Genomic DNA, 56211 nt, shown 5'->3' on the forward strand with positions numbered 1-56211 from the left:
GAAAATGGATATGGATGTGCTCAAGGGGCTGTGGCTCCAGCCTGCGCAACCGGCTGTTCCGGCTGTGCCCGCGCTGAAGCCTGTAGCAGCGCAGAATGAGAGCGCGGTTTCGGCTGTGAGCGGTCATCTGTCGCCTGAGACGGCCGCTGCGGACCCGACACCGTCCTGGGTGAAGCGGTTGCGGGCGCAGGATATGAACCTGCATCTGACGGCGGATCATGTCGTGTTCGCGGGGCGGGACTATACGGATCTGGCGACGCGCCTGACGCTGTCGGGCGGGCATCTGCGTCTGGACCCGATTTCCGGTCAGGCCCAGGGACTGCCGCTGTCGGGAATGGCGGAACTGGATGCCAGTGCGCTTGCGGTGACGGGTAGCGTGACGTTCCAGCCGCTGATGCTTCCGGCCGGGTTGCTGGAGACGCAGCTTGGAATGCCGCTTCTGCTTCAGGGGCCCGTGCAGATCGTGGGGCAGCTTTCGGCGAAGGGCAACAGTTCGCAGGAACTGCGGCAGTCGCTGGACGGACATCTGGGCATTTCCATGGTGGATGGCCGGGTGCAGAGTGAACTTCTGGGGCGGATGGCAGGGTCTGCGGCCAGTATGGTGCTCGGGAAGGGGGACCGGTCGCTCCGCTGCCTGGGGCTGCATATGAGCATTGCGAACGACGTTGCTCATATCGACACGCTGGGGCTTCAGTCCGGGCGATTCTCGACGTCGGGCAGCGGGACTGTCGGGCTTGGGACGCAGGCGCTGGATCTTCGTCTTCTGCCGGTGGTGGATTTTGAAGGGGCGGGGGCGTCCACGCCGGTCGTGCTGACGGGGACGCTGGGGGCCCCGCATGTCGAGCAGGATCGTGACGCGGGCGGCAATTTTCATGTGACGATCGGCGGGGACAGCAATGCGGTCGACCCCTGCACGGCACCGCTGGCGGCGGCGCGGGAAGGGCAGGCTGGGCCGGCTCCTTCGGCGGTCAAGGCGCATCATTCGAAGGCCGGGGATATCCTGCGGGCTCTGGGAGTTCTGCATTGAGCGGGCATAAGCGTTTCTGGAAAGCGGTTTCGGTCGTATCGGAGGACGGGCTGTTCCAGCCACGTCTGGACGGGCGGCCGATCCGTCTGCCACAGGGCCATGTTCTGGCGGTGCGTTCCTCTGCGCTGGCCGAGGCTATTGCCGGGGAGTGGGGGCAGATCGCGGAAGGCGCGGCCTTCACACCGGACGCGCTACCCCTGACGCGGATGGCCGGGACGATGATCGAGCGTATTGCGCCCGATCCGCAGGCGGCGCGGGAGATGCTCCTCGGATTCGGCGTGGATGACGGGCTCTGCTACTGCGCAGATGGGGCCGGGCCTGTTGCGGCGCAGGTTTTCGCCTGGCTTTCGGGTTACGGCATCCACCCGAATGTAACTGACGGTCTCATGCCGGTGGCCCAGCCCGAGGACTACACGGAGGCCCTGGGAAGGCTTCTGGCGGGGCGGGATGATCTGGAACTGGCGGCTCTGGGCGTTCTGGCTCAGGCGACGGGTAGCCTCCTGCTGGCGCTTGCCGTCGTGAGACGCGCTGTCAGCCTCGTCGACGCCGTTCTGTGGGCCAATAATGATGAAAACGAGCAGCTTGCGACCTGGGGGCAGGATGACGAACTCATCCGTTCCATGGAGAACCGCGAGAAAGACATGCTTGACGCGGATCTGTTCCTCACGTTGGGAAGCAAGGTTTCAGTCTGAGAGGAAAATACCCTGAATGGGGCACGATCTTGCCATATTCGGAGATCATTAGAGGGCGCTGTCATGTGACAGAACGAGAGAATTGGTGACTCGTTCCCATGGGGGAGCAAACGCTATTTCACGGATCTGTCGAACACCGTCAGAGGCGATAAAGATGTCCGTATCCGTCGTTCGTAGACCCATGCTGCACCACATGGGTACCCGAGTCGTGAAAACCTGCTCCATCGGAGCGTGGCTCTTTCTGGCCGCGACGCCGCTGATTGTTGTGGTCTGCGCCATTCACGGCTGAGCCGCCGCACGATCCGGCATAAGAAAGCCCGGCCCTCTGCGAAAAAGGAGGCCGGGCTTTCTTATGCGTCAGGGCCGGAGCGCTCAGTTCTGGGGGCTGATTGCAGGTTCGGGAAGGATCGGGGTTGCCCGGTCCGGAGCAGTCAGCCAGTTCTGCCAGAGTTCGTAGGTCCGCTCTTCCGTGAGCTTCAGGCGGCAGGACAGTTCCATGGACGTCCTGATCGTGCCGTCTGACCAGCGGCCTGCGACGGCTTTGCATTCTGCTTCCCGAAAAGCCCGCCACGCTGTTTCGCCCTTGCGGAAATCCGCCTGTGTCCGGGCCGCGATGCCCGGACCCTGCATCCGCCGAAGAGCCGCTTCCGTATATCGCTTCAGTTGCGCCTCGGCCTGAGCCAGACGGGTGCTGAAGCAGGACTGGATTTCCGACGTTGTCTTACCGGAGCAGCCACTGCCGGCTGGCTCAGCATCAGGGCGGTGACGCAACAGAGGGGCAGGTAGCGGATTCTCGTGGCGGTGCTCCGGATGGGGGCTATGCAATGAAGGTCAGGCTTCTCCGGTATCGGGTACCATAATGCTCACTGCGGCGGTAGCGGCAATCCCTTCTTCACGGCCCGTGAAGCCCAGACGCTCGGAAGTCGTGGCCTTGACCGAGATGCGGCTGACGCTGACCTTCAGGAGATCGGCGAGGCGGTTGCGCATGACTTCGGCGTGCGGACCGATCTTGGGGCGTTCGCAGATCAGCGTGACATCGGCGTTCACCAGAAAGCCGCCGCGTTCGCGGATGCGCTCTCCGGCATGGATCAGGAAGCGTGCCGAATCCATGTCCTTCCATTCGTTGTCGGACGGCGGAAAATGGCGTCCGATATCGCCTTCGGCCAGAGCGCCGTAAATGGCGTCGCACAGCGTGTGGATGCCGACATCGGCGTCGGAATGTCCTGCGAGGCCCTTTGTATGGGGCACCTCGATACCGCACAGGATCAGCTTGCGGCCTTCCTCGAAGGCATGGACGTCATAGCCCAGTCCGACGCGGGGCAGCAGGTTCCGGTCAATCACACCTTCAAGACGCATCAGGTCCTCCGCAACAGTCAGTTTGATATTGTCTTCCGACCCTTCGACGATCGCCACCGGATGGCCAGCCTGTTCGAGCAGGGCGGCATCGTCAGTACGCGCGTCGCGATGGGTGCGGTGAAGTTCGAGCAGAGTGCCGAAGCGGAAACCCTGCGGGGTCTGGGCACGCCACAGCCCGTCCCGCGGGACGGTATCGACGATAATGCCGTCGGCGGCTTTCTTGATCGTGTCGATGACGGCGACGGCCGGAATGACGCCCTCATGGGTCTTCAGGGCGTTGATGACGTTCTGCACCACTTCGGCCGGGACGCAGGGGCGGGCGCCGTCATGGACCAGCACCAGATCGGGCGGTTCGGGCAGTTTCGCCAGAGCTTCGAGACCGTTGCGTACGCTGTCATGGCGTTCCGCGCCGCCACTGACGGGGGGCAGGATGTCCAGTCCTTCGAGGCTGTCGGCCAGCAGGGGATCGTCCCCGACCGGCAGAAGCACATCGACATGCGGCAGGAGGGCTTCGGCGGCTCTGCGGATGACGGGTTTGCCCCGCAGCATCCGGAACTGCTTGGAAGAATTTTCCCCGCTCTGCGAGGAGGCGTCAAAGCGCCGGCCACGACCGGCAGCAAGAAGAAGGGCAGCGATACGCATGGGTGAGGAATGGGCCGGGACGGCGGGCACGTCAAGCTTGTGTGACTGTTCCTCTGCCTGTCCGTGCGGCCCGCCCACGCCCGGTCAGTGCACCAGTGTGCTGTCGTGGGGGCTGTCGAGGCTGAAAACGGGAATGCTGACGTCGAAACGGTGGCCCGAGCGGGGCTCGACCATGTGGTAGATGCCGCGCATGAAGCCGGTCGGCGTCGTGAGCATGGCGCCGGACGTGTAGTCGAACTGTTCGTTAGGCGCGATCACGGGCTGTTCGCCAACGACACCATCGCCGTGGACGTGTTCTTTCCGTCCAAGTCCGTCCACGATTTCCCAACTGCGCGAGAGAAGCTGGAACGTGTCTTTCCGCTCGTTTTCGATGCTGATGTGGTAGGCCCAGGCGAATTGATGGTCTTCGGGATGGGACTGGTCGTCCAGCCAGAAGGTCCGGACCGTGACCGTCACGTCGTCCGTGGTTTCGCTGAAGCAGGGTGCGCTTTCCATGGCTTCGGCGAGTGCCGTCTCGGGATCGGTATGCAGATGGGGGTGGGATGACTTGTCAGGCATGATGCCATTGTAAAGCCATCCCGGGGATTTGTCAGGAAAACTTATGCGAGGGCCGCGACGGCGGCTGCGCCGCGCCTGAGATCGTCGATCAGGTCTGCGGGATCTTCCAGACCGACGGAGAGGCGGATGGCGCCATCCGTGATGCCGAGACGGGCACGCTCCTCCTCGCTGACGCGCATGTGGGTCGTCGTGGCGGGGTGCGTGGCCAGGCTGCGGGCGTCGCCGAGATTGTTGGAAATCGCGATGATCTTGAAAGCGTTCATGAAGGCGAACGCGCCCTCGCGGCCCCTGTCCACGACGAAGGCGACCATGGAGCCACCATTGTTCATCTGGGTTTTGGCCAGATCATGCTGCGGATGGTCGGCACGACCCGGATAGCGGACCTGAACGATTCCCGGCAGTTCGGCCAGTGCATCGGCTACAGCGGCGGCATTGCGGGCCATGGCATCCGTGCGGAGCTGGAGCGTTTCCAGACCCTTGAGCAGGACCCAGGCGTTGAACGGCGACAGGGCGTTGCCGGTGTTGCGGGTGAAAGGCTGGAGCGTCTCGCTGATCCATTTGCTGGAGCCGAGCACCGCACCACCGAGAACGCGACCCTGACCGTCGATATGTTTCGTACAGGAATAGACGATCACGTCCGCGCCGAGCTTGAGCGGGGACTGGCCGAGTGGGGTGGCGAAAACATTGTCCACGATCAGCAGGCCGCCGGCCTTGTGTGTCAGCTCGGCGATGCGGGCGATGTCGAGAACGTCGAGCATCGGGTTGGACGGGCTTTCGATCAGCACGGCGGCTGTCGGTCTGGACAGCGCGCGCTCCCAGGCGTCGTAATCCGTGCCGTCCACCAGTTCGGTTTCGATGCCGTAGCGGGGCAGGAGGTTGGTCACGATCCAGTAGCAGGAGCCGAAAATGGCGCGGGAGGCGACGACGCGGTCCCCGGCCTTTACAGTTGACAGGATGGCCGAGGAGACGGCGCCCATGCCGGTCGCGGTGGCGACGCAGGCTTCCGCACCTTCGAGAAGGGCCAGGCGCTCCTGAAGCGTGTCCACGGTCGGGTTGCCAAAGCGGGAATACTGGAAGTGCTGGACGTCGCCCGTGAAGGTGGCGGCGGCCTGTTCGGCGCTGTCATAGACGAAGCCGGATGTCAGGAAGAGTGCCTCGGACGTTTCGCCGAACTCAGTGCGGTTCGGGGCTTCGTGCAGGAGACGGGTGGCTGTGCGCCAGTTTTCTGAAGACATGATGTGTCCCTCCATAAAACGCCCTGTTGTGCAGGGCGCATGTGGCGGGCCGTGGAAGTCCTGGAAATCGTTCGATAACGACGCAGGGCCTCTTTAGCGCAGTTCTTTAGCCTCGCCGCAAGCCGGCCGCTCAAATCACGAGGGTCAGGCACGCCATGACGTTTCTGACGGGCAGGACTATGAGCCGTATTTCGGTTTTGCGTCAACACCTTGAAGGCGGATTGCGAAGGGATCGCAGAGCGGTTATGCTCGGGGTCGTTAGCGGGCGTAGTTCAATGGTAGAACGGCAGCTTCCCAAGCTGCATACGGGGGTTCGATTCCCCTCGCCCGCTCCAGACTTTCCTGAAAAATCAGTGGTTATTTGGGCATCGGCGGCGCGCTGAGCGTGTCCTGATATTCCTTGCCGTTCCAGATCCAGCGGTCGTTCGGGCTGACCAGAAGGTCATGCATGCCTTTATGGCGCGTGGGCAGAACGGAAATGTCGCCGTTCACCGAGTCCAGAACCGTGTTCCAGGTGTTGTTGTGCTTCAGGTAGACGGACGTCGTGCAGCCTGCGGAACCGCAGAGGCGCGCGGACTGGAGCTGTACGAACAGGGCTTCGTCATTCTTGCCTGAAGACAGCGGAGCGGAACCGACCAGTACGACCGGCTGGTCATGGTGCTTGGCGGCGTCCTGAAGATCGTCTTCGTTCAGTTTGCGGGCGTCTTCATCCAGCTTCGTGCCCGGATGGGCCGTGAGGATGACGGGGGCCGCCCCGGCATTGGCGGACTGGGCCGCATGCCGGCTGTGATGGCGGGTCTTGCCTGTCGCGGCATCCGCACAGGACAGGCCTCCGGGGAGCATGAAGGACAGGGCCAGAAGCGCCGCGGGGCGGGAAAGAATCTGCTGGATCGACATGAGACCTGTCATAACACGAAATTGAAGAAGAACATCTGTGACGCTTCAGGCGTCATTCGTGGCGGAGCGTCACCACCAGCACGTCCCGATAGGCCGGCTGTGACGGATCGACGGGCTGGACGGCCGTGACGCCATGATAGACGCGGTGGTCGTCCACGATGGCGGCATCCAGCGGGTTGGTCAGCGTGAAAGAACCGAGCGGTTCCTTGCGCATGCCGTGGATCGTGGTGACGCCCTGTTCGACGTTATGGCGGGCGACCATCAGTACGAGAACCCAGTCCACGCCATCGCGATGCAGGCCCTCGGGTGTGGGATGGCCTTCATTGCCCGGACGGGCCTCAATGCGGAACTGATGCACCTCGACATGCCAGACGGGCGGTTTTTCCGTTGGTGGCGTCAGGGCATTGGCAATCCGGCTGATGGTGCGGATGGCGGCGGTCATGGCGGGATGGGTGGCGATGGCGTCCGTTACCGCCGGAAACCAGCGCTCGATGCCGCCATTGAGCAGGTTGTAATCCCGGCTCTGGTAATGGGGCTGGTGTTTCTTGCGGGTGATGGTGTCGCCCGAGACGGCGAAGGTTGCATAACGGCGGCGGCGGTAACGGCCGCCATCCGCCATGTAGCGGTCAAGACCCAGATGGTTCCAGCTCTCGGCGAAACCCTGCCAGTCCGTCAGGCCTTCATGCTCAAGCAGAGGGCGCGTGACATCGGCCTGCAGGAAGGAAAACCCTTTTTCCAGCAGCGTGTCTTCGATGCCGGTCAGAACCCTGTCAAAGGGCGGAGAGAGATCGGTAGGGTTCATGAGTTCTCGGACCAGGGGACGCAGGGTTGGATGAGGCTGCGTCCCACATTCCCTCTTTGACGGGCATCTGAAAAGGGTTTTCAGCCACCCAGATCAGGTTTGACCGGAGAAAGATGCTCACGGAGCGTGCTACAGGCTGTCGGCGTGACACCCAGAATGCCTGCGAGATGCTGGCGGTACAGTCCTTCATGGATCAGGCGTGCCGCCAGACCGGAGAGCAGGCCGCCGCCGAAGCTGCGCTTGGCGTCCAGCATGCCCCAGCCGTTATAGTCTCCGAGGGCTACCACGGCGCCGCGATCGTTATAGGCGAACGGGGCAGGGGCCCTGCCGGCGATGATGTCCGGCAGGGCACGGCCGATATACTGGCCCTGCTGCCGTGCGGCCTGTGCCGTGGGTGCAATCGGCGCTGCGTCGATGCGGGAGCAGTCGCCGATGGCGAAAACGGTCGGGTCCTGCGTGGTCTGAAGCGTAGCGGTGACGCCGAGCTGACCCGAGCGTCCACGTTCCAGACCTTCCAGAAGGTTTGTAGCATCGGAGGCGCGCACGCCGGCGGCCCAGATGCGGAGGCTGGCGGGGATGTGCTCGCCGGATTTGAGGTTGAAGCCGGTTTCGTCCGCGCCAACGACCATGGCCTCGGTCCGCACGGAGATCCCGAGCTTTTCGAGCTGCTGCGTAGCGGCGGAGGAGACGGCTTCGGGGAAGGCCGGGAGGATACGCGGTCCGGTTTCGATCAGCACGGCGTTCAGCAGGGATTTGCGAACGGCAGGGCCGAGACCGCGGGCATCGTCAATGGACTTGCACAGTTCGGCAATAAGCTGAACGCCGGTCGCGCCACCGCCCACGATCCCGACCGAGAGCTTTTCGCCAGCGGCACGGGCTTTCTGCACGGCTTCGCGGAAGGTGGCGAAGAGTGCGTCGGCGTCGTTCAGGCTGTCGATGAACATGCAGTGATCGACGATGCCGGGAATGCCGAAATCATTCGCACGCGAGCCAAGGGCGACCACCAGATAATCGTAGGGCAGTGTCGCGCCGGTATCGAGCGAGACGGTCTTGTTCTCGCGGTTGACGGCAACGGGGCTGCCCTGGACGAAGGTGAAGCCGAATTTGGCTGCCGTTTCGGTGAAGGGGATGCAGTTCCCCTGGTGCTGCATGGTGCCCGCGGCGAATTCGTGCAGAGCGGGCTTCCAGTAATGGACGGGGCTGCGATCAACGAGTGTCAGGGAAATATTCTGGTGACGACCCAGCGCAGCAGCAGCTTCAAGCCCCCCAACGCCACCGCCAAGAACAAGCACGCGAGCTGCAGCAGACATGGATTTTTTCCTCATATCAAGTGCGAAACGGCACCCGGATTTTGCTAACGGCAGAGGCGGGGACGCACAAGCCCCGCTCTCGCGGACGTGTTGGGACGGTCAGCTGCGGTAGGAGCCGTTGATGTCGATGTAGCCATGTGTCAGGTCGCAGGTCCAGACGCGGGCCTGTCCGTCACCCAGGCCGAGATCGACGGCAATTTCGATCTCCTGACCTTTCATGTGGGCGACGACCGGAGCTTCATTGTAATTCTCGACGACACCGCCGTCTTTCGCGATCCACGTACCGCCGATGGCGACGGAAAGACGGTCGCGGTCTGCGGGTTCACCGCTTTTTCCCACAGCCATGACCACGCGGCCCCAGTTGGCGTCCTCGCCTGCAATGGCGGTTTTGACGAGGGGGGAGTTGGCGATGCACAGCGCGATGCGGTGGGCGGAAAGGTTGGTCTGCGCTCCGGTGACGGCGATACGGACAAGTTTTGTCGCACCTTCGCCATCACGGACGACCATCAGTGCGAGCTCAAGCAGGAGATCGTTCAGCGCAAGGGTAAACTCGGCGAGAGCGGGGTCATTGACGTCGTCGACCTCGGGATTGTCGGCCAGTCCGGTCGCGAAAATCATCAGCATGTCCGAAGTGGACGTGTCCGAATCGACGGTAATGGAATTGAAGCTCTGGGCGCAGCCGGAAGCCAGCAGGGATTGCAGGACATTCTGCGGCAGTTTGGCGTCGGTTGCGACATAGGCCAACATCGTGGCCATGTCCGGGGCCACCATGCCCGACCCCTTGGCGATGCCCTGAATGCGGACGGATGTGCCGCCAATTTTCACGTCGCGACGCGCGGCCTTGGGGAACGTGTCCGTCGTCATGATGGCGCGGGCCGCGTCGGCCCAGCTATCTTCGTTCAGCCCGGCCTTTGCGGCAGGAAGAGCGGCAATGATGCGATCCTGCGGCAGTTTTTCGCCAATTACGCCTGTCGAAGCGAGAAAGACGTCCTGGGGCGGGCAGTCGAGAAGCTGTGCGGTAGCGTCGGCGCAGTCGGCACAGGCCTGAATTCCGGCGCGGCCGGTAAAGACGTTGGCGTTGCCTGCATTGACGAGCAGGGCGCGGGCATAGGGCGTGCTCAACGCTGAGCGACACCACAGGACCGGGGCGCCGGGGCAGGCGTTCTTCGTATAGACGCCCGCGGCGACCGTGCCGGGGATGAATTCCGCGAGCATCAGGTCCGTTCGGTCCTGATAGCGGATTCCCGCGGCGACGGCGGAAAGCCGCACTCCCGCAATCGTGGCAAGCTCAGGAAGCGGGCGAGCGAGCGGAGAGACAGGAAGCGGCTTTGCCATGGACTTACTTCTTCGCGGGTGCAGCGGCGGCGGGAGCCGCGTTCGGGATTTCCTTGCCCTTGGCGTCGTAGTGAACGATTTTCACCTGAGCTTCAGCAGCCTTGACGATGTCACGTACCTTTTCGCGAATCAGTTCCTGACGGACCTGGTCGTGGACCTGATCGAAGGTCGGGATCGGGGCTGTACGGGTCGCGAGAACCTGGATTACGTGCCAGCCATACTGGGTGTGAACCGGAGTCTGGGAGATCGTGTTCGGCTTCATGGCGAAGGCGGCCGCGGAGAAGGCCGGCAGCATGTCAGCCTTCTTGAACCAGCCCAGATCGCCGCCATTCGCGCCAGCCGAGCCCTTGTCCTTGGAAAGCTGTGCGGCGAGCTTGCCAAAATCAGCACCCTTGTTGAGCTGGGCGATGATGTCCTTGGCCTGCGCCTCACTGTCCACGAGGATGTGGCGGGCGTGGATTTCTTCTTCCGGCTTCTTGTTTGCGTAATGCGACTGGTAATAGTCGTGCATCGCGGAATCAGTGACCAGCGGGCCGACCTTTTCTTCGAGATAGGCGTTCTGCAGCGCATTCGCGGCAGCGGCGTCCATGGCGGCCTTCACGTCCGGCTTGCGGTTCAGGCCTTCCTTGTCGGCGGCGATCTGCACGGCCTTCTGGTCGACGAGCTGGTTGACGATCAGCGGAACCAGAACGGAGGGCTGGATCTGGCGGGCCTGCGGCGGGAGATTGCCCGCCGCGCGCTGCACGTCACCAAGCGTGATCTTCGCACCGTTGACGGTGGCGATCAGCATGTCGGGGTTGGGGGCAGCGGCCGGAGCACCGGTCGGAGCGGCTGCGGGTGTTGCGGCGGGAGCGGCGAAGGCCGTTGATGCTGCGACCGACGTGCCGGCCAGAAGGGCGGCGAGAGCGAAAGTGGAGCGGGAAAGCCGCATGTGGGACTACCTCGGATATAACCTGGAAAAAAGGATGGCCTGCACCATGACAAAGGCTGGTCCGCCCTGCAAGGGTGCGGTCCGTTACCATTCCTTCACGCGGGATACGGATGGGGTATGGTCTGCGGGGTGGATGTGACACTGCGATGACAATGAGGACATTTCATCAGGGTTCTCGGCGGCCTCTCCATTGACCCTACGCGGCCCCGGTCCTATTTCCAGCAGACGTGAAAATCCTGACGGCACGGTGTGGCGGGTCTTTCCGGTAGTGGAAAGAGCTGGCGCTTCGGGCCTTCGGCATCTCAAGGTTCAGCATGTTCGCACGCCTCGCCCGCGCCCTTTTCGGTTCCGCCAACGATCGCACGCTCAAGGCGTATCAGCGCCGTGTGCCCGAGATCAATGCACTGGAGCCTGCGGTCCAGGCGCTCTCTGATGAACAGCTCCGGCACAAGACGGTCGAGTTCAGGGAGCGGCTTGAGAAGGGCGAAACCCTTGATGGTCTGCTTGCGGAAGCCTTTGCGGTCTGCCGTGAGGCATCGCGCCGGGTTCTGGGCAAGCGTCATTTCGATGTACAGCTCATTGGCGGTATGGTCCTGCATGGCGGACGGATTGCCGAGATGCGGACCGGCGAGGGCAAGACCCTGGTGGCGACGCTTGCGGTCTACCTGAACGCGCTGAGCGGCAAGGGTGTGCATGTCGTCACGGTGAATGACTATCTTGCGCGGCGTGATGCAGAGGAAATGTCTGTTCTTTACAGCTTCCTTGGGCTGACGACGGGTGTGATCGTGCCGAACCTGTCGGACGGGGAGCGCCGCGAGGCCTATGCCGCCGACATCACCTACGGCACGAACAATGAGTTCGGTTTCGACTATCTGCGCGACAATATGAAATATTCGCTCGCCGACATGGTGCAGCGTCCCTTCAACCACGCGATCGTGGATGAGGTGGATAGCATCCTGATCGACGAGGCACGGACCCCGCTCATCATTTCCGGTCCGGCGGATGACAGCTCCGACCTCTACCGCTCTGTCGATGATGTGGTCGTGAAGCTCGTTCAGGAGCCGGATGTCTACGACAAGGACGAGAAGCTGCGTTCGGTCACACTGACCGAAGAAGGTTCGCATCGTGTCGAGGAACTTCTGGCGCAGGCCGGGGTGCTTCAGGAAGGCGGGCTGTACGACATTCACAACGTGGCGGTGGTTCATCACGTCCAGCAGTCCCTGCGGGCGCATACGCTGTTTACGCGGGATGTGGATTACATTGTCCGTGAGGGTAAAGTCGTCATCATCGACGAGTTCACGGGCCGCATGATGGACGGACGCCGTTATTCGGACGGTCTGCATCAGGCACTGGAAGCCAAGGAGCATGTGGAGATCCAGCAGGAGAACCAGACGCTCGCTTCCATCACGTTCCAGAACTATTTCCGTCTCTATCCGAAGCTGTCCGGCATGACCGGTACGGCCATGACCGAGGCCGACGAGTTCGCGGAAATCTATCATCTCGATGTGGTGGAAATTCCGACGAATCTGCCGGTGCAGCGGATCGACACGGATGATGAGGTCTATCTGACGGCGGCCGAGAAGTTCAATGCCGTGGCGGACCTGATCCGCGATATCCACAAGACGGGTCAGCCCATTCTCGTGGGGACGACCTCCATCGAGAAGAGTGAATATCTCTCCCATATCCTGACGCAACGCGGCATTCCGCATAACGTGCTCAATGCCCGTCAGCATGAAAAGGAAGCCATCATCGTCGCGCAGGCGGGTGCGCCGGGCGCGATCACGATTGCGACCAACATGGCCGGTCGCGGAACCGACATCAAACTGGGCGGCAATATCGAGATGCTGGTGAAAGCCAGTATCGAGAACGTCGAGGATGAAGCGCAGCGCGAGGCCGTCGAGCGGGACATCCGCGCGAGCGTCGGGGAGCATCACGAGGAAGTTCACAAAGCCGGCGGTCTGTATGTGATCGGCACGGAGCGGCATGAAAGCCGCCGCGTGGACAACCAGTTGCGCGGACGTTCGGGCCGTCAGGGCGACCCGGGCAATTCGCGCTTCTTCCTGTCACTCGAAGACGATCTGATCCGCATTTTCGCCAGCGACCGTATGGGCGCGATGATGCAGAAGATGGGGCTCAAGGAAGGCGAGGCGATCGTTCATCCCTGGCTGAACAAGGCTCTGGAAAAGGCGCAGAAGCGGGTCGAGGCGCGCAACTTCGACATGCGCAAGAACACGCTCAAATATGACGACGTCATGAATGACCAGCGCAAGGAGGTTTATGCCCAGCGCCGGGAATACATGGCGACGGACGATCTGTCTGGTGTGATCGCGGAACTGCGCGAACACACGATCGAGGATCTGGTGCATGCGCATATTCCCGAGAAGTCCTTTGCCGAGGCGTGGGATACGGACGGGCTGACGAAGGAAGTCTCCCGTATTCTGAATCTGGATCTGCCGATTGCGGACTGGGCGAAGGAAGACGGCATGGATTCCGAGGGCGTGATCGAGCGGATCGAGGCGGAAGCCGCGAAGGCGCAGGCGGCACGGACGGCCAATATGGGACCCGAGCTGATGCGTCTGATCGAAAAGCAGGTTGTGCTGACGACATTCGATGCGGTGTGGAAAGAGCATCTGCACGGGCTGGACCAGCTTCGTCAGGGCATTGGTCTGCGGGCTTACGGTCAGCGTGATCCGCTGAACGAGTACAAGCAGGAAGCCTTCCAGATGTTCACGGCAATGCTGGATGACATGCGCATCCGTGTGACCGAGACGATGTGCCGTATTCAGGCTGTGTCCGAGCCGCCGCCGTTCCCGGTTATCAATACCGAGACGTCCGGTCCGTCTGAAGAACCTGCGGGGCTGTTCGCGCAGGGAATGACGGGGGGCGATATTCCGGCGCCGCAGCCAATGGCGGGTTTCCCGTCCGCTGCTCCGATGCCGCCACGTCCGCAGCCTGTCCCGATGGGTGCGGAGCCTGATGCGGCCACGCTTCAGCGCTGGTATGCTGAGACGCCGCGCAATGCTCTTTGCCCGTGCGGATCGGGTCTGAAGTTCAAACACTGTCATGGCAGGCTCGCCTGAGCCTCTGACACGACGATAGAGGAAGGAGCGACCGATGGCCGGTCATTCACAGTTCAAGAACATCATGCACCGCAAGGGTGCGCAGGATGCCAAGCGCGCCAAGCAGTTCGCCAAGGTCCTGCGTGAGATCACGGTTGCGACACGTTCGGGTCTGCCTGATCCGGCGTCCAATCCGCGTCTGCGTGCCGCGATTTCCATGGCGCGTGAAGTCAACATGCCCAAGGACAATGTCGAGCGCGCCATCAAGAAGGCGTCCGGTGCCGCGGGTGGCGACGACTATGTGGAAGTGCGTTACGAGGGCTATGGCCCGGCCGGTGTTGCGCTGATCGTTGAAGGTCTGACGGATAACCGCAACCGGACGGCGGGGGAAGTCCGCGCGGCGTTCTCGAAGCATGGCGGTTCGCTGGGCGAGACGAACTCGGTGTCGTTCATGTTCCAGCGCCTTGGCGTCATCAGCTATCCGCTGGATGTGGCTTCCGAGGACGAAATGCTGGAAGCCGCGATCGAAGCCGGTGCGGACAATGCAGAGACGACGGAAGAAGGCCACGAAGTGACCTGTGCGATGGAGAACTTCTTCGCCGTGCGTGATGCGCTTGAGAGCCGTTTCGGTGAGCCGCAGTCGGCCAAGCTCGACTGGCGCCCGGAAAACAGTGTGACGCTGGACGAGGACAAGGCGCGGTCGGTCATGAAGCTGATCGACGTGCTGGAAGACAGCGACGATATCCAGGCTGTCTATGCGAATTTCGACATTCCCGACGATGTGGCTGAGGCGCTGGCTGCTTGATCCGCCTGATGGGCATTGACCCCGGCCTGCGTTTCATGGGCTGGGGCATCATCGACGTGGACGGCAATCATCTCAAGCATGTGGCTTCGGGTGTGATTGGGACCGATGGGTCCGAATCCGTGCCGCTGCGTCTGTGTGAACTGCATGGCGCGCTCAAGAAGCTGATCCGCGAATATGCTCCGGCCGAGGCGGCTGTCGAAGAGACGTATGTGAATCGTAACGGCTCCTCGACGCTCAAGCTCGGCTATGCGCGTGGAGTGGCTCTGCTGACGCCTGCCTATGAGGGGCTGCCGGTTGCGGAGTACGGGGCGATGACGGTCAAGAAATCCGTGGTCGGGACCGGGTCTGCGAGCAAGGAACAGGTGACGATGATGGTGAAGCGGCTTCTGCCTGGGGCGGAAATCCGCAAGGCCGATGCGTCCGATGCGCTCGCGGTTGCGATCTGTCATGCGCATCACCGTGCAAGTGCGGCCCATGTCGTGGCCGGAAAGCGCATGGCATGATCGGGCAGCTCACCGGACTTGTCGGGCAGATCGAGGGCGAACGCTGCATCGTGGACGTCAATGGCGTGGGGTATGTGGTGTCGGCCTCGACCCGCACGCTGGCGGCGCTGCCGCAGCCGCCATCTGTGGCGCGTGTGCTGATCGAGACGATCGTGCGTGAGGATGCGATCCAGCTTTTCGGTTTTGCGACGACGGATGAACGCGACTGGTTCCGGCTGCTGACGACCGTTCAGGGCGTGGGCGCGAAAGTCGCGCTGGCGATCCTGTCGGCGAACAGCTCGGGTGAGCTTCTGCTGGCGATCAATGCCGGAGACAAAGGCTCGCTGACCCGTGCAGCCGGAGTTGGGCCGCGTCTGGCGGACCGGATCCTGAGCGAACTGCGCAACAAGGTTGCGAAAATGCCGGGTGGGGGCGGGACCGTGTCCGCGCCGGGGATCGTCTCGGGGCCGAGTGTCGAGAACGATGCGCTGCTGGCGCTGGCGGGGCTTGGGTTCCGCCGGGCTGAAGCCTGGCCGGTTCTGAGTAAGGTATTGGCCGAGCACGAGAATGCGACGCTTGATCTGGCGATCCGGCTGAGCCTGAAGGATCTCGCGCGATGAGCGACGACTACCGCGAAACCGATCCGGCCCGTCAGCCCGAGGATATGGGCGAGGGTAGTCTGCGGCCTGAAACGCTTGCGGATTTTACGGGCCAGAAGGCCAGCCGCGAAAATCTGGCGATTTTCATCGAGGCGGCGCGCGCGCGTGGCGAGGCGCTGGATCATGTTCTGCTGCATGGGCCGCCGGGTCTGGGCAAGACGACGCTGGCGCAGATTGTGGCGCGGGAACTGGGTGTGGGGTTTCGGGCGACGTCCGGACCGGTCATTCAGCGCGCGGGTGATCTGGCGGCGATCCTGACGAATCTTCAGCCGCGCGATGTGCTGTTCATTGACGAAATCCACCGTCTCCAGCCGGCGATCGAGGAAGTGCTCTATCCGGCGATGGAAGACTTCCAGCTTGACCTGATTATCGGCGAAGGGCCTGCCGCGCGCTCCGTGCGGATTGATCTCGCGCCGTTCACGCTTGTGGCGGCCACCACGCGGGCGGGATTGCTGGCGACACCTCTGCGGGACCGGTTCGGTATTCCCCTGCGGCTGGTGTTCTATACGCCGGAAGAACTGCGGGCGATCGTCTCGCGCGGGGCTTTGAAGCTCGGGATGCGTCTGACGGATGATGGCGCGGAAGAAATCGCCCGGCGCTCTCGCGGGACGCCGCGTATTGCGGGGCGTCTGCTGCGTCGGGTGCGGGATTTCGCGCTGGTCTCGAAGCACGCGGTTGTGGATCGTGCGCTGGCCGATGCGGCTCTGGGGCGGCTTGAGGTCGATGAGCGCGGGCTGGATGCGATGGACCGGCGCTACCTCAAACGGATTGCCGAGCATCATCATGGCGGTCCCGTTGGTGTGGAAACGCTGGCGGCGGGGCTTGCCGAAGCGCGCGATACGCTGGAAGACGTGATCGAGCCTTACCTGATTCAGGAAGGGCTGGTTCTGAGGACGGCCCGCGGGCGGATGCTGGGTGAGGCGGGATGGCGTCATCTTGGCCTGACGCCGCCGGCGAGCCAGCTGGATCTGCTCTCCTCGCTGGAGCAGGACGATTCCGCGCCCTGAAAGGCCCTGAACACGGTTCGGGGTATGGGCGCACCATGACTGGAGAAACAGTATGGCCACGCACAAGATCAGGTTCCGGGTTTATTACGAAGACACCGATGCGGGCGGCATTGTCTATCACGCGCGCTATCTGGGCTTTGCCGAGCGTGCGCGGAGCGAGGCGATGCGGGATGCGGATGCGTCCGTTACCGAGCTTCTGAATGATTTCGGACTGGTCTTCGTGGTGCGTCAGGCGGCACTCCGCTATCGCTCGCCGCTCCGACTCGATGACGAGATGGAAATCGAGACGGCGCTGGAGGCCATGACGCCGACGCGGCTGAAACTTTGTCAGACCGTCCGGAATTATTCCGGGGGTGGCGAAACGGCTACGGTTATCGACGTTGAGCTGGCCTGTCTGAACGCCGCGGACATGAAACCTGCCAAAATTCCGCCTCGCTGGCGTGATGCAGTCAGAAAACTGGAGGCAGGAGAGGTCTGACCCACTTTCCTGTTTCGTCATGAAGTGCAATGGAGAGTCCAGACCCGCAAGGGACAGGATCTGTACAGGAGAGAACAGTGGATCATGAGGTAAGTTCGAGTGCGCTTGGGGCGGTCGGTGCGGCCGGTCTTTCGCCTCTGGACCTGTTCCTGCACGCCTCCATCGTTGTAAAGCTGGTGATGCTGGGTCTGCTGCTGTGCAGCGCCGGCGTATGGGCGATCATTGCGGAAAAAATCATTCTCATCCGTCGCGTCAACCGTGAGGCGACCGAGTTCGAGGACCGTTTCTGGTCGGGCGGATCGCTCGACGATCTCTACGAATCCGACGGTGCGCGTCCAACCCATCCGATGGCGGCCGTGTTTGGTGCGGCCATGGGTGAGTGGCGTCGCTCCGCCCGGATCGGCGGTATCGACCTGTCGCGTGGTGGGGTGCGCGAGCGCGTGGACCGCGCCATCGACATCACCATCATGCGTGAGAACGACCGTCTGACGCGCCGTCTGATCTTCCTTGCGACGATCGGCCCGGTGGCACCGTTCGTCGGTCTGTTCGGAACGGTCTGGGGCATCATGCATTCGTTTGCGTCCATCGCGCAGATGCACAACACGAATCTTTCGGTCGTGGCGCCTGGTATTTCCGAAGCCCTGTTCGCCACGGCGATCGGCCTCGTGACGGCCATTCCGGCCTATATCGCCTATAACGGCCTGAGCAACTCGTTCGAGAAGTTCACGGACCGCATGGAAGCCTTCGGCACCGAGTTCGCGGCCATTCTGTCGCGGCAGTCCGAGGAACGTGCGGACGATACGACCGGCGGGAAGGCCTGAACCATGGGGATGTCTGCGGGAGGACGGGCTGGAGGAGGCGGACGCCGCAAGCGTCGGCCCGAGTCTGAAATCAACGTCACGCCACTGGTGGACGTCATGCTGGTGCTGCTCATCATCTTCATGGTGACGGCGCCGATGCTGACCAGCGGCGTCAATGTCGATCTGCCGAAGACGGATGCGAGCCCGGTCAATTCGGATTCCAAGCCGATCACCGTCTCCCTGAAGACGGATGGATCGCTCTATCTGGGGGATCAGCAGGTGACGTCGGACCAGCTGATCGACCAGCTCAAGGCACAGTCGCAGAATGATCCGACCCACCGCATTTTCGTCCGGGCCGATGCGCATATCGACTACGGACAGGTGATGCAGGTCATGGGACAGATCACGTCGGGCGGCTTCACGCATGTTGCGCTTCTCGCGCAGCAGCCCCAGAGCGGCCAGTAAGAGGCCGCTGCCGTGGTGCGTCCACGCCGCTCTGACAACAGGCGCTTTCGTCATGCGCTGTACGGATCAGCCGCCGTTCACCTGGGGCTGATCGCGTATCTGCTTGTGCAGATCCCCCCCGAAAAACCGCCCGAGCCGCCTGAGCCCCCCACGGTTCAGATGGAGTTCGAGAAGGCGGGTCCCCCGACCCATCCGGTCAAGGGCGATCATCCGGCGCCTGCGCCCGCTCCGGCCCCCGCACCCGTGAAAAACGAGGCGCCTCCTGCCCCGACGCCGCCCCTGAAGGCGCCGACGGAAGAGCCGCCTCCGCCACCACCGCCGCCTCAGCCCGTGCCGCCTCCGCCGGAGACGCCGCCGCAGAAGCTGCCGGACATCAAGCTGCCGCCGAAGATGACGGATGAGTCGCCAGAGCCTGTGCCGGCATCGCCGCCCAAACCGTCCCCGCCATCCAAATCGACGATGGTCGCACCGCCGAGCCCGCAGACGCAGAAGGCCGACAAGCTGCCGGATATGCCGAAATTCTCGCATATGACGCAGCCGAATGCGGCCAAGAAAACCGAAGCCGACAGTCATTCGCTTCTGGCGACGCTGGATAATTTCCGGGCGGACCAGAAGCAGACCCATGCGCCGACCGCGAAGGCCAATCCGCCGCAGGGTGGTGCGCCGAACGGGGGCGGAGTGCCGAATGGTGACATCACCAAGTCCCTGTCCATGGCGGATCAGAAGGCCATCGGTGGGTCCGTGCGCCGTTGCTACACCGAAGATACCGAGGCGCGGAACTATGCGAGCTTTGTCGCGCATATGGTCGTGACCGTTGATGCGACCGGCGAGGCGCGGATCGTCAAATTTGCGCCTGAAACGGCTGCGAAGATGGCCGCAGATCCGTCTTATCGCGTTCTGGCGGAGCGGGCGCGGGATGCGGTGCTGAGCCCCACCTGTGCCCATCTGCCCATTCCCTCCAAGATGCTTGGTCAGACGCATGAACTGCGTTTTGTCTTCAGGCCGTAATCCACGAGGAAGTCTCATGTCCTTCATTTCCGATACCGACGCCGAGGCCCTGAGCGCGCTGTTTTCGCGCCGCTCCGTTCTGGGAGCCACCGCCGCTGGTGGTCTTCTGGCAACGCCTCTGGCGGCCTTTGCCCAGTCAGGCGCGGCTTCCGGCCCTGGTGAAGCCGAAATTACCGTCGATCAGGCCCGTCAGGAGCCGATCCCCATCGTCGTTCCGAACTTCGGAGCGGGCCTGGGTGAGCAGATTTCCGGCGTGATTACCTCCGACCTGAACGGAACCGGTCTGTTCAAGGTCATGAGTGGCGATGTCCCACCGGGTTCCACACCGGATTTCAGCGCGCTCAAGGCACAGGGTGCCCGCGCCGCTGTGGCCGGTCAGGCCGTTGGCTCGGGCAGCGTGCGCGTCGAGATGCGTCTGTGGGACGTGCTTTCCGGGCAGCAGCTCCAGGGTACGGCCTATACGGCGTCCAACAACAACTGGCGCCGGATCGCGCATATCATTGCTGACGTGATCTATGAGCGGATGCTGGGCGAGAAGGGTTATTTCGATACCCGTATCGCCTATATCGCCCGGACTGGGCCGCGCCATCACCAGATCACGCGGCTGGCCCTGATGGATCAGGATGGCGCCAACGAGCGCATGCTGACGGGGGGCGAGTGGCTGACGCTGACGCCGCGCTTCAATCCGGTGCGTGACCAGATCGCGTTCATGTCCTACTCGAACAATCGTCCGCGCGTGTATCTGTTCGATCTGGCCTCTGGCCGTCAACAGATCCTCGGTGAATTCTCGGGCATTTCCTTTGCGCCGCGCTTTTCTCCGACGGGCAGCTCGGTCGTTCTGTCCGCCACGCGCGGTGGTGGATCAGATATCTTCGTTGTGGATCTGGCCTCGCGCGCGAAACATCAGATCACCAATTCCAATGGTGCGATCAATACCAGCCCCTGCTTCAGTCCGGATGGCAGCCAGATCGTGTTCAATTCCGATCGTGGAGGCAGCCCGCAGCTCTACATCATGAGTGCGTCTGGGGGGGCGGCCAAGCGGATCTCCTATGGCAATGGCCAGTATGGCTCTCCGGTCTGGTCTCCACGTGGCGACCTGATCGCCTTCACCCGGATTGGCAGCGGTGGGTTCTCACTCGGTGTCATGAACCCGGATGGTACCGGGGAGCGTATTCTGACGCAGGGCTTCACGGTGGATGGGGCCACGTTCTGTCCCAATGGCCGTGTGCTGGCCTTCTGTCGCCAGAGCGCGTCCGGTGCGGGCGGTGCAGGTTTTGCATCCGGCATCGGCACGATCGATATTACGGGTTTCAACGAGCGTCCGATCCGGATCTCGACGGGTGCGTCCGACCCGGCCTGGTCTCCGCGGAACGGCTGAGGTCAGGCTCCGCGCTTTCGGTTGGAAAGCGCGGATTTTCAGGGGTGGAAAACCCCTTTTCCCAGAGTCCAGTCGCGGCGTTGATTCGGTCTGTGGTCGTCAGGACCATGCAGACCGGCTCCGGGTGCTACGCCTGTAACGCTTGGCTGCCACGCGGGCAGCGCATGTATTCAAACTGTAAAACTTCAATGATGAGACGAATGTGGCGGAATTCTGCCACATTCGTCAGAGTTGGTGTGACATTTCTGCCGAGTTTTGTGGTTCCGAAACTGAATCGAACTTTCCAGCCCCAACCCGCGTTAAGACGACACTTGACCCATGATTTGAGTCATGAGTATGGGCCCTTATGGCCACTGGTTTTCAGGCGCGGCAGACAGGAATCAGAACCGACTCCTGTATCTTCTGGTCTGGGGAGAAGTGGTCCGGGATAACGCGGCATTTTCCGCATTCGGTTCCCGATGTGGGGCCGTTCTCAGGATTGAGACACATGAAGTTCAAGGTATTTGGCGCGCTTGGTCTGGCGCTTGTTCTCGCAGCCTGTTCCAACGGCAACACCAACAAGGGTGACAGCACCGGCGCGGGCGCCGTCGCTCAGGAAGCCGGCCCGACGCCCGGCAGCGAAGCCGATCTGGTCGCCAATGTCGGCGATCGCGTCTTCTACGAGCTGAACCAGTCCCAGCTTTCTGAAGAAGCCCGCGCAACGCTGGACAAGCAGGTTGCCTGGCTCGCCAAGTATCCGCAGGTCAGCATCCAGGTTGCTGGCAACTGCGATGATCGCGGCACGGAAGAATACAACATTGCTCTTGGCCAGCGTCGTGCAAACGCAGCCCGCGACTATCTGGTCGCCAAGGGCGTGAGCGCTTCGCGCATCACCACGATCTCCTACGGCAAGGACCGCCCGACCGCCGATGGCGATGACGAGCAGTCCTGGGCCCAGAACCGTAACGCCATCACGTCTGTTCGCTGAACCGACGTTTCAGGCCTGACGGACTGGGATGATGAGCGGCCGGGGGATTATCCCCCGGCCGTTTCTGTTTTATGACTGGGCCATGTCGCACGCGAGACCTCCCTGCGTGCCCGTGACCGTGAGTTTGTCTCAGGAGATCCGTTATGGTGCTGTCCCGTTCCCTGCGTGCCGTCTTTCTGGGCACGGCTCTTTCCGTCCTGTCGCCCGTCGTTCCGGCGCTGGCTCAGGATGCCCCTGACAGCGGGGAAATTTCCTCACGCGAAGCCATTGTCCTTCAGGATCAGATCGCATCCCTGCGGCAGCAGCTTTCTCAGATTCAGAACGGTGGGGGCCTCGCTGCGCCAAGCACGACAGCCGCTCCGCAGGCTTCGGCCGCAGACGGCAATCTGACGGCGCAGCTTCTGGAGCGTGTTTCGGCTCTGGAAGAGCAGAACCGCCAGATGCGAGGCGAGCTGGATCAGCTCAGCAACTCCGTCCGGGACAATCAGGCCAGCGTGTCCAAGCAGATTTCGGACATGCAGTTCGCGTCCCAGAATGGCGGGGGATCATCCGCCCCGGCTCCTGCCAAGGCTGCCACCGGGGAAAAGGTATCCACCCCTGCCGCAGAGGTCGCCGAACAGCCGAAAACGGCTCTCGATGCCCTGAAGGCCGGAAACGCCTCCCTGCATTCGGGCAATTATACGGACGCGGAAAGCAATGCCCGCTTCGCCATCAAGACGGCGCATAGCGTGTCGGGCAAGATGGATGCGCAGTTCCTGCTGGCCCAGTCCCTGGCAGGGCAGAAGCAGTACCGTCAGTCCGCCGTTGCCTATTACGACGCCTATACCAAGGCACCCAAATCCCTGAAGGCCCAGGACTCCCTGCTTGGCGTTGCGGCTTCGATGCTGGCGCTCGGGGACAAGGGATCGGCCTGTCAGGCGCTGGACAAGCTCAAGGCGGAGTTCCCTGCACCCGCGCCGCGCGTGAAGACGGCGGAGACAATGTTCCGGGGCCGCGCCGCCTGTCACTGAGCGCTGTCTTTCTGAGTTCGGGCATGGATTATCCGGTCGGGGAGCAGGAGTTTGCCGATCGGATGGCCGGGTTTGGTCCGTGGCCACCCGATATCGATGACGCACCAGTCGGGCTGGCAGTCTCGGGGGGCGCCGATTCCATGGCGCTCGCGTTTCTGACCCGTCGCTGGCGACGGAATGTCGTGGCGTTCGTCGTGGATCATGCCTTGCGTCCTGAGTCCGCTGCCGAAGCCCATCTGACGGTTCGTCGTCTTGCCGGGATGAACGTGAAGGCCCGGCTTCTGACGCTTGCGCCGTTTCCGAAAGGCCGGACGCAGGAGCGCGCCCGCCAGGCCCGGTTCGATGCTCTTGAGGCGGCCTGTGTTTCGGAAGGTTGCCTGGATCTTCTGGTTGCGCATCATGCCGGCGATCAGGACGAGACGGTGTGGATGCGGCATCTGCGGGCGAGCGGCCCTCTGGGGCTGAGTGGCATCCAGCCTGTTTCCGTTCGTGGGCGCATTCGGCTGGTCCGGCCGCTTCTGACGTTTCCCACAGCGCGTCTGCGCCTGACTCTACAAGAGGCGAACCTGCCCTGGATCGAGGATCCGTCGAACGCCAACCGGCGTTTCGAGCGCGTTCGTCTGCGGCAGGACCTGACGCCGGAGCAGAGACAGGAAGCCAGTGCTCTGCAACGGGTGGCCCTACAGGAGCGTCAGCGCCTTGAGACGCAACGGGCGAGGCGGCTTGGTCGCCATGCCATCTGGTACCCCCAGGGCTGGGTTTTTCTCGGGCAGGGGGGCGTGGATGAAGAGAGCCTGTCCGTTCTGATCCGTCTGCTTTCGGGGAGTGTCTATCGTCCGGCGCGTGCGGCTGTGCAGACTTTGCTGGCACGGGGTTTCGGAACGCTGTCAGGGGTGCAGGTCCGGTCGGCGGGGCGCTTTGGAGACGGGATCATTCTGGTGCGCGAGGAAAGGGCGCTCGGGCCGTCAGTTCCCGCGAAGATCGGAGCGGTCTGGGATGATCGATGGCGCCTTATGGTTCCCGATCTTCCGGGGGAGAGCCTGATCGGGCCGCTGGGGGACGCGGTTCATGCGCTGGATCTGCGCAGGCTGGGTGTGCCTTACGAGGCTGCCCGCTGTCTTCCGGGCGTATGGCATGAGGGCCGGGTGGTTTTTTGGCCGCGTCTGGAAGGGATTACGTGGGGTGAATCCGCTGGTGAGGCGGATTTTGTCTGGTTGTCCGACGTCCCTGCGACGGGAGAAAATCATTTCACGACTTAAAAAGCGCTTCAAAAACGCAAGAAATGCGTTTTCCTGCCCCTGATGGGGTAGGATCGTGGGCGCGGAGGCTTATGTTATGGAGTCAACGCAGAATGTGACCGGTCGGCCAGTTGTGACGGGGGGGCCCGAAACGCATCTGACGGAACAGTCTGAAGGACAACAGAGAGCGAGATGAACAATTTAGGCCGTAACGTCGCGATCTGGGTGGTCATCATCGTGGTCGGAATGGCAGTGCTGACAGCCTTCCAGCCCGGTGGCGGCCAGCATGCAGCCCAGCAGATCGCCTATTCCGATTTCATCCATGATGTGGACCAGCATCAGGTCCGTTCGGTTGTGATCCAGGAGCAGAATGTCTCCGGAACGCTGACGAACGGGACGTCTTTCGAGACCTACGCTCCGCTTGATCCGAGCCTTCCGGCCCGTCTGACAGCCGCGAACGTCGAAGTGACGGCCAAGCCGATGGAAAGCGGCGAAAGCCCGATTCTGCGTTATGCGAGCGCCTATCTGCCGGTTCTGCTGCTGCTCGGGCTGTGCTTCATGGTTTTCCGCCAGATGCAGGGTGGTGGCGGTCGGGCCATGGGCTTTGGCAAGTCCCGTGCCAAGCTGCTGACGGAGAAGACCGGCCGCGTGACGTTTGAAGACGTCGCCGGTATTGATGAGGCGAAGTCCGAGCTTCAGGAAATCGTCGAGTTCCTGCGCGACCCGCAGAAATTCACCCGTCTGGGCGGCAAGATTCCCAAGGGCGCGCTGCTGGTCGGACCTCCGGGCACCGGTAAGACGCTGCTGGCCCGCGCCATTGCGGGCGAGGCCAATGTGCCGTTCTTCACGATTTCCGGTTCGGACTTTGTGGAAATGTTCGTCGGTGTCGGTGCGTCCCGTGTGCGTGACATGTTCGAACAGGGCAAGAAATCCGCGCCCTGCATCATCTTCATCGACGAAATCGATGCGGTGGGTCGCCATCGTGGCGCCGGTCTTGGCGGCGGGAACGATGAGCGTGAGCAGACCCTCAACCAGATGCTGGTCGAGATGGACGGTTTCGAGAGCAATGAGGGTGTCATCCTGATTGCCGCGACCAACCGTCCGGATGTTCTGGATCCGGCCCTGCTGCGTCCTGGTCGTTTCGATCGTCAGGTTGTCGTGCCGAATCCGGATGTTGCAGGGCGGGAGAAGATCCTGCGCGTTCACATGCGCAAGGTTCCGCTGTCGTCAGATGTCGATCCGAAGGTCATTGCACGGGGTACGCCGGGCTTTTCGGGTGCGGATCTGTCCAATCTCGTGAACGAGGCTGCGCTGATGGCGGCCCGTCAGGGACGGCGGACTGTCGGCATGGCGCAGTTCGAAGAGGCCAAGGACAAGGTCATGATGGGAGCGGAGCGTCGTTCCATGGTCATGACCGAGGACGAAAAACGCTCGACGGCCTATCACGAATCCGGACATGCCATCTGCGCGATCTTCACGCCGGGTAGCGATCCGATCCACAAGGCGACCATCGTGCCGCGCGGCCGGGCGCTGGGTCTGGTCATGACCCTGCCGGAGAAGGACAACATTTCCTACAGCCGCAAATGGTGTCTGGCCCGTCTGGTCATTGCCATGGGTGGCCGCGTGGCCGAGGAAATCATCTTCGGACGCGAGGAAGTCAGCGCAGGTGCCTCGGGTGACATCAAGAGCGCGACCGATCTTGCGCGCCGCATGGTCACCGAATGGGGCATGAGCGATACGCTCGGCATGATCGCCTATGGCGATAACGGGCAGGAAGTGTTCCTTGGCCATTCCGTGACCCAGAGCAAAAATATTTCGGAAGAGACGGCCCGCGAAATCGACAAGGAGGTCAAGGCCCTGATCGACACGGCTTACAGGCAGGCCCACGATCTGCTGACGACCCGTATCGATGACCTGCACCGCCTGACCGCGGCGCTTCTGGAATATGAAACGCTGACGGGTGAGGATGTTGGTCGCATCATGCGGGGTGAGGCCATCGAGCGTACATCGGACGATGAACAGGTTCCCGATAACCGTCGTGCATCTGTTCCGACCACGCGCCCCGGCGCGTTTGATCCGGCGCCTCAGGCGGGGTAATCAGGCAGCCAATCGCACCAACGGGCGCGTCATCGGGATCTTCCCCGGTGCCGCGCCTTTTTCATTTCTGGCAGACAGGCAGGATTCTTCATTATGGCCATCAAAAGGTCTCTGTTCGGTACTGATGGCATTCGGGGAACGGCTAATACCGCGCCCATGACGGTCGAGATCGCACAGAGGCTGGGGCAGGCCGCCGGCCTGTATTTCATGCGCAGTCAGAACCGCCGGCACAGCGTCGTGCTCGGCAAGGATACGCGCCTTTCGGGCTATATGCTGGAATGCGCCCTGGTCGCAGGCTTTCTGTCGGCCGGGATGGACGTCATTCTGGTCGGACCGCTGCCCACGCCCGCCATTGCCATGCTGACGCGCTCCCTCCGGGCGGATCTGGGTGTGATGGTCTCGGCATCGCATAATCCCTTTACCGATAACGGCATCAAACTGTTCGGACCGGACGGTTTCAAGCTTTCTGACGAAGTGGAAGGCGAGATCGAGGATCTGATGTCACAGGACCTGTCCGCGCGACTGGCATCCCCGGCGCAGATTGGCCGGGCGTCCCGTCTGACGGATGCGGCCGGACGGTATATCGAGAATGCGAAAGCCTCTTTTCCGCGTGGCCTGCGTCTGGATGGCCTGAAGATTGTCATCGACTGTGCCAATGGATCGGCCTATCGCGTGGCGCCCACGGCCTTGTGGGAGCTTGGTGCGGATGTCATCAAGATCGGCTGTTCACCTGATGGATTGAATATCAACGATGGCGTGGGATCAACGCATCCTGAAACGCTGTGCGCAGCCGTCAGGGAGCATGGTGCGGATTTCGGTATTGCGCTGGATGGTGATGCGGACCGTGTCCTGATTGCGGATGAGAATGGCAATCTTGTGGATGGAGACCAGATCATTGGTCTGATTGCTGCCTTCTGGAAACAGCATGACCGGTTGCGGGGCAATACCGTGGTGACGACCGTCATGTCCAATATGGGACTGGAAAAGGCCCTGGCGGAGAATGGTCTCGAACTTCAGCGCACGGCGGTCGGTGATCGCTATGTTGTCGAGCGGATGCGGGAAATCGGGGCCAATCTGGGCGGCGAGCAGTCTGGTCACATGGTCCTGTCAGACTATGCCACCACGGGCGATGGCCTGATTGCTGCATTGCAGGTCCTTGCTGTCTCCGTTGAGACCAAGCGGCCTGCCAGCGAAATCTGCCGTTTCTTCACGCCCTATCCGCAGATTCTGAAAAATGTCCGCTATTCAGGAACCAGCCCGATGGGCAGTCCGGATCTCGCCGCGGCCAAGGCGTGGGCAGACGAGCGGCTGGCCGGAAGTGGCCGTCTTGTCCTGCGGGCAAGCGGGACTGAACCGCTGATCCGTGTCATGGCCGAGGCGCAGGATGAGGCGTTGGTGCATGAGGTTGTGGACCATGTCTGTGATGTCATCCGCGCGATCGCACACGCCTGACTCTGGTAAATGACTATGCAAAGCGCGAACCTGTCGTGAATGAGCGGGGAGTCTGACCCCGAGAGGCTGTCTGACGTCAGACGGCTGCGCCGACGGCGGGAAGAGTGTTTTTGGAAGGAACGTCTGTTGCGGCGGGGATCTCCGCGGTGTCATCTTCGCGCAGGATGTAACCGCGTCCCCAGACCGTAGCGATCAGGTTCCCCGCACCGACATTCTGGAGTTTTCGGCGCAGCTTGCAGATGAAGACGTCGATGATCTTCATTTCCGGCTCGTCAATGCCACCATACAGGTGGTTGAGAAATGCATCCTTGGTCAGGACGGATCCTTTGCGGATCACCAGCAGTTCGAGAATGGCGTATTCCTTGCCCGTCAGGTGCAGGGGAGCGCCGTCGACCGTGACGTTCTTGCCATTCAGGTCCAGTTCCAGGCTACCGATGCGAAGCTTCGGTTCGGCAAAGCCCCGCGAGCGCCGCATGACGGCCTGAAGGCGGGCGACCAGTTCACCTGCGTCGTAAGGCTTGGTCATGTAATCATCCGCGCCCACGGAGAAAGCCCGGATTTTTGCCTGAGGCCGCAGCAGGGCGGACAGGACGAGGATGGGCGTCGTGATACGCGCGGCCCGGGCGCGGCGAATGACTTCGTAGCCTTCAAGGTCGTTCAGCATCAGTTCGAGCACAACCACATCGTAGTCGTAATGGCGAAGCATCTCGATGGCTTCTTCGCCAGACGGCGTATGGTCTACGGTGAAAGAGGCTGTCCGCAGGACCTGGGACAGTGTGGCGGCGGCTGACTGATCGCTTTCGACAAGAAGAATACGCATTTTTTCAACTCCCGGCTTGGTGAAATAATGGTTACTACCCAAGGTTGTATCTGTCGATAGATATGGATCAAAAATCGTAAAATTGTCATTATTCTTCTCGTTGAAGAAGAACGTTAGGGTTCTCTTAAGGGTGTGGTTGTAGGGTCGGGGGACTTGAAACAATCCGCGGAAAACGGTCAGAAATTGCCATTATGGATGACTACGACAGACTGCTTGAAAGGCTTTCGAATCTCACCTGCAACTGGGTTATAGGGAGTGTTAAAGACGTTATCGGTCTGTGCCTGACCGTTATCGGACTCGAAGGTTTTATTACGATTGGAGATCGAGTCGCGGTAATGGCGCGGGATGGTCGTATCGTGCAATCGGAGGTTGTTGGGTTTCAGGGTAACGTCGCGCGACTTATGTCTTTTGGTCCACTGGATGGGATTGGGCCGGGATGTGAGGCCAGGATTCCGCTGAACCGTCATGATGGTGGTCTTGGCGTCAACGAAAACTGGCTGGGCCGCGTGGTGGACCCGCTGGGAGAGCCGATCGACGGGAAGGGGCCTCTGTTTCCATCGTTTGAGCGGCAGCCGGTTCAGTGTCCTCCGCCCAATGCCGCAAGCCGGGCGCGGCTTGGCGATCGTATCGACCTCGGGGTCCGGGCGCTTGATACTTTCACGACCTGCCGGCGGGGGCAGAGGCTCGGGCTTTTCGCAGGATCGGGCGTCGGGAAATCCACATTGCTCTCCATGTTGGCGCGCGGTGCGGATTGTGATGTCGCCGTGATTTCGCTTGTGGGCGAGCGTGGGCGTGAGGTGCGGGAGTTCATCGAGGATGATCTCGGGCCGGAAGGGCTGGCGCGTAGCGTGCTGGTGATAGCGACTTCGGACTCACCGCCACTGATGCGTCGCGAAGCCGCCCTGTCCGCCATGGCCATCGCGGAATATTTCCGGAACCAGGGCAAATCGGTCCTGCTGCTGATGGACAGCGTGACGCGGTTTTGCATGGCGCTGCGTGAAATCGGTCTGTCAGCAGGAGAGCCCCCCGCGACACGGGGGTATCCGCCTTCGGTCTTTGCCGAGTTGCCGCGTCTTCTCGAGCGGGCGGGCCCGGGCTATGCCGATCAGGGCATGATCACGGCGCTTTTCACGGTTCTTGTGGAAGGGGATGACCAGAATGAGCCGGTTGCGGATGCCGTGCGTGGCATTCTGGACGGCCATATCATTCTTGATCGCAAGATCGGCGAGCAGGGGCGTTATCCTGCCATTGATGTTCTGCGTTCCCTGTCGCGTGCGGTCCCGGGATGTAATTCGCCTGAGGAAAACGCTCTGACGCGACGCGCACGGGCCGCGATGGCGACCTATCAGCGGATGGCGGACATGATCCGGCTGGGGGCGTACAAGCCCGGAACGGATCGTGAGGTGGATGAAGCCATTGCCCTGATGCCGAAGCTGAACGAATTCCTGTCTCAGGGGCGGAACGAACGCACCACGCGCGCCGAAGCCTTTGAGCAGCTGGCGCAGATCATGCAGGTGCCGCTGAAAAACCTGCCTCCTGAATGAATTGTAAAGGACCTCACATAATGGAACGCTCTCCTCTCGAGACATTGATTATCCTGCGGGAGCAGGAACTTGATCTTGTGGAACGCAGCTTTTCAGAGGCCGTGGCGCGAGAAACGGTAGCGGAAGAAAAACTGGCTGCCGCCCAGACAGAAATCCTGAACGAACAGCGAGCCGCGTCCAGCTCGACTGCGGATGATGGGGCCGTGGAAGCGTTCAGTCGCTGGCTTCCCGCCGGGCGACAGGCCGTTTTGGATGCTCGAGAGTGCTGTCGGGAAGCGGCGATGGATCGCGAGGCAGTGCGCGCAGCCCTAATCGCTGCCCGGGCAGCCATGGAGGCCGTCAGGACCTTGCGGGAAGAGCACAAGGAAGAGGAGCGGCAGGCTGACCTCAGAAAGGAACAGAACGCTCTGGATGAACTCGCTGTCCGTCAGTTCGGCAGGTCGTGAGAGGGTTCATGCCCGCGTAAAGCCGTTCCGATCTGGGCTGTGGTTCCGATCAGCGCGCAGGCGACCGGGTGGGTGCTGTCGCGGACGAAAGCCAGGACGAGGTCGGGATCGCTTGGGAAAAGATCGCTTTGCAGCGTGATGACCGGTGTCATTTCGCCGTTGCGTGATGCTCCTTCGGCTGCATGGGAGAGAAGACGGGCAACAGCTTTTTCCAGTGCTGGAAGAATGACCGTGTGGGGGGCGTCATGATGCGCGGCATGGGCCGCAATCAGTTCCTCCCAGCCGCTACGGGTTACGAAAGCGGGGATGCCGTCCGGTGGAGTTTCGCGCTCGGCGCGCAAAAGGGCGCCGGACTGGGCCATGCCAAGGATATCCAGGGCAGGGAGAATCGCGGGATCGAGTTTGATGGACATTCTGGTCTTTGGTTCGCGGGTGGAAGAGGCCGGGTCATTCCGGGGAAGGAACGGCCTCTGAGCCGTTTTCAGTGCGGTGGGTTGCCCATCGCCTGCATCAGGGCCGTAACCTGTTCGGGCTGGGCCTTGAAGAGGGCGACATTGGACGGGTTGGGGCTGGGCATTCCTGTCGGGAGCTGTCCGTTACTGGCGGCCAGGGTCATGCCGAATGTGGTCATGCCCATGACAAAGCTCTCGGGTGTGAAACCGTGGCTTTGCAGGACGGGTGCCAGTCCCGGCACCTGACTGATCTGCCGGATCGTTTCTGAGAGGCTCGTGCCATGGGAGTTGGGGGGCTGGATATTCCGGGCCTGGAGTTCGGCGATCGTTGCGGCGGCCCGGGTCATGAAGTCGGGTGGCAGCGGGTAGCGCATGGCGCGCTCCGTATCGGCGCGGACCTGCGGCGAGACCTGCTGGGTCTGCTGCGGCGCGCCCTGAAGGGGGGCGCTTCCGTCGATCTGGGTCTGGCTCTGGGTGCTGCCCTGATAGGCGGAGGGTGGATAGGACTGGGCCTGTGCTGCGAGCGGCAGCATTGCAGCGGAAACGAGGAGGGCGGAGAGCCCTGTCATGCGGGGAAATGTCATGCCTGCACCCATTCGCCAGCGCGCATCAGCGGCACGCGATTGCCATTCTTGAGACCGTCGAGGTCGATCTTGTCCGAACCGATCATCCAGTCAATGTGGATGAGGGAGTCGTTGACGCCTCGCTCCAGCAGTTCTTCCGGCGTCAGGCCTTCGATATCGACCATGCATTTCGTATAGGCCTGACCGAGGGCAATGTGGCTGGACGCATTTTCGTCGAACAGCGTGTTGCGATACAGGATCTTGCTGGCCGAGATGGGCGAGGAGTGCGGTACGAGGGCCACTTCACCAATCCGGGCCGCGCCTTCATCGGTGCTGAGGATGCGCTTGAGCACGTCTTCGCCCTGGCTGGCGGACGCTTCGACAATCTTTCCGTTTTCAAAGCGGACCGAGATGTCGTCGATCAGCGTGCCCTGATGGAAAAGCGGCTTGGTGCTGCTGACCCGGCCATCGACCTTGCTGCGATGGGGCGTCGTGAAGATTTCTTCCGTCGGGATATTCGGGTTGCAGACAATGCCGTTGCCCGATTTTTCCGAGCCGCCTGCCCAGAGATGGCCATCCGCGAGACCGACCGTCAGATCGGTGCCGGGGCCGCTGAAATGCAGGGCGTCAAAGCGGCTGTCATTCATGTATTTTGCCCGGGCATGCAGACGGGCATTATGGGCTTTCCACTCGGCGACGGGATCGGCCACGTCGACGCGGGAGGCTTTGAAGATTCCGTCCCACAGGGCGGCGAGTGCTTCGTCGGCCGGAAGCTCCGGGAAGACCTGTGCGGCCCAGGCCGGGGTGGCGCAGGCGATGATGTTCCAGTTCACGGCGAACTGCGTGATGATTTCCATCGCCGGGCGGTTGGCCTTGGAATTGGCACGGTTGGCCCGGGAAATACGCTCGGGGTCCTGGCCTTTCAGAAGGGTCGGGTTGGCGCCCGTGATGGCCATGCGGGCTGCGCCTTCACGGAAAGCGCGGGCCATGCCGTCAGCGAGCCATGTGGGGGCGACGTCGAAAGCCTCGTCCGGGGCATGGATGAAGCGGGCCAGCGTGGTTTCATCGTCCGCGTACAGCGTTGTCACGAGAGAAGCGCCAGCCTTGTAGGCGTGTTCCGTCACCCGACGGACCAGCGGGACGGCGGCCAGCGGTGCTGTGATGAGAAGCTGCTGCCCCGGCGCGATGTTCAGGCCAACGCGGACGGCAACCTCGCCCAGGCGGTCAAGCAGCTGTTCGTGCGAAAAGGTGGAAGGAGCGGACACGTTGGACTCTTTCGCAGTGATCATTCTGTCCGTCATGGTGTGCCCTGTGGCGCCGAAGTGCAAGAGAGCAGGGCGGGGTGTGAGGTGACAGTCCTGTAGGGGCGCAGTATCGTTTTCGCCATGAAACCCGGACTTCACATTTTCGCCGATCCAGGTGAGCCCGACCAGAGTCCATTCGATGTCGCGGTCGTCATGCCGAGCCTGTTGCGGCCGAGTATCGTCCGGGCGCTTCAGTCCATCTTCGAGCAGAAGGGTGGCTTGCGGGTCCAGATCATGATCGGGCTGGATCGGGCTCCGGGAGAAGGTGCGGACGAACTGCTGCGACGTGCGGTCGAAGGACGGCCGCCTGGCTGGGCTGTCGAAGTGCTGTGGCCCGGCTATTCCACGTCCCAGAGGCATGGCGGATTTGGCCGTGCAAAGGATGGGGGCGTGTTGCGCAGTGTGCTCAGCCAGCTCTCGAATGCGCCGCGGATTGCCTATCTCGATGACGACAACTGGTGGGCGCCGGATCACCTGTCCTCTCTGCTGACGGTGATTGAAGGGCAGGACTGGGCCTGGGCCGGGCGCTGGTTCGTGCATCCGCGGACGCTGCGCCCTATCTGCGAGGACCAGTGGGAGTCGGTCGGGATCGGGGGCGGGATTTTTCGGGAAAGCTATGGCGGATTTGTCGATCCGAACTGCCTGATGATCGACCGGACGCGGGTGCCGGAAGCTCTGGAGATGTGGAACCAGCCTCTGGCCGGAGACGGGACGCAGATGACGGCGGACCGGAATGTTTTCAGGCTGCTGAAGGACAGGCCAGGCAGGCCGACCGGCGAATATACGGCGTATTATGTCCTGACCGAGACCGACGGATTGCACCTGACGCGGCTGCGTCTGATGGGGTCGGCCGTTTGGGACAGAGCAGCGGCTTGCAGAACGGCTGGTCAGGACGCCTGATGTGAAAAACCCGGCGCGGAGACACTCTCCGTACCGGGTTTTTCACGGTATTCCTCACATGGAGCGGATCGTGTTGCGACGTGGCGGCCGGCGCTGACGGTCGGCCTGCGCGTCCGGATTGGCGGCCTTGGCAGCCTTTTCACGCGCGATGGTGCGCAGTTCGACTTCCAGTTCGCGAATGCGGCGCTGGATGCTCTCCTTCAGTGTCGGAGAGGTGTGGGATTTCATGGAGGCGATCGTCTCCTTGAGGTCCCGGAGCTGTTTTTCCTTTTCGGCCTGATTACGGCGAATAGGCTGGTTGTCGGACATCTGTCCCTGAAATGCACGCATGTGTTCGTCTTTCCGCATGAAGCATTCACGGGCCTCCCGCTCATCCGGGGATGGCGGGATGGAACACGCAAAAGCGTGCCCGGCTGGCCCTGTGTGGCTCATGATTATGGGGGACGGGGTATTACCGTCCGGTTAATTCAGGATCGGGGAGAAAGGATGTCCCGCAAAGCGTCTGTCAGGCGTATGCAGGCTTCGTCCGTTCCGATCGAGATGCGCAGCCAGTCCTGGATGCGCGGGGTTGAGAGATGCCGGACAAGGATCGCCCGCTCGCGCAGGGCTGCGGCGATGGCTCCGGCCTTGTGCTCCGGATGGTGCACGAGAACGAAGTTGGCACAGGATGGCAGGACTTGGAAGCCAAGATTTCGCAGATCCGGGACCAGCCTGTCACGGCTCGCGACGACGCGCGCCGTGATGTCCGCAAGCCAGTCGGTATCCTGGATCGCGGCGATGGCCCCGGCCTGTGCCGGGCGGGAGAGAGGATAGGAATTGAAGCTGTCCTTGACCCGGATGAGACCTTCGAGCAGCTCGGGGGAGCCGATCGCAAAACCCACACGCAGCCCTGCCAGGGCATAGGACTTGGACAGCGTCTGGACCACCAGAAGATTGTCATACCGGTGTGTCAGTTCAATGGCGGACTGCGCCCCGAAATCGACATAGGCCTCGTCGATGATGACGGTGCGGTCCGGATGGCGCTTCAGGAGCGTCTCGATCTGCTCCAGTGGGAGGGCGATACCCGTGTTCGCATTGGGATTGGCGACGATGATGCCGCCGCAGTCACCGGTATAGGCGTCGATGTCGATCGCAAAATCGTCATTGAGCGGGATATGGCGGAACGGCTGTTCGAACAGGCCGCAATAGACCGGATAGAAGCCGTAGGTCACATCCGAGAACAGGACCGGTGCGTCATCGTGGAACAGGGCGCGGAAGGCATGGGCCAGCACTTCGTCCGAGCCGTTGCCGACGAAAACACGGTCCGGCGTCGTACCAAAGCGCGTGGCAATGGTGTCGCGCAGAACTGTCGCCGTCGGGTCCGGATACAGGCGCAGGTCGTCGGAGGCGGCTTCCCGGATGGCGTCGAGAACCTTCGGGCTTGGACCGTAGGGAGACTCGTTCGTGTTGAGCTTCAGCAGGTCTGCGACTTTCGGCTGCTCGCCCGGAACATATGGATGCAGGTCACGGACACGGCGGTTCCAGAAACGGCTCATGCGGGCGTTCCGGTGAACAGGCTGGTCATGAGCTGGCGCTCGGCGAGGTCACGGGCGGAAACGCCATCCGCGTCTTTCAGATCCGGGTTGGCCCCGGCGGCCAACAGCTTCCGTGCCATGTCTTCGCGGTTGAACATGATGGAGAACATCAGCGGTGTGCGACCCGCATGATTGGCGTGATCCACCTGGGCGCCGTGATCGAGCAGAAGTGTTGCGATGTCGGTCAGGCCCTTGAAAGCCACACCGGACAGTGCCGTGGCGCCCTTGAGATCGGTGGCTTCCGTATCGGCGCCCCGGTCCAGCAGCAGGCGCGTGGCATCTGCGTGGCCGTTATAGGTGGCGACGATCAGCGCGGTGTAGCCGCGGCTGTCGGGCGTATCGATGGCCATGCCGGCGTCCAGAAACTGGGTCAGGAGGTCGGTATCGCCTTCACGGGCCGCGTCGATGAACAGGGCGGTGATCTGGTCTGACGTGAAAGTGACGTTCTGGGCGTTCATGACGGTTTCCACATGGCGGTGTCCCCTCGCGGGGTGTTGTCGGGCAGGAGATTAGCTTTTTGTGTCAGCGGGCGGAAGGGTAAGGCTCTCACCGTTCTCCAGTGCCGCGAAGGGGCGGCTTCCGGGGCGGCTGGCGAATTCCAGACGGGTGGGGGGCTCCAGAATGGCCTCATCGGTGAGCTGGAAGGTCCCGAAATGGATGGGCAGCCCCTGTTTTGCCCTGAGCGTATCGAAGGCCATGAGGGCTTCTTCGGGCGACATATGGACGCGCCGCATCAGCTCCCTCGGATCGTAGGCGCCGATGGGCAGGATGGCGAGATCGATCTCCGGCCAGCGGCGGTGAATCGCGTCGAAATGCTTGCCCCAGGCCGTATCCCCCGCGAAAAACACCGTGTGACCATCCGCTTCGATCGTAAATCCGCCCCACAGCGCATGGTTGGAATCGAACGGCGTGCGGGCGCTGCCATGCAGGGCCGGGGTTGCCGTGACGCAGGCACCATCGTCGGTCGTGCTTTCCCACCAGTCCAGCTCGGCGATACGGGGCAGATCGGCCTTTTCCAGATGGCGGCGGTTGCCGGGCAGCGAGATGCACAGCGGGTCGTCCCGTTCGGCCAGGGCGCGCAGGCTCGGCAGGTCCATGTGATCGTAATGGCAGTGCGAGACGAGGATGATGTCGATGCGGGGGAGGGCATCCAGTGCAATGCCGGGCGGACGGACGCGACGGGGACCGAAACTGCGGAAGGGGGAGCAGCGTTCGGAGAATACCGGATCAGTGATGATCCGCAGAGGGGCGCGTCCCGCGCGGCCGAACTGGAGCAGAACGGTCGCATGGCCGATGAACGTGACGCAGCATTCTCCCGGAGCCGGCGTAGCCTGCGGCCAGGCTTTCTGGGGTGGAAGGGCGTCCGGCCAGCGAGGGCGCAGCCCCATCTGCCAGCGGAAGATATTCCCGATCCGCTGGGACGTCGTGCGGGCCGTGCGTGTCTCGTCGGGACGCCATGCCTCTGGATTTCGGTAATGACGCCCGTCGAAATGTGGCAGGTTGTCATTAAGCACAAGAGCGTGTTTCACAATATGGTTTACCAATCAGCCATTGCGTCCGGCGCGACTTCGCGTCATGCCGTGGCAGCAGAAGGTGCGGGAGACATCGTTGCGTGTCTTCCCGTCAGTCACAAGCCGGAGACCCCATTCCGATGAGTACGCTTCCCCAACTCGCCATCAATACGATCCGTACCCTTTCGATGGAAGGTGTCGAACGCGCCAATTCCGGCCATCCCGGCACGGCCATGGCCCTTGCCCCCGCGATGTATGCCGTCTGGCAGCATGATCTGAAATATGATCCGGCCGATCCGTGCTGGCCGGCGCGCGACCGTTTCGTCCTCTCGGTCGGCCATGCTTCGATGCTGCTGTACTCCACCCTGTTCCTGACGGGTGTGAAGGATATCCGGGACGGCAAGGTTGTCGATGCACCGTCGCTCACTGTCGAGGACCTGTCGCAGTTCCGCCAGCTGAACTCCAAGACGCCGGGCCATCCGGAATACCGCTTTACCGCTGGTGTCGAGACCACGACCGGCCCGCTCGGTCAGGGCTGCGGCAATTCCGTCGGTATGGCGATCGCGCAGAAATGGATGTCCGCGCGTTATGACCGCCCGGGCTTCAAGCTGTTCGACTACCATGTGACGGTGTTCTGTGGTGACGGTGACATGATGGAAGGCGTGGCGTCCGAAGCCGCCTCCACCGCCGGTCATCTGGCGCTGGGGAACCTGACCTGGATCTATGATTCGAACCAGATTTCCATTGAAGGTTCGACGGATCTTGCGTTCACGGAAAACGTGGGCAAACGCTTCGAGGCCTATGGCTGGCATGTCCAGACGCTGACGGACGGCAATGATGTGGACGCCATTCTGGCTGCTCTGAAAGCTGCGCGAGCGGTGACGGATCGTCCGAGCATGATCGTTCTCAAAACGGTCATCGGCTATGGCGCACCCAAGAAGGCCGGTACGGCTTCGGCACATGGTGAGCCGCTGGGCGCGGAAGAAATCAAGGGTGCGAAAGCCGCTTATGGCTGGCCGGAAGATGTGCCGGATTTCTACGTCCCCGATGGCGTGAAGGAGCATTTCGCCGAGGGGCTTGGCAAGCGTGGCGCGGAAGCCAATGCGGAATGGCGCGAGCTTTTCTCGGCCTATCGCGAAGCACATCCGGACCTCGCGGCTGAAATCGACTGCATCATCGAGCACCGCCTGCCGGAAGGTTGGGACAAGGACATTCCGACTTTCGAAGCCGACGCCAAGGGCGTTGCCTCGCGTGCAAGTTCCGGTCAGGTGCTGAACGCGGTTGCGAAGAACCTTCCCTGGATGATCGGTGGTTCTGCCGACCTGACGCCGTCCACCAAGACGGACATCAAGGGCGGTGGCTCCTTCCAGCCGGAAAAATGGAACGGCAGCTATGGCGGCCGGAACATCCATTTCGGTGTGCGCGAACATGCGATGGGCTCCATCTGCAACGGCATCGCGCTGTCGGGCATCCGCGCTTACGGTTCGGGCTTCCTGATCTTCTCCGATTACATGAAGGCGCCGATCCGTCTGTCGGCCATCATGGAACTGCCGGTTCTGTACATCTTCACGCATGACTCCATCGGCGTGGGTGAAGACGGACCGACGCATCAGCCGATCGAGCAGCTCGCACAGCTTCGCGCCACGCCGGGTATCATGACGATCCGCCCGTCCGACGCCAACGAAGTGGCCGAAGCCTGGCGGACGCTGATCCCGATGACGCACAAGCCGGCGGTCCTGGCGCTGAGCCGTCAGAACCTGCCGACGATCGACCGTACGAAATATGCCTCCGCCTCCGGTCTGGCGAAGGGTGGCTATGTGCTGGCGAGCTGTGAGGGCAAGCCCGACGTGATCCTGATTGCTTCGGGTTCGGAAGTCAGCCTCGTGGTTGCGGCTTACGAGAAGCTGACGGAAGAGGGCATCAAGGCCCGCGTCGTGTCCATGCCGAGCTTCGACCTGTTCGAAGAGCAGAGCCAGGAATACCGCGATTCCGTGCTGCCGCCTGACGTGATCGGTCGCGTTGCGGTCGAGCAGGCTGCGGCTTTCGGCTGGGATCGTTACGTCGGTCTGGGTGGCGCGATCATCGCCATGAACACGTTCGGTGCGTCGGCTCCGGCCTCGGCACTGCTCACGAAATTCGGTTTCACGCCTGAGGCGGTCTACGACGCGGCGAAGCGTCAGGCCCTTCGCGGCAAGTAAGGGAGAGATCCTGTGGCAGACACAATCTCCAATACCGGTCTGAACGAAGTCGGCAGTGTGCTGCGCGACCTTGAGAAATACGGTCAGTCTCCCTGGCTGGACTTCATCCAGCGCAGCTTCACGGAGGATGGCAGCCTCAGCAAACTGGTGGACGAGGATGGCCTGCGGGGCGTGACGTCCAACCCGGCCATTTTCGAGAAGGCCATCGGACACGGCACGGAATACGATCCGCAGATCCGCAAGCTGCTCGAAGGTGAGGGCCTGTCGCCCGGCGAACTCTATGAGCATCTCGCCATCGACGATATCCGCTCGGCCTGTGCTGTGCTGGACCCGGTGTTCGAAAAGACCAAGGGGCTGGATGGCTATGTCAGCCTTGAGGTCTCGCCCTACCTCGCCTTTGATGCGCATGGGACCATCACGGAAGCGCGCCGTCTGTGGAAGGCGGTCGGGCGTCCGAACCTGATGATCAAGATTCCGGGTACGGTTGAAGGCACGGGTGCGATCCGCGAAGCCATTGCGGACGGCATCAATGTCAACGTGACGCTGCTGTTCTCGCTGGACGCATACAAGGCCGTTCTGGAAGCCTATATTTCCGGTCTTGAGGCTCGTGTGGCCCGTGGCGAGGAAATCTCGCGCATTTCCAGCGTGGCGTCGTTCTTCGTCAGCCGGATCGATGGCAAAATCGACGCGGAAATCGATCGCCGCGTTGCTGCTGGCGATCCGGAAGCCGAAGCGCTGAAGGCCATTCGCGGCAAGGTCGCAATTGCCAATGCCAAGATGGCGTACCAGTACTATCTGGAAGTCCGGAACAGCCCGCGCTGGAAGGCGCTGGCCGAGAAGGGCGCGAACCCGCAGCGTCTGCTGTGGGCCAGCACCGGCACCAAGGACAAGGCCTATTCCGACGTCCTGTATGTCGAGGAACTGATCGGTCCAGAGACGGTCAACACCATCCCGCCGGCAACATTCGATGCGTTCCGCGACCATGGCAAATCCCGTGCGAGCCTGACGGAGAATGTCGATCAGGCACGGCACGTCATGGCAGAAGCCGAGCGTCTGGGACTGGGGCTGGATGCGATTACGGCCAAGCTGGTCAAGGATGGCTGCGCGGCCTTCAGCGTCTCGTTCGATACGCTACTGACGGCTGTTGCCACCAAGCGCGAGGCCGTGCTGGGCGATCGTCTCCTGCGGGTCAGCGCCGACCTTGCGCCCGATCTGCGCGATGACGTCGCGGCGGCCGAAAAGGACTGGAGCCATAGTGGCGGTCTGCGCCGCATCTGGAAGAAAGACCCGTCTGTCTGGACGAACGGTCCGGAAGCCGGCTGGCTGAACTGGCTGACGGTCGTGCAGGATCGTCTGTGGCATATCGAGGAGCTGGAAGTCCTGGCCCGTGATGTCCGCAGTCGTGGCTTCAAGGATATCCTGCTTCTCGGCATGGGTGGTTCGAGCCTCGGCCCCGAGGTTCTGGCCGAGACGTTCGGGCAGCGCGAAGGCTGGCCGAAGCTGCATGTTCTCGACAGCACAGACCCGCAGCAGGTTACGGCCTTCGAGAAGGCGATCGATCCGAAGAACACGCTCTTCATCGTGGCCAGCAAGTCCGGCGGGACGCTGGAGCCGAACATCCTGTTCGCGCATTTCTGGCAGGTCGCGGGGCAGGCTCTGGGCAAGAAGCCGGGTGACAGCTTCATCGCAATCACTGATCCGGACTCCCACATGCAGAAAGTGGCCGAGGAAAACGGCTTCTGGCGTGTGTTTTACGGCGATCCGAAAATCGGCGGCCGCTATTCGGTACTGTCCAATTTCGGACTGGTTCCTGCGGCGGCAAGCGGTATCGATGTCCGCAAGCTGCTGACGGTCACGCGCCTGATGGTGGAATCCTGTGACGGAAGCGCGCCGCCTTCCGCCAATCCGGGCGCGGTTCTGGGCCTGATCCTGGGGCATGCCGCGCACTGCTTTAATCGTGACAAGGTCACGATCCTGGCGTCCGAAGGCATTGCGTCGCTTGGGGCCTGGCTGGAACAGTTGATTGCCGAGAGCACGGGCAAGAAGGGTCTCGGCCTTATCCCCATCGATGAGGAAGAGCTTGGAACGCCGGATGTCTACGGAACGGACCGCGTTTTCGTGGACCTGCTGCTCGGCGACGATGTTCCCGACAGCCGCCTTGGCGCCCTGCGTGCTGCTGGCGCGCCGGTGGTCACCATCCGTCTGGCGGACAAGGCCCAGATCGGGCAGGCGTTCTTCCTGTTCGAGTTCGCCACGGCCGTGGCGGGTGCGGTTCTGGGGATCGATCCGTTCGATCAGCCGGATGTGGAGTTCAGCAAGCTCGAGACGCGCAAGCTGACCTCGGCCTATGCCGAAACGGGATCGCTGCCGCCGGAAACGCCCTTCGCCAAGGATGGTCCGCTCTCCTTCTATGCGGATGCGAAGAACACGGAAGCCTCTGGAAACAAAGGCGATGCGGTCTCCATTCTCAAGGCGCTCTTTGATCGCGTAAAGCCGGGTGACTATGTCGGGCTGCTCGCCTATATCAGGCGCGACCAGCAGACGCGGGACTGGGCACAGTCCGTCCGCATGGAGCTTCGCGATGCGCTGAAGGTGGCGACAGCCGCTGAATTCGGACCCCGGTTTCTGCACTCGACGGGGCAGGCCTACAAGGGTGGGCCCGACAGTGGCGTGTTTCTGCAGGTCACGGCAACGGATGCGGCGGATGTGCCGGTTCCGGGGCATGGCTTCAGCTTCAGTATCGTCAAGGCGGCACAGGCGCGGGGCGATTTCGAAGTGCTTGCGGCCCGTGGTCGGCGTGCCCTTCGTGTTCATATCGACGGATCTCTGGAAGACGGGCTGAAGGCTCTGGAAACGGCGATCCACAAAGCATTGGCAGGAGCATAAGTAATGCGCATCGGAATCATCGGACTGGGACGGATGGGCGGTAATATTGCCGTCCGTCTGACGCGCCACGGACATGATGTCGTCGTGCACGATCGCACGCCGGAAGTGACGGCTTCGGTCGTCAGTCGTTGTGAAGCCGGGCGCGCGACGGCCGCCGACACGGTGGCGGACATGGCGACACTGCTCGAAGGTGACGAGCACCGGGTGGTGTGGGTCATGCTGCCGGCGGGACCTGTCACCGAGGACTGCGTTCAGCAGCTCGGTGGTCTTCTGGGGCGCGGCGATATCATCATTGATGGTGGCAACACCTACTACAAGGATGATGTCCGCCGTTCGGCCGAACTGGCCGAAAAGGGCATTTCCTATGTCGATGTCGGGACTTCAGGCGGTGTCTGGGGGCTGGAGCGCGGCTACTGCATGATGTTCGGTGGAACGAAAGAGACCGCTGAATATATCGACCCCATCCTCAGCGCGCTGGCGCCGGGTATCGGAGACGTGCCGCGCACGCCGGGTCGTGAAGAAAAGGGTCATGATCCCCGGGCCGAGCAGGGTTATCTGCACTGTGGCCCCGCCGGTTCGGGGCACTTTGTGAAGATGGTCCATAACGGCATCGAGTATGGCATGATGCAGGCCTTTGCCGAAGGCTTTGATATCATGAAGAGCAAGAACTCCCCGATCCTTGCGGAAAAGGACCGGTTCGAGCTCAATATGGGTGACATCGCGGAAGTCTGGCGTCGCGGTAGTGTCGTGTCGTCCTGGCTGCTCGACCTGACAGCCGAGGCCCTGACCCGTTCCGAGACGCTCAATGAGTTCTCGGGTGAGGTCGCGGATTCCGGAGAAGGCCGCTGGACGATCGAGGCTGCCATCGAAGAAGACGTGCCGGCTCCGGTCATGACGGCTGCGCTGTTCACGCGCTTCCGCTCGCGGTCCGGTAATAATTTTGCCGAGAAGGTGCTCTCGGCACAGCGTTTCGGTTTCGGCGGACACGTCGAGAAGAAATAAGACGACGCCCCGCATGGGCAAGGACTGGCTGGCAAGGTATGGTTTTGCCATCGATGACCAGCCAGCCCCCGCAAAGACTCTGACGGGGGTTTTTACAGGGGCTCTTATGTCCGTTGACCTCGACGCCATCCACGCGGAGCTGCCTCCGCTGCCACAGACCATCCGGATGGTCGTGTCCGACATGGATGGAACCCTCCTGACCCCTGACAAGACCCTGGCTCCTTCGACGCTGGCCATGGCGAAGATGCTTCAGGAACGCGGAATTCCGCTCTGTCTGGCCAGTGCGAGGCCCCCTGCCGCGATGATCCCCTATATCGAGCAACTCGGTCTGACCGGGCAGAATGCCGGGTTTAATGGCGGCATCATTTTCAGCCCTGACGGCACTACGTCCGTCAGTCGCATCCTGTCCCCCGGTGTGCTGGCGATCGTCCATGACATGCTGCATCTGCACGGGATCGAGACCTGGTTCCTGCGGCAGTCCTACTGGATGGTAAAGGACGCCTATACGCCCTTCGTGCAGCACGAACAGGGCATCACCGGTCTGACGCCGCATCAGGTTCCCGATCTTCGCAAGGAGTTCGAGGGCATCGGCAAGGTCATGGGCGTGAGCAGCGATACCCGCCTGCTCCAGGATGTCGAAACCGAGCTTGGCGCCATGCTTCAGGGTGATGCGAGCGTGCGTCGTTCTTCCGATATTCTTCTCGATGTGACACCGGCCCTGGCCAACAAGGGCGAGGCTGTTCGCGAACTGGCGCTTGCCCATGGCATTGCGCCGCATGAGGTCGCCTGTCTTGGCGATGCCCATAATGATCTGCCGATGTTTTCGGTTGCGGGTCTGGGCATTGCGATGGGGCAGGCCGAAGACGATGTGAAAGCCGCCGCGCAGCTTCTCACGGACACCAACGAGCGCGATGGCTGGGCCAAGGCCGTCGAGCGCTACATCCTGCCGAGAGTTCCCAATCCATGACCACCGACATCCGTGCCGCCACGCTGGAAACCCTTCCTGACTCTGAAGCCGTTGCCCTGCGGATGGCGGATCTTCTCGTCGAAGGCATTCTGGCCAAAACGGAAGGCCTGTTCCGGGTCGCCCTGTCCGGCGGCTCCACGCCCAAGCGCCTGTTCGAGATCCTCGCCACGCCCTCCCGGGCGAAGCTGATCCCGTGGGAGCGTGTCGAGATTTTCTACGGCGACGAGCGACACGTGCCGGAAGGTCATGCTGACAGCAATCACACGGTCGGCGAGTCTGTCCTGCTGTCCCACGTCCCGGTGCTGAGGCGGAACGTCCATGCCATCCCGACTGCGGCTACAGTGGAAGAGGATGCGAAGGCTTACGAAAAGACTCTTCAGGCTGCTTACGGCGCAACGGAGCTTGATCCGAAGCGTCCGCTGTTCGATCTGGTCATGCTGGGTCTGGGGACGGATGGTCATACCGCTTCGCTGTTTCCGGGGCAGCCGGTCCTGAAAGAGCGGACGGCCTGGGTTGGAACGGCCGCGCCGTCCACAGCGCCTTATGAGCGTATCACGCTGACCTATCCTGCCATCCAGTCCAGCGCGCTGGTCGTGTTTCTCGTGACGGGAGCTTCCAAAGTCGAGATGCTGGAGCGTCTGGTCGAGGGCGACAGTTCCATTCCCTCCGCCCGCGTGACGAGCGAAGGGCGGATCATCATTCTTGCGGACCGTGCCGCGGTGGGAGAAGGCGCGTGAACGGGCCGGATATGAACATTCACAAGCGCACTGCCGCGCGTGAAGCCGCCGACATGGTCAAGAGCAGCATGGTGGTGGGGCTCGGGACCGGTAGCACCGCCGCTTACATGATCGAACGTCTGGGCGAGCGCGTCGCCGAAGGGCTGGAGATCTTCGGGATTCCGACCTCCGATGACAGTGAGGACAAGGCGCTCAGGGTCGGGATTCCGTTGACCGATTTCAGCGCGCATCGCCGGATCGATATTGCCATTGATGGCGCGGACGAGGTCCAGCGCGGTCCGCTCAATCTCATCAAGGGTCTGGGCGGTGCGCTGCTGCGTGAGAAAATCGTGGCGCAGGCAGCCAAGCGGTTCGTAGTGATCGTGGACGGTACCAAGCCCGTGGATCGGCTGGGCGAACGGGCGCCTGTGCCAGTGGAAGTGATTTCCTTCGGCTGGGAATGTACGGCGGAACGTCTGGCGGCCTGTGGCGCGCATGGTGTGAAGCCGAGGACGGACCGGGCCGGATCGCTGTTTGTGACCGATACCGGCAACATGATTCTGGACTGCCATTTCGGGCCGATCGAGAGGCCTGAGGAACTGGCGGAAAAGATCGACCGGATTGTTGGTGTCGTGGAGCACGGCATGTTTCTCAACATGGCATCCGAAGTCCTCGTGGCGAAGCAGGATGGCGTGGAACGGTGGGAGCCATGAAAATGACCGAATATGAAACGCAGATGGGTCTGAAGCCGCATTTTCTTGTGGTCATGGGCGTGTCCGGAACAGGCAAGACAACGGTTGCAGCCGGGTTGGCCACGCGTCTGGGCTGGCATTTTCAGGAGGGTGACGCGCTGCACCCACCGGCCAATGTCGAGAAGATGAGCACCGGCCAGCCGCTGACCGATGCGGACCGCGCACCCTGGCTTGCGCTCTGTCATGACTGGCTGCGCAAACAGGTGCAGGCTGGACATGGTGCCGTTCTGACCTGTTCCGCGCTCAAGCGCTCCTATCGTGAGCAGCTTCGCGGTGAAGAAGGTCTGCCGATCGAGTTCGTGCATATCGATACGTCGGCCGCGGAGCTTGCCGACCGGTTGCAGCGTCGGGAAGGGCATTTCATGCCGGTGAGTCTGCTGCCGAGCCAGCTTGCGACGCTGGAAGTGCCGGGCGACGACGAGCCGGTGATCCGGGTCTCGGGCGAGAAGCATCCCGATGTGGTGCTGGAGGAACTGATCCGTCATTTCCAGGCGGAGGACTGATTCGTGGCCGAGACCACCCGGCTTCTGGTGGATGCCGATGCGTGCCCGGTCAAGGATGAGATCTACCGGGTCGGGGCACGTTACGGCCTGAAGACAGTCATCGTTGCCAATAGCTGGATGAACATTCCACAGTCTCCGCTTATCGAACGTGTCGTGGTGCCGGAAGGGCCGGACGTGGCGGATGACTGGATTGCGGAACAGGTCACGCGGTCTGATATCGTCATCACCAGTGACATTCCGCTCGCGGTGCGCTGTCTGGCGAAACAGGCTTCCGTTCTGCGCCCCAATGGTGAAGAAATCGACGAGCGTTCTGTCGGCATGGTCTCGGCCATGCGGGACCTGATGCAGGGGCTGCGCGAGACGGGGACGGTCACGACCTACAATCCGTCCTTTGGAAAAGCCGACCGGAGCCGGTTTTTATCCGCACTGGATACACTTATCGTGCGACTCCGCAGGAAAGCTGCCCTCGCGCGATCGGTCCCCAGTTCTTCAGAAACAATCCACAGGTCCTTCCCCGAAGATGTTCCCTGATTCTGGGGATATCTTCTTCCGGGGATAATCCCGCCCTGATGAGGATATTTTCCCATGAATCCGCTCCGTCTTGCCCAGATTGAGATGTTCTGCGCGGTTGTGGAGGAGGGAACGGTCGTTGCCGCATCCCGGCGCCTGAACTGCGTGGCGTCCAATGTGACGGCTCGGTTGAAGGAACTGGAGCTTCTGGTCGGGCAGAGGCTGTTCCTGCGGGAGAAAGGCCGCCTGACCCTCACCCCCGAAGGCCGCCTGTTCTATCAGCAGGCTATGCCGGTTGTGTCTGGCGCGCGAGGTCTGACAGACCTGTTTTCCGAAGGCACGCCGCAGGGCATTCTGAATATCGGCGCGCTGGATGTCGCGCTTGAGGGATATCTGCCGCGGATCGTGCCTGAGTTCCTCAAAGCCTGCCCGGGTGTGGAACTGAAGATGTTCCTGCGCCCGACCTATACGCTGGAGAGGATGCTGGCGGATGGGGAAATCGATCTGGCGCTGACGGACGGTCCGATCGTTCATCCCCTGATGGAAAGCCGTTTTGCCTTTCGCGAGAAACTGGCGCTGGCCATGCCGGAGGGGCAGAAAGGCGCGCGGGACGGGCAGCATGTATTCCTGTTCAACACCGACTGCTTCTATCGCCGGTATTTCGAGACCTGGCTTGAGCGCCACGAGGTGTCGAACGCGATCATCCACACGGTCGAATCCTACGACGTCATCCTTGCCTGCGTTCAGGCGGGGCTGGGCATTTCCTGTGTTCCGCACAGCATCATTTCGCAGATCAAGAAGCGGCGGCGTGAAGGGATCACCTTTACATATCCGGAAGATCTGAAAGGGAGCGAAGTTTATTTCATCTGGCGTGAGCCGGGACTGAATGATCTCGGGCGAAGATTGATGGATTATGCGCCGCCACATCCGGATACTCATGAAAAGTGAGCCTCGGGTTCACGAATCATCACTTTTTATTATCGGGGAATGCCTGCACCTTACAGTCATCGAATGAACTGCTGGTTGGCTGATGCGTCTGTTTCATCAGGAAGCGCATGGTCGCCACCCAGAAAATGCAGGAAATTTCATGACTGGAAAAAGCAATCTTTTCATCAATGGTAACTGGGTCGCACCAAAAAGCGGCGAATGGATCACAGTTGAAAACCCGGCCACGAAAGCGGTTGTGGGTGAGGTGGCCAAGGGCGGTCACGCCGATGTGGATGCAGCCGTCGCGGCTGCGAAATCGGCTTTTGTCGGCTGGAGCCGTCGCACGGCGACCGAGCGGGCGGACTATATTCATGCTCTTAAGGATCTGGTGAAGCGGGACAAGGAAAAGCTGGCCGCCATCATCACGTCAGAAATGGGCAAGCCACTGAAGGAAGCCCGGATCGAGGTGGATTTCGCTATCGGTCTGCTGCGCTTTGCCGCCGAGAATGTGCTGCGCCTTCAGGGCGAAATCATCCCGGGCAGTTCTCCGGAAGAGAAGATCCTGATCGACCGTGTGCCGCTCGGCGTTGTCGGTGCGATCACGGCCTGGAACTTCCCGCTGGCCCTGTGTGCCCGCAAGATCGGTCCGGCTGTGGTCGCGGGTAATACCATTGTCGTCAAGCCGCATGAACTGACGCCGCTGGCCTGTCTGCATCTGGCGAAGCTGGTTGAGGAAGCGAAGATTCCGCATGGTGTCATCAATGTCGTCACGGGTGATGGCAAGGATGTCGGTGTACCGCTGGTGGCGCATAAGGACATCAAGCTCATTACGATGACGGGCTCGACTCCTGCCGGCAAGAAGATCATGGCCGCCGCGTCCGAGACGCTGAAGGAAGTCCGGCTTGAACTGGGTGGCAAGGCGCCGTTCATGGTCATGGAAGACGCTGATCTGGACAAGGCCGCCGATGCAGCGGTGGCTGCGCGTTTTGGTAATGGCGGGCAGGTCTGCACGTCCAACGAGCGGACCTATATCCACGAGGCTGTTTACGACAGGTTCGTTCAGAAGGTCCGTGAGAAGATCGAGGCTCTGAAGGTCGGCCTGCCGACGGACCCTTCCACGGATATGGGGCCCAAGGTGAGCGAGGATGAGCTTAACAAGGTTCATGAGATGGTTGAGCATGCGGTCCGGCAGGGCGCGCGTCTGGCCATCGGCGGCAAGCGTCTGACGGGCGGGATCTATGACAAGGGCTATTTCTATGCCCCGACGCTCCTGACGGATGTGACGCAGGATATGGACATCGTTCATAACGAGGTGTTCGGTCCGGTCATGTCGCTGATCCGCGTGAAGGATTTCGATCAGGCCATCGCCTGGGCCAATGACTGCCGCTACGGCCTGTCGGCCTATCTCTTTACGAATGATCTGGGGCGGATCCTGCGTATGACCCGCGATCTGGAGTTCGGTGAGGTCTATGTGAACCGTCCGGGTGGTGAGGCGCCGCAGGGTTTCCACCACGGCTATAAGGAAAGTGGTCTCGGCGGCGAAGACGGACAGCATGGCATGGAAGCCTATGTCCAGACGAAGACCATTTACCTCAACGGGTAATGGACGAACGGGCGGCGGTAAGGCGGTCGCCCGTCTTTTGCGGAAAGGAGCAGCAGCATGGTAAAAGTCGCCGCACTGGCCACTGATGGCCTCGAAGAAGTCGAACTGACTGGCCCGCAGGACGCATTGGAAAAAGCAGGGGCGACCGTCACGGTCATTTCCCTCAAGGCGGGGGAGTTTCAGGCTGTGAACAAGGATATCTATCCGTCCCGCAAGATCCGGGCCGATCTGGCGATTGCCGATGCGAAAGCCGAGGATTACGACGCGCTGCTGCTTCCGGGAGGTCTGGCCTCTCCTGACGCACTGCGGATGAACCGGGACGTGGTGACCTTCGCCAAGGCGTTCGTGAAGGCGAACAAGCCGATCGCCGCCATCTGCCATGGCGCGCAGACGCTGATTGAAGTGAATGAACTGAAAGGTCGGACCGTCACCTCCTGGCCGGCTATTCGGACGGATCTGGAAAATGCCGGTGCGACCTGGGTGGATAATGAGGTCGTGGTTGACGGACCTTATGTCTTCTCACGCTGCCCGGATGATATTCCGGCTTTCAACAAGGCCATCATCAAGCACTTCAAGCTCGCCTGAGATTTTCGTCTGATCATAAAAAAAAGAGGCTCTCCTGTGCGGGGAGACCTCCTTTTTTGTGAGGAAATGGTGAATCAGATGGTGTCGTCTACGGCCCTGCGTCCCAGTGCGGGATCGTCCGTGAAGAAGCCGTCGATCCCCATGTCCAGATAGCGATGCAGTTCCGCGATCATGCCTTTGGGATTGCGGGCGGCGTCGCCTGCGTTGCTGCGAAGCTGCGCCGGGAGGAAATGGTTTTCCGGTCGGGCCGTGTAAGAATGGACAAGAAGCCCGGCCCGATGGGCATCGGTCACGAGGGTGGAAGGTTCCAGCCACGCCCCCTTGCTGTCACGCGGGATCAGGTCCGTGTTGGACGGACCAATCACGTCGGCATAGCGGCGAACTTCCTTGAGACCATCGGGCGTCATGAGATCGCCGAAGGTCGTGGTCTTGCCCGCTGCCAGCAGATCTGGCGGTACATCTTTGCGCTCACCCATCAACAGCATCAGCCGGGCCTGGGGATTGATGGACAGGACGTCCGCCCGGATGCGGCCCAGATTTCCGGTCTCGAAGGACTGGACCTCCAGCGGGGCCTGCCGGGTGTACTCGTGGGCGGCAATGGTCTGGAGAAACGCGGCTTCGGGGTTCAGGCCAAGGCTGTTGAAATGTGTGGAATGCTTGATTTCCGGCACGAGGCCAAAAACCTTGCCTGTCGCCGCGGACTGGGCCGCGACCTGTTCGATGACCTCGTCGAAAGTCGGGATTTCGAAATGGTCGTCATAACGGGTGTTGTGGACCCGGATCGTGGAAAGGCGTTCACGGGCACGGAGGGTCTTGAGTTCAGCCAATGTGAAATCGGTGGTGAACCAGCCGGTCTCCACGCGCCCGTCGATCTTGAGAGAACGGTGACGGGAGGCGAATTCCGGATGGTCCGCGACATCCGTCGTGCCCGCGATGTTGCTCTCATGGCGGACGACCAGATGGCCGTCCTTTGTCATGACGAGGTCGGGCTCGATGAAGTCCGCGCCATCCATCATGGCGCGGGCATAGGAGGCCAGTGTGTGCTCCGGACGCAGGGCCGAGGCCCCGCGATGGGCGAAGACGAGAGGCTTCGGCGCCAGTGAGGGCGCGGCTTTCGCCCGCAGGTGCAGGGCGGGAAGCCCGGCTGCGAGCAGGCCGAGGCTCTGGCGACGTGTCAGCATGGGGCAGTATTCCTTACAGGGCCGCGCTGAGGCTCAGGAAGAACATGCGCGGCGCGATGGGGTAGGCCGAGAACTGACCCGAAGTCTGGGTCGCGTTGATCGTGGACCATCCCTTCGTGTTTGTCAGGTTGGTGATGTTGCCCTGAACCTTCAGCGACGCCAGATGCGGGATGTTGTGGAACGTGTAGCCCGCATTCAGGTTGAACTGGGCGTAAGGCGCGGCCCACATGTCGTTGGTGTAGGTTGCATAGCGCTTGCCGATGACATCACCGATGAACTGGCCGTAGGCGCTGCCCCAGTTGGTGGTGAAGACGAACTTCTCCGACCAGTCCGGCATCCCGACCACGTTCTTGCCAGCCGTATGGATGATGCTCGAGCCCGTGCTGTAGTTATCGTTGTAAACGGACTTGTTGTAGGACAGCGCGTTATACAGCGAGAAATGCGGGCCGAAATGGGTGGTGAAGGAGAAGTCCATACCATCCGTCGTGACCGAGCCCACGTTTGCAAGCGTGGTGGCCGAGCCGATGATGGACGACAGCGTCTGGGTCGTCGCGACGGCCAGCAGGCGGTTCGAGAAGTGAACGTGATAGTACTCGACCTGACCTTCAATGGCCGTCAGCGGGCCGAGATGGATCTGGCGATGTTCACGCAGACCGGTTTCGTAGGTCCATGAGGTTTCCGGCTTGCCGTTCTTCTTGAACTCTTCGAAAGCGGCCTGGCTGGTCGCGCCCCACGGGGTGGCGTTACCATAGCCCGCATCCTGGAAGGAGCGCATGTTCTCCTGGATGTTGGCGAACCACTGCTCATGCTTCGTGATGTCCCAGACCGCGCCGAACGCGGGCAGGAACGGCTTGGCGGCGTCGATTTCGCCACCCGGTGCCGTCACGGCATAGGAGGGGGAGAGGGAACCCGCCTTGGCGGCGACCGGCAGGGTGCCGTTGGTATAGACCAGCTCGGACTTGAAGCCCGCCATCAGGGAGAAATTCTTCGAAATCTGCCAGTTGTCCTGCAGATGCGTTACGAAGGTGTTGGTGTAGAAATTGTTCGTGTACTGATCGATCAGCGCGTTTTGCTGACGCTCGTAGGGGGTCGTGGGGTTGGTGGCGCTGAGCGGATACCAGCGACGCGCCTGCGTGTTGTTGTTGCGTTCGTACCAGCCGCCCAGTTCGATCGAATGATGGCCGAGATGGTAGCGCAGCGTGGACATCAGGCCGCCGCGGTTGTCCCAGTATTCCGTCGTGCGCGTCGCGTAGCCCGAACCGCCGAAGACGGTGTTCAGGTCCTGCCCCGGATAATACGCGGCGAACAGCGTCGGCAGACCGGCCGCCGAGATCGGGCCGGCCACAACACCTTCACCCAGATCATGGTGATAATAGATGCTGTTGTCCCAGTGAAGGTTTTCGCTGAAATCATGCGTCCACTTTGCGTAGGCAAGAAAATCTTCACGCTGTGCCGCGGAATAATAGTTTCGGTAGTTCAGACCGGCATTCGTATAGGCTGCGGAGTTGATGTACGACTTGGCATACGCAAAATTCGGATAGGTGAACGGACGCACATAGGTCCCGTAACCGTTCGGAAGCGTGATGCTGTCTTCGTTTGGCTCCACCTTCTGGGACCAGTCGAAAAAGACGGATACATGGTCGCGCGCACTGTGATGCACGAACTTCGCGTTGACCTGATAGCCACCCTGATGACCGGCGAAGTCCCAGGCGCGGGCGTCCTGACGGACGAAGGAGACATAGGCCGAGTTTCCGTTGCCGAATTCGCCCGTATCGAGGCGGGCGAAGGTGCGGAACGTGGACCAGCTTCCGAAAACCTGTTCGATCTGCGCGCCACGCTTCTTCAGCGGGTCCTGCGTCGTGAACTGAAGCGTGCCACCGAGGTTGGAAGTCGACGCTGTACCAAGTGCACCGGCACCCGAGGAGACCGACGCCGAACCGATGTTCTCACTGATGGCCGCGCGCTGTGGGGATAGGCCGTTATAATTGCCGTAGGCCTGATCGCCCAGCGGAATGCCGTCGAGCGTATAGCCGAGCTGGTTCTGGTTGAAGCCGTGGACGTAGAGCGAAGAGTTCTGTTCGTTATTGCCCCACGGATCAGCGTTGTTGAACACGACGCCCGGCAGCATTTCCAGCGCCTTGATCGGGTTCACGCCCGGTAGGATACGCTGGATCTGGACGTGGCTCAGCCCCTGTTCGGAGCGGGTACGGCGCGCGGTGATGACGAGCTGTTCCGTACCACCGGCCACGGCGTCAACCCTGGCCCTGTGTTTGGTGTCATGCTTGGCGGTTGTGATTTTTTTCGTTCCTGCCGTTGCCGCATCGGCAGGGTGGAAGAGGGCGGCAGCAAGCGCGAATGGCGAGCAGAAAACGGTCAGAAGCAGGCGGGAACGCAGCAGGTTGCGCGGCATTGAAAGTCTTTCCGGCAGGAGAAGAGATCGAATGCGGCGAAACCTAATCGTTCCTTAAAGGGCTGCGTGTGAAGCTCCTGTGAACGTGGTATGACAGAATGATGACAATCGGGCGCCACCGTGTCAGGCTGTCTGCCATCCCCGCCCGACGATGGCGACACGGCGGCCCAGCGGCGTGTCCTGGAGGACGATGACTTCCCGTTCTTCCAGATAGTTCAGCTGGCGTCGTGCACGGCCAAGCGAGTGTGTTCCATAAGCGCGGGCCAGGGCTTCGTCACCCGGGCAGGCTTCGCCGTCGAGCGCCGTCCGGGCGAGAAGCAGGAAGACTCCCTGCACGTCTTCGGGCAGGGTCGCGGCAATGGCCTGGGCCTGTTTCCAGTCCTCACTTTCGGAACGCTCGCGGTCCAGTCCGGCGCGGATGGTGGCCAGCATCCGGTGGAACGGCCCCAGTTCCAGCACATTGCGCGACAGGCCCTGAATCCGCGCCCGGAGCTGAAAGTCCTGATACAGGGTGGCGAGCGGCTTGTAGTCCGAGCCTTCGCCGGCCACCACGTCGGCGACCAGCGACCAGAGCTGATCGGGATCGGCCTCTACCGCGGCTGCCACGGGAGCAGGCTCTTCAGCCTCGCGTTCAGCGCCATAAGCGTCGAGCTGCGCCAGAAGGTCCGGCGGAGGGGGGCGGGTCTCCCGGCGGGGACGGGGCGTGAACTCCTGGACCGGTTCAAGAATGATGTCCCGCAGGTCTTCGGCAGAGACCGGTTCAAGTGGTACGAGAACCGGGCCGGTGGCATGACTGGCTGTCGTGACGGGACCGATGGTCACGAGTTTCGGGCGACGGCTCAGGGCCGGACCAAGCGCCATGAACTGCCCGCGCGCCAGATCCCGGAAGGATTCCGCAGCCCGGCGCTCCATCCCCAGAAGATCGGCGGCACGCGCCATGTCGATATCGAGGAAGGTCCGCCCCATCAGGAAGTTGGATGCCTCGGCCGCGACGTTCTTGGCCAGCTTGGCCAGACGCTGGGTTGCGATGACACCGGCCAGACCGCGCTTTCGGCCACGGCACATGAGGTTCGTCATGGCCCCCAGCGACAAACGCCGGGCTTCATCGGACGTGTCACCGCCCGCGACAGGCGCGAAGAGCTGGGCTTCATCGACCACCACGAGAACGGGATACCAGTGCGCACGGGGGGCATCGAACATGCCGTTGAGGAACGCGCCGGCTGCCCGAAGCTGCATTTCGGCTTCGACCTGCTCAAGGTTCAGCACCACGGAGGCGCGATGGGCACGCACGCGCTCGCCAGCGGCGCGCAGGCTGGCTTCGGACTGGTCTTCAACGTCGATCACCAGATGGCCGTAGTGGTCGGCCAGGGTGACGAAATCACCTTCCGGATCGATCATGACCTGCTGGACGAGGGTGGCCGTCTGCTCCAGCAGACGCCGCAGGAGATGCGATTTCCCCGAGCCGGAATTGCCTTGGACCAGCAGGCGCGTGGCCAGGAGTTCCGGCAGATCAATGCAGGTATCGGAGCCGTCGCGGCCCTGTCCGAGAACGATGGATGTCATGGCGTCAGGCGATAGCCGAACTGGACGATTCTAGCCACCCAAGGACACCATTTGCCGCCGCATAAGCGGTGGAAAAACACCCCTGAAGCAGATAGCCGCCCGTGGGCGCCTCCCAGTCCAGCATTTCTCCCGCCACGAAAATACCGGGGCGGGATTTCATCATGAACCGCTCGTCCACGGTATCCTGCCGTATGCCGCCGGCTGTCGAGATGGCGCGATCAAGGGCGTCCATGCCGATCAGCGGCAGGGGAAGGGCTTTGAGGGTCTGGGCAAGCTGAAGCGGCGTGGCGTCTTTCGGGGTGGCGTGCTTCAGAAGCTCGCGGGAGGGGGAATCCAGCGACAGGGCCTTGCGCAGCCGGTTGCTCTGGCTTTCGCGTTCCCGCTGGCTCAGCAGGCGTTTGAGGATATCCTCGGCTGAAAGCGTGGGACGCAGGTCGAGTGTAAGGACTGCCCGTCCTTCGGTCGTGATCCTGTTTCGCAGATCCGCCGAAAGCGCATAAAGCGCCGAACCTTCTAGCCCGCGCGAGGTTATGGTCAGGTCGCCACGGGTCTGACGTGTCCCGAAGGTCAGACCCACGGAATGAAGTACGCTGCCTTCGTGCCGGGTCGCAAAATCGGCGGGCCAGTCGGGCAGGAAACCACAATTCGCGGGAGCGAAAGGCGCTGTCTCACCCGTCATGAAATCCGCCCAGCGGCCGTCCGATCCCAGACGGGACCAGCTTGCGCCCCCCATTGTCAGAATGGTCGCATCGGCCCTGACCGAGGTCTGGCCGGCCGCCGTCTCGAACAGCAAAGTTGTGTCGTTCCAGCCCGTAAAGCGATGCCGGGTATGGATCTGGACGCCCTGTTCCGTCAGCCGCTGGAGCCAGGCACGCAGCAGGGGAGAGGCTTTCATGGCTGTGGGGAAGACGCGCCCGGATGAACCGGAAAAGCAGATCTGTCCCAGTCCTTCAGCCCATTCCGTTAACGCCGATGGCGGAAACGCGCGGATGGCGGGTTCGAGCCATTTCCGTGCTTTTCCGTAGCGTGTCAGAAAACGGTCCAGCGGCTCCGAATGGGTCAGGTTCAGGCCGCTGCGACCGGCCATGAGCAGCTTGCGCCCCACGCTCGGCATCCGGTCGAAAACCTGCACCTTACATCCCCGCGCGGACAGGATTTCTGCCGCGAACAGTCCGGCGGGACCGGCTCCGATAATGGCGACGGAGGGGGAAAGGGGCGCAGTATTCATAAGCGCCTGATTGCCATGTGAAGCAGGGTTTGTCAGGCTCCGCGCCCGCAGTTCTGGCGGGAAAGGAACATGACATGCAGGTTTTTGAGACAATCGGGGCGTTTCGCGCGGCACGGACGGCTTATCCGACCTTGGGCTTCGTTCCGACCATGGGGTTTCTGCATGAAGGTCATCTTGGACTGGTCCGGCGGGCGAAGGCGGAGAATGGCGCGGTGGCCGTCAGTATTTTCGTTAATCCGACTCAGTTCGGGCCAAACGAGGATTATGCCTCCTATCCGCGCGATCCGGAGCGCGATCTGGCGCTTCTGAAAGAGGCCGGGGCCGATCTGGTGTTTCTGCCAACGCCCGATGTGCTTTATCCGCCCGGTGCCGTCAC

54 protein-coding genes, 1 tRNA gene and 1 riboswitch (2 of these 56 running past the window's edge) are annotated in these 56211 nt (G+C 61.9%); of the genes, 34 read left to right on the forward strand and 21 right to left on the reverse strand.

What is annotated here, in order from left to right; all coding sequences use genetic code 11:
- The 3 genes from GFJ39_RS05010 to GFJ39_RS14435 form a co-directional block, all read left to right on the forward strand.
- On the forward strand, positions 1–1027 hold the final stretch of the coding sequence (locus tag GFJ39_RS05010; protein WP_153430311.1) for an AsmA family protein. The gene continues 1472 nt to the left of window position 1, outside the view; the window shows 1027 of its 2499 coding nt (coding positions 1473–2499); its start codon lies beyond the left edge, outside the window; its stop codon occupies positions 1025–1027.
- Positions 1024–1719 (forward strand): ATP12 family protein, encoded by a 696-nt coding sequence (locus GFJ39_RS05015; RefSeq protein WP_153430312.1) that lies wholly within the window; start codon positions 1024–1026, stop codon positions 1717–1719. Before GFJ39_RS05010 ends, GFJ39_RS05015 begins: the two co-directional genes overlap by 4 nt.
- 154 nt (positions 1720–1873) lie before the next feature.
- Entirely contained in the window at positions 1874–2008 is a 135-nt protein-coding gene (locus GFJ39_RS14435; RefSeq protein ID WP_267902331.1) for a hypothetical protein, read from the forward strand.
- 83 nt (positions 2009–2091) lie between these two features.
- Here the strand turns inward: GFJ39_RS14435 and GFJ39_RS05020 are convergent, their stop codons facing one another.
- The 4 genes from GFJ39_RS05020 to metZ form a co-directional block, all read right to left on the reverse strand.
- The gene (locus GFJ39_RS05020) at positions 2092–2544 is read right to left on the reverse strand and encodes a lysozyme inhibitor LprI family protein (protein ID WP_153430313.1); all 453 of its coding nucleotides are present in this window, start codon (positions 2542–2544) and stop codon (positions 2092–2094) included.
- Positions 2545–2550: 6 nt separating this feature from the next.
- Complete coding sequence (locus GFJ39_RS05025) at positions 2551–3717, reverse strand: bifunctional 2-C-methyl-D-erythritol 4-phosphate cytidylyltransferase/2-C-methyl-D-erythritol 2,4-cyclodiphosphate synthase (protein ID WP_153430314.1); 1167 nt, start codon at positions 3715–3717, stop codon at positions 2551–2553.
- 84 nt (positions 3718–3801) lie between these two features.
- The gene (apaG, locus tag GFJ39_RS05030; RefSeq protein WP_153430315.1) at positions 3802–4275 is read right to left on the reverse strand and encodes a Co2+/Mg2+ efflux protein ApaG; all 474 of its coding nucleotides are present in this window, start codon (positions 4273–4275) and stop codon (positions 3802–3804) included.
- A 41-nt stretch (positions 4276–4316) separates the two neighbouring features.
- The gene (gene metZ, locus GFJ39_RS05035) at positions 4317–5510 is read right to left on the reverse strand and encodes an O-succinylhomoserine sulfhydrylase (RefSeq protein WP_194285295.1); all 1194 of its coding nucleotides are present in this window, start codon (positions 5508–5510) and stop codon (positions 4317–4319) included.
- A gap of 72 nt (positions 5511–5582) precedes the next feature.
- Positions 5583–5662: riboswitch (SAM riboswitch) on the reverse strand.
- A 109-nt stretch (positions 5663–5771) separates the two neighbouring features.
- Between metZ and GFJ39_RS05040 the strand changes: the two genes are divergently transcribed.
- Positions 5772–5845: transfer RNA gene (locus GFJ39_RS05040), tRNA-Gly, on the forward strand.
- Positions 5846–5867: 22 nt separating this feature from the next.
- On the opposite strand, the gene GFJ39_RS05045 is transcribed toward GFJ39_RS05040, so the two are convergent.
- The 5 genes from GFJ39_RS05045 to GFJ39_RS05065 all read right to left on the reverse strand — a co-directional run bounded on the left by GFJ39_RS05045 (position 5868) and on the right by GFJ39_RS05065 (position 10785).
- Positions 5868–6407, reverse strand: coding sequence for a hypothetical protein (locus tag GFJ39_RS05045; RefSeq protein ID WP_194285296.1), 540 nt, complete (start codon positions 6405–6407; stop codon positions 5868–5870).
- 52 nt (positions 6408–6459) lie between these two features.
- Entirely contained in the window at positions 6460–7209 is a 750-nt protein-coding gene (locus GFJ39_RS05050; protein WP_153430318.1) for a 2OG-Fe dioxygenase family protein, read from the reverse strand.
- A gap of 80 nt (positions 7210–7289) precedes the next feature.
- The gene (locus tag GFJ39_RS05055; protein ID WP_153430319.1) at positions 7290–8519 is read right to left on the reverse strand and encodes an NAD(P)/FAD-dependent oxidoreductase; all 1230 of its coding nucleotides are present in this window, start codon (positions 8517–8519) and stop codon (positions 7290–7292) included.
- 99 nt (positions 8520–8618) lie between these two features.
- Entirely contained in the window at positions 8619–9854 is a 1236-nt protein-coding gene (gene argJ, locus GFJ39_RS05060; protein WP_153430320.1) for a bifunctional glutamate N-acetyltransferase/amino-acid acetyltransferase ArgJ, read from the reverse strand.
- 4 nt (positions 9855–9858) lie between these two features.
- A complete protein-coding gene (locus GFJ39_RS05065; RefSeq protein ID WP_153430321.1) occupies positions 9859–10785 on the reverse strand; it encodes a peptidylprolyl isomerase in 927 nt (308 codons plus the stop codon).
- 314 nt (positions 10786–11099) lie between these two features.
- On the opposite strand from GFJ39_RS05065, the gene secA reads away from it, so the two are divergent.
- The 15 genes from secA (at position 11100) to glmM (ending at position 27690) form a co-directional block, all read left to right on the forward strand.
- Positions 11100–13865: a preprotein translocase subunit SecA gene (gene secA / locus GFJ39_RS05070; protein ID WP_153430322.1), complete on the forward strand. Its 2766-nt coding sequence runs from the start codon at positions 11100–11102 to the stop codon at positions 13863–13865.
- Between the two features lie 34 nt (positions 13866–13899).
- Positions 13900–14649 (forward strand): YebC/PmpR family DNA-binding transcriptional regulator, encoded by a 750-nt coding sequence (locus GFJ39_RS05075; RefSeq protein ID WP_062501367.1) that lies wholly within the window; start codon positions 13900–13902, stop codon positions 14647–14649.
- Positions 14646–15152 carry a crossover junction endodeoxyribonuclease RuvC gene (ruvC, locus tag GFJ39_RS05080; protein WP_011253202.1) on the forward strand — a complete coding sequence of 169 codons (507 nt, stop codon included), beginning with the start codon at positions 14646–14648 and terminating at the stop codon, positions 15150–15152. The genes GFJ39_RS05075 and ruvC overlap by 4 nt, the downstream gene beginning before the upstream one ends.
- Positions 15149–15751, forward strand: a complete 603-nt coding sequence (ruvA, locus tag GFJ39_RS05085; RefSeq protein ID WP_153430323.1) for a Holliday junction branch migration protein RuvA — start codon at positions 15149–15151, stop codon at positions 15749–15751. Before ruvC ends, ruvA begins: the two co-directional genes overlap by 4 nt.
- Positions 15748–16797: a Holliday junction branch migration DNA helicase RuvB gene (gene ruvB / locus GFJ39_RS05090; protein ID WP_153430324.1), complete on the forward strand. Its 1050-nt coding sequence runs from the start codon at positions 15748–15750 to the stop codon at positions 16795–16797. The genes ruvA and ruvB overlap by 4 nt, the downstream gene beginning before the upstream one ends.
- A gap of 52 nt (positions 16798–16849) precedes the next feature.
- The gene (ybgC, locus tag GFJ39_RS05095) at positions 16850–17275 is read left to right on the forward strand and encodes a tol-pal system-associated acyl-CoA thioesterase (RefSeq protein WP_041111982.1); all 426 of its coding nucleotides are present in this window, start codon (positions 16850–16852) and stop codon (positions 17273–17275) included.
- A gap of 29 nt (positions 17276–17304) precedes the next feature.
- Positions 17305–18096: a protein TolQ gene (gene tolQ / locus GFJ39_RS05100; RefSeq protein WP_153430325.1), complete on the forward strand. Its 792-nt coding sequence runs from the start codon at positions 17305–17307 to the stop codon at positions 18094–18096.
- 3 nt (positions 18097–18099) lie between these two features.
- Positions 18100–18540: a protein TolR gene (gene tolR / locus GFJ39_RS05105; protein ID WP_153430326.1), complete on the forward strand. Its 441-nt coding sequence runs from the start codon at positions 18100–18102 to the stop codon at positions 18538–18540.
- A 12-nt stretch (positions 18541–18552) separates the two neighbouring features.
- Entirely contained in the window at positions 18553–19548 is a 996-nt protein-coding gene (locus GFJ39_RS05110; RefSeq protein ID WP_325062837.1) for an energy transducer TonB, read from the forward strand.
- A 16-nt stretch (positions 19549–19564) separates the two neighbouring features.
- Positions 19565–20926 carry a Tol-Pal system beta propeller repeat protein TolB gene (gene tolB, locus GFJ39_RS05115; RefSeq protein WP_153430327.1) on the forward strand — a complete coding sequence of 454 codons (1362 nt, stop codon included), beginning with the start codon at positions 19565–19567 and terminating at the stop codon, positions 20924–20926.
- Between the two features lie 487 nt (positions 20927–21413).
- Positions 21414–21893, forward strand: a complete 480-nt coding sequence (pal, locus tag GFJ39_RS05120; protein ID WP_011253210.1) for a peptidoglycan-associated lipoprotein Pal — start codon at positions 21414–21416, stop codon at positions 21891–21893.
- Between the two features lie 143 nt (positions 21894–22036).
- On the forward strand, positions 22037–22903 hold the full coding sequence (locus GFJ39_RS05125; RefSeq protein WP_153430328.1) for a tol-pal system YbgF family protein: 867 nt from the start codon (positions 22037–22039) through the stop codon (positions 22901–22903).
- A 23-nt stretch (positions 22904–22926) separates the two neighbouring features.
- On the forward strand, positions 22927–24162 hold the full coding sequence (gene tilS / locus GFJ39_RS05130; protein WP_228391803.1) for a tRNA lysidine(34) synthetase TilS: 1236 nt from the start codon (positions 22927–22929) through the stop codon (positions 24160–24162).
- Positions 24163–24333: 171 nt separating this feature from the next.
- Positions 24334–26238, forward strand: coding sequence for an ATP-dependent zinc metalloprotease FtsH (gene ftsH / locus GFJ39_RS05135; protein WP_153430329.1), 1905 nt, complete (start codon positions 24334–24336; stop codon positions 26236–26238).
- A 93-nt stretch (positions 26239–26331) separates the two neighbouring features.
- Positions 26332–27690: a phosphoglucosamine mutase gene (gene glmM / locus GFJ39_RS05140; RefSeq protein WP_153430330.1), complete on the forward strand. Its 1359-nt coding sequence runs from the start codon at positions 26332–26334 to the stop codon at positions 27688–27690.
- Between the two features lie 76 nt (positions 27691–27766).
- Here glmM and GFJ39_RS05145 read toward each other — a convergent pair whose 3' ends face one another.
- Positions 27767–28510, reverse strand: a complete 744-nt coding sequence (locus GFJ39_RS05145) for a response regulator transcription factor (protein WP_153430331.1) — start codon at positions 28508–28510, stop codon at positions 27767–27769.
- Positions 28511–28701: 191 nt separating this feature from the next.
- On the opposite strand from GFJ39_RS05145, the gene fliI reads away from it, so the two are divergent.
- Both fliI and GFJ39_RS05155 read left to right on the forward strand, forming a co-directional pair.
- A complete protein-coding gene (gene fliI, locus GFJ39_RS05150; RefSeq protein ID WP_153430332.1) occupies positions 28702–30054 on the forward strand; it encodes a flagellar protein export ATPase FliI in 1353 nt (450 codons plus the stop codon).
- Between the two features lie 20 nt (positions 30055–30074).
- Positions 30075–30500 (forward strand): flagellar export protein FliJ, encoded by a 426-nt coding sequence (locus GFJ39_RS05155; RefSeq protein ID WP_153430333.1) that lies wholly within the window; start codon positions 30075–30077, stop codon positions 30498–30500.
- On the opposite strand, the gene GFJ39_RS05160 is transcribed toward GFJ39_RS05155, so the two are convergent.
- The 3 genes from GFJ39_RS05160 to GFJ39_RS05170 form a co-directional block, all read right to left on the reverse strand.
- Positions 30482–30913 carry a hypothetical protein gene (locus tag GFJ39_RS05160; protein ID WP_153430334.1) on the reverse strand — a complete coding sequence of 144 codons (432 nt, stop codon included), beginning with the start codon at positions 30911–30913 and terminating at the stop codon, positions 30482–30484. The genes GFJ39_RS05155 and GFJ39_RS05160 overlap by 19 nt on opposite strands.
- 68 nt (positions 30914–30981) lie before the next feature.
- Positions 30982–31536, reverse strand: a complete 555-nt coding sequence (locus GFJ39_RS05165; RefSeq protein WP_153430335.1) for a hypothetical protein — start codon at positions 31534–31536, stop codon at positions 30982–30984.
- On the reverse strand, positions 31533–32816 hold the full coding sequence (locus GFJ39_RS05170; protein WP_153430336.1) for an aminopeptidase: 1284 nt from the start codon (positions 32814–32816) through the stop codon (positions 31533–31535). The genes GFJ39_RS05165 and GFJ39_RS05170 overlap by 4 nt, the downstream gene beginning before the upstream one ends.
- An 84-nt stretch (positions 32817–32900) precedes the next feature.
- On the opposite strand from GFJ39_RS05170, the gene GFJ39_RS05175 reads away from it, so the two are divergent.
- Positions 32901–33719, forward strand: a complete 819-nt coding sequence (locus GFJ39_RS05175; protein WP_153430337.1) for a glycosyltransferase family protein — start codon at positions 32901–32903, stop codon at positions 33717–33719.
- A gap of 54 nt (positions 33720–33773) precedes the next feature.
- Here GFJ39_RS05175 and GFJ39_RS05180 read toward each other — a convergent pair whose 3' ends face one another.
- From GFJ39_RS05180 to GFJ39_RS05195, 4 genes are all read right to left on the reverse strand, one after another.
- On the reverse strand, positions 33774–34049 hold the full coding sequence (locus tag GFJ39_RS05180) for a hypothetical protein (RefSeq protein ID WP_153430338.1): 276 nt from the start codon (positions 34047–34049) through the stop codon (positions 33774–33776).
- A gap of 137 nt (positions 34050–34186) precedes the next feature.
- Positions 34187–35254 (reverse strand): histidinol-phosphate transaminase, encoded by a 1068-nt coding sequence (hisC, locus tag GFJ39_RS05185; RefSeq protein WP_153430339.1) that lies wholly within the window; start codon positions 35252–35254, stop codon positions 34187–34189.
- Positions 35251–35751 carry an ankyrin repeat domain-containing protein gene (locus tag GFJ39_RS05190; protein WP_153430340.1) on the reverse strand — a complete coding sequence of 167 codons (501 nt, stop codon included), beginning with the start codon at positions 35749–35751 and terminating at the stop codon, positions 35251–35253. Before GFJ39_RS05190 ends, hisC begins: the two co-directional genes overlap by 4 nt.
- Before the next feature lie 51 nt (positions 35752–35802).
- A complete protein-coding gene (locus GFJ39_RS05195; protein ID WP_407645866.1) occupies positions 35803–36807 on the reverse strand; it encodes an MBL fold metallo-hydrolase in 1005 nt (334 codons plus the stop codon).
- 137 nt (positions 36808–36944) lie between these two features.
- Between GFJ39_RS05195 and tkt the strand changes: the two genes are divergently transcribed.
- From tkt to GFJ39_RS05250, 11 genes are all read left to right on the forward strand, one after another.
- Positions 36945–39002: a transketolase gene (tkt, locus tag GFJ39_RS05200; RefSeq protein WP_153430342.1), complete on the forward strand. Its 2058-nt coding sequence runs from the start codon at positions 36945–36947 to the stop codon at positions 39000–39002.
- Positions 39003–39014: 12 nt separating this feature from the next.
- Positions 39015–41888: a bifunctional transaldolase/phosoglucose isomerase gene (locus GFJ39_RS05205; protein WP_325062839.1), complete on the forward strand. Its 2874-nt coding sequence runs from the start codon at positions 39015–39017 to the stop codon at positions 41886–41888.
- A gap of 3 nt (positions 41889–41891) precedes the next feature.
- On the forward strand, positions 41892–42890 hold the full coding sequence (gnd, locus tag GFJ39_RS05210; RefSeq protein WP_153430343.1) for a phosphogluconate dehydrogenase (NAD(+)-dependent, decarboxylating): 999 nt from the start codon (positions 41892–41894) through the stop codon (positions 42888–42890).
- Positions 42891–42996: 106 nt separating this feature from the next.
- Positions 42997–43857, forward strand: coding sequence for a Cof-type HAD-IIB family hydrolase (locus tag GFJ39_RS05215; protein WP_194285297.1), 861 nt, complete (start codon positions 42997–42999; stop codon positions 43855–43857).
- Positions 43854–44594 (forward strand): 6-phosphogluconolactonase, encoded by a 741-nt coding sequence (pgl, locus tag GFJ39_RS05220; protein WP_153430344.1) that lies wholly within the window; start codon positions 43854–43856, stop codon positions 44592–44594. Before GFJ39_RS05215 ends, pgl begins: the two co-directional genes overlap by 4 nt.
- A gap of 11 nt (positions 44595–44605) precedes the next feature.
- Complete coding sequence (rpiA, locus tag GFJ39_RS05225; RefSeq protein ID WP_153430365.1) at positions 44606–45286, forward strand: ribose 5-phosphate isomerase A; 681 nt, start codon at positions 44606–44608, stop codon at positions 45284–45286.
- A gap of 2 nt (positions 45287–45288) precedes the next feature.
- Complete coding sequence (locus GFJ39_RS05230; protein WP_153430366.1) at positions 45289–45828, forward strand: gluconokinase; 540 nt, start codon at positions 45289–45291, stop codon at positions 45826–45828.
- A gap of 3 nt (positions 45829–45831) precedes the next feature.
- Positions 45832–46359, forward strand: a complete 528-nt coding sequence (locus GFJ39_RS05235; protein WP_325062840.1) for a YaiI/YqxD family protein — start codon at positions 45832–45834, stop codon at positions 46357–46359.
- Positions 46360–46413: 54 nt separating this feature from the next.
- Positions 46414–47286 carry a LysR family transcriptional regulator gene (locus GFJ39_RS05240; protein WP_153430345.1) on the forward strand — a complete coding sequence of 291 codons (873 nt, stop codon included), beginning with the start codon at positions 46414–46416 and terminating at the stop codon, positions 47284–47286.
- Between the two features lie 139 nt (positions 47287–47425).
- Positions 47426–48868: an aldehyde dehydrogenase gene (gene aldA, locus GFJ39_RS05245; RefSeq protein ID WP_153430346.1), complete on the forward strand. Its 1443-nt coding sequence runs from the start codon at positions 47426–47428 to the stop codon at positions 48866–48868.
- A 57-nt stretch (positions 48869–48925) separates the two neighbouring features.
- Positions 48926–49453, forward strand: coding sequence for a type 1 glutamine amidotransferase domain-containing protein (locus GFJ39_RS05250; protein ID WP_153430347.1), 528 nt, complete (start codon positions 48926–48928; stop codon positions 49451–49453).
- Positions 49454–49527: 74 nt separating this feature from the next.
- Here the strand turns inward: GFJ39_RS05250 and GFJ39_RS05255 are convergent, their stop codons facing one another.
- The 4 genes from GFJ39_RS05255 to GFJ39_RS05270 form a co-directional block, all read right to left on the reverse strand.
- The gene (locus GFJ39_RS05255; RefSeq protein WP_153430348.1) at positions 49528–50634 is read right to left on the reverse strand and encodes a glycerophosphodiester phosphodiesterase family protein; all 1107 of its coding nucleotides are present in this window, start codon (positions 50632–50634) and stop codon (positions 49528–49530) included.
- A gap of 13 nt (positions 50635–50647) precedes the next feature.
- Positions 50648–53044 (reverse strand): TonB-dependent receptor, encoded by a 2397-nt coding sequence (locus GFJ39_RS05260; protein ID WP_153430349.1) that lies wholly within the window; start codon positions 53042–53044, stop codon positions 50648–50650.
- 123 nt (positions 53045–53167) lie between these two features.
- Positions 53168–54607: an ATP-binding protein gene (locus GFJ39_RS05265; RefSeq protein ID WP_153430350.1), complete on the reverse strand. Its 1440-nt coding sequence runs from the start codon at positions 54605–54607 to the stop codon at positions 53168–53170.
- Positions 54608–54611: 4 nt separating this feature from the next.
- Positions 54612–55835: a TIGR03862 family flavoprotein gene (locus GFJ39_RS05270; RefSeq protein ID WP_153430351.1), complete on the reverse strand. Its 1224-nt coding sequence runs from the start codon at positions 55833–55835 to the stop codon at positions 54612–54614.
- A gap of 74 nt (positions 55836–55909) precedes the next feature.
- Between GFJ39_RS05270 and panC the strand changes: the two genes are divergently transcribed.
- A protein-coding gene (gene panC, locus GFJ39_RS05275) for a pantoate--beta-alanine ligase (protein WP_153430352.1) crosses the window boundary here: on the forward strand, positions 55910–56211 show its 5' end (the start). Its footprint extends 526 nt past the window's final position; only the first 302 of its 828 coding nucleotides appear in the window; it begins with the start codon at positions 55910–55912; its stop codon lies beyond the right edge, outside the window.

The sequence above is a fragment of the Gluconobacter aidae genome (genome assembly GCF_009547075.1).
Classification (GTDB): domain Bacteria; phylum Pseudomonadota; class Alphaproteobacteria; order Acetobacterales; family Acetobacteraceae; genus Gluconobacter; species Gluconobacter aidae.

What these genes read in the sequence shown, in the direction of transcription:
- GFJ39_RS14435 (WP_267902331.1), top strand. Translation starts at nt 1,874, where the DNA reads ATGTCCGTATCCGTCGTTCGTAGACCCATGCTGCACCACATGGGTACC.
- GFJ39_RS05025 (WP_153430314.1), bottom strand. Translation starts at nt 3,717, where the DNA reads ATGCGTATCGCTGCCCTTCTTCTTGCTGCCGGTCGTGGCCGGCGCTTT.
- apaG (WP_153430315.1), bottom strand. Translation starts at nt 4,275, where the DNA reads ATGCCTGACAAGTCATCCCACCCCCATCTGCATACCGATCCCGAGACG.
- metZ (WP_194285295.1), bottom strand. Translation starts at nt 5,510, where the DNA reads ATGTCTTCAGAAAACTGGCGCACAGCCACCCGTCTCCTGCACGAAGCC.
- GFJ39_RS05045 (WP_194285296.1), bottom strand. Translation starts at nt 6,407, where the DNA reads ATGTCGATCCAGCAGATTCTTTCCCGCCCCGCGGCGCTTCTGGCCCTG.
- GFJ39_RS05050 (WP_153430318.1), bottom strand. Translation starts at nt 7,209, where the DNA reads ATGAACCCTACCGATCTCTCTCCGCCCTTTGACAGGGTTCTGACCGGC.
- GFJ39_RS05055 (WP_153430319.1), bottom strand. Translation starts at nt 8,519, where the DNA reads ATGTCTGCTGCAGCTCGCGTGCTTGTTCTTGGCGGTGGCGTTGGGGGG.
- argJ (WP_153430320.1), bottom strand. Translation starts at nt 9,854, where the DNA reads ATGGCAAAGCCGCTTCCTGTCTCTCCGCTCGCTCGCCCGCTTCCTGAG.
- GFJ39_RS05065 (WP_153430321.1), bottom strand. Translation starts at nt 10,785, where the DNA reads ATGCGGCTTTCCCGCTCCACTTTCGCTCTCGCCGCCCTTCTGGCCGGC.
- secA (WP_153430322.1), top strand. Translation starts at nt 11,100, where the DNA reads ATGTTCGCACGCCTCGCCCGCGCCCTTTTCGGTTCCGCCAACGATCGC.
- GFJ39_RS05075 (WP_062501367.1), top strand. Translation starts at nt 13,900, where the DNA reads ATGGCCGGTCATTCACAGTTCAAGAACATCATGCACCGCAAGGGTGCG.
- ruvA (WP_153430323.1), top strand. Translation starts at nt 15,149, where the DNA reads ATGATCGGGCAGCTCACCGGACTTGTCGGGCAGATCGAGGGCGAACGC.
- ruvB (WP_153430324.1), top strand. Translation starts at nt 15,748, where the DNA reads ATGAGCGACGACTACCGCGAAACCGATCCGGCCCGTCAGCCCGAGGAT.
- ybgC (WP_041111982.1), top strand. Translation starts at nt 16,850, where the DNA reads ATGGCCACGCACAAGATCAGGTTCCGGGTTTATTACGAAGACACCGAT.
- tolQ (WP_153430325.1), top strand. Translation starts at nt 17,305, where the DNA reads ATGGAGAGTCCAGACCCGCAAGGGACAGGATCTGTACAGGAGAGAACA.
- tolR (WP_153430326.1), top strand. Translation starts at nt 18,100, where the DNA reads ATGGGGATGTCTGCGGGAGGACGGGCTGGAGGAGGCGGACGCCGCAAG.
- tolB (WP_153430327.1), top strand. Translation starts at nt 19,565, where the DNA reads ATGTCCTTCATTTCCGATACCGACGCCGAGGCCCTGAGCGCGCTGTTT.
- pal (WP_011253210.1), top strand. Translation starts at nt 21,414, where the DNA reads ATGAAGTTCAAGGTATTTGGCGCGCTTGGTCTGGCGCTTGTTCTCGCA.
- GFJ39_RS05125 (WP_153430328.1), top strand. Translation starts at nt 22,037, where the DNA reads ATGGTGCTGTCCCGTTCCCTGCGTGCCGTCTTTCTGGGCACGGCTCTT.
- tilS (WP_228391803.1), top strand. Translation starts at nt 22,927, where the DNA reads ATGGATTATCCGGTCGGGGAGCAGGAGTTTGCCGATCGGATGGCCGGG.
- ftsH (WP_153430329.1), top strand. Translation starts at nt 24,334, where the DNA reads ATGAACAATTTAGGCCGTAACGTCGCGATCTGGGTGGTCATCATCGTG.
- glmM (WP_153430330.1), top strand. Translation starts at nt 26,332, where the DNA reads ATGGCCATCAAAAGGTCTCTGTTCGGTACTGATGGCATTCGGGGAACG.
- GFJ39_RS05145 (WP_153430331.1), bottom strand. Translation starts at nt 28,510, where the DNA reads ATGCGTATTCTTCTTGTCGAAAGCGATCAGTCAGCCGCCGCCACACTG.
- fliI (WP_153430332.1), top strand. Translation starts at nt 28,702, where the DNA reads ATGGATGACTACGACAGACTGCTTGAAAGGCTTTCGAATCTCACCTGC.
- GFJ39_RS05155 (WP_153430333.1), top strand. Translation starts at nt 30,075, where the DNA reads ATGGAACGCTCTCCTCTCGAGACATTGATTATCCTGCGGGAGCAGGAA.
- GFJ39_RS05160 (WP_153430334.1), bottom strand. Translation starts at nt 30,913, where the DNA reads ATGTCCATCAAACTCGATCCCGCGATTCTCCCTGCCCTGGATATCCTT.
- GFJ39_RS05165 (WP_153430335.1), bottom strand. Translation starts at nt 31,536, where the DNA reads ATGACATTTCCCCGCATGACAGGGCTCTCCGCCCTCCTCGTTTCCGCT.
- GFJ39_RS05170 (WP_153430336.1), bottom strand. Translation starts at nt 32,816, where the DNA reads ATGACGGACAGAATGATCACTGCGAAAGAGTCCAACGTGTCCGCTCCT.
- GFJ39_RS05175 (WP_153430337.1), top strand. Translation starts at nt 32,901, where the DNA reads ATGAAACCCGGACTTCACATTTTCGCCGATCCAGGTGAGCCCGACCAG.
- GFJ39_RS05180 (WP_153430338.1), bottom strand. Translation starts at nt 34,049, where the DNA reads ATGCGTGCATTTCAGGGACAGATGTCCGACAACCAGCCTATTCGCCGT.
- hisC (WP_153430339.1), bottom strand. Translation starts at nt 35,254, where the DNA reads ATGAGCCGTTTCTGGAACCGCCGTGTCCGTGACCTGCATCCATATGTT.
- GFJ39_RS05190 (WP_153430340.1), bottom strand. Translation starts at nt 35,751, where the DNA reads ATGAACGCCCAGAACGTCACTTTCACGTCAGACCAGATCACCGCCCTG.
- tkt (WP_153430342.1), top strand. Translation starts at nt 36,945, where the DNA reads ATGAGTACGCTTCCCCAACTCGCCATCAATACGATCCGTACCCTTTCG.
- gnd (WP_153430343.1), top strand. Translation starts at nt 41,892, where the DNA reads ATGCGCATCGGAATCATCGGACTGGGACGGATGGGCGGTAATATTGCC.
- GFJ39_RS05215 (WP_194285297.1), top strand. Translation starts at nt 42,997, where the DNA reads ATGTCCGTTGACCTCGACGCCATCCACGCGGAGCTGCCTCCGCTGCCA.
- pgl (WP_153430344.1), top strand. Translation starts at nt 43,854, where the DNA reads ATGACCACCGACATCCGTGCCGCCACGCTGGAAACCCTTCCTGACTCT.
- rpiA (WP_153430365.1), top strand. Translation starts at nt 44,606, where the DNA reads ATGAACATTCACAAGCGCACTGCCGCGCGTGAAGCCGCCGACATGGTC.
- GFJ39_RS05230 (WP_153430366.1), top strand. Translation starts at nt 45,289, where the DNA reads ATGACCGAATATGAAACGCAGATGGGTCTGAAGCCGCATTTTCTTGTG.
- GFJ39_RS05240 (WP_153430345.1), top strand. Translation starts at nt 46,414, where the DNA reads ATGAATCCGCTCCGTCTTGCCCAGATTGAGATGTTCTGCGCGGTTGTG.
- aldA (WP_153430346.1), top strand. Translation starts at nt 47,426, where the DNA reads ATGACTGGAAAAAGCAATCTTTTCATCAATGGTAACTGGGTCGCACCA.
- GFJ39_RS05250 (WP_153430347.1), top strand. Translation starts at nt 48,926, where the DNA reads ATGGTAAAAGTCGCCGCACTGGCCACTGATGGCCTCGAAGAAGTCGAA.
- GFJ39_RS05255 (WP_153430348.1), bottom strand. Translation starts at nt 50,634, where the DNA reads ATGCTGACACGTCGCCAGAGCCTCGGCCTGCTCGCAGCCGGGCTTCCC.
- GFJ39_RS05260 (WP_153430349.1), bottom strand. Translation starts at nt 53,044, where the DNA reads ATGCCGCGCAACCTGCTGCGTTCCCGCCTGCTTCTGACCGTTTTCTGC.
- GFJ39_RS05265 (WP_153430350.1), bottom strand. Translation starts at nt 54,607, where the DNA reads ATGACATCCATCGTTCTCGGACAGGGCCGCGACGGCTCCGATACCTGC.
- GFJ39_RS05270 (WP_153430351.1), bottom strand. Translation starts at nt 55,835, where the DNA reads ATGAATACTGCGCCCCTTTCCCCCTCCGTCGCCATTATCGGAGCCGGT.